Origin of the sequence: Butyricimonas synergistica DSM 23225, from assembly GCF_000379665.1 — a bacterium.
In the GTDB taxonomy this organism is placed as follows: Bacteria; Bacteroidota; Bacteroidia; order Bacteroidales; family Marinifilaceae; genus Butyricimonas; species Butyricimonas synergistica.
On record NZ_KB903359.1, the window covers coordinates 288357 to 346027 of the forward strand.

The window sequence follows — 57671 nt, forward strand, 5'->3', positions numbered from 1 at the left end:
ATGTCCCCTGTGCCAGCGTATGTACGTGCGTTTCGGCGAGGAGATCGCTATCATGAAAGCGGCATATTGCCGTCATTGCCGCAAGAATTACGGGATGCCGGATATTAGTTCGATCAAGTTACAGAGTAATTTGTTGTTGCCGACTTACTTGAAGAACTTGAGCAATATACAGATGAAGCTGGTATGGCAGAACGCCGCAATCGAGTTGTCGGAGGCGAAGCGTATCGTGTTTATCGGTTACTCCCTGCCTGCAGCTGATTTTGAAATCCGGCAATTGTTGGCACGCATGATCCGCCCCGATGCGGAGATACAAGTGGTGCTTTATCCCCACAGTGCTAGCGTGGAAGCGGAAGCCGAACGTTACAAGAACTTTTTTGGTAGCCGGGTGACGGAACGGGATATATTCCGGTTGACGGTGCCGGAGTACGTGAAGAGTTTAAAGTTTAAAATTTAGAGTTTTAAAATGGGAAAATATTGGCTAGTGCGGTTGGAATCTAAAATTTAAAATAAAAAGTGGTATTTATACCCTATCACGAGTGTTGGGAATACTTTACTTTTGTACATATGAAGAAATGTACAATTCAAGGAGTGAAGATATGACACGTTATCATTTAGAATCAGCGTGCTGTGGAACATCTTTCGAGGACGGGCAATGGGAATTGGAATGTCCCAACAAGGATGGTGCGGCTTTGATTTTTGCGAATTACGCGGAACGTCAATTTGAAGTGAGAAATGATTTACCTGGTATATACAAGTATGCCAATTGGTTGCCGATTTGCCGGATATTAGAGGGTTCGGGGGCGCCCGTGACTTTTAGGAGCGAGGGGTTGGCAGAATACCTTGGGCTGTCGAATCTATATATCACGTTCAACGGTTACTGGCCGGAACGGGGTGCGTTGATGAAAACAGGCTCGTTCAAGGAATGTGAGGCATACGCCGTGTGTGCCCGCACGAACCGGAACAGTGATAAGATTATGGTGGTCGCCTCTGCTGGGAATACGGCGAGGGCTTTCGGAAGGGTGTGCTCGGAGAACGGTATCCCATTATTGCTGTGCGTGCCGGAAGATAATCTGGATTCGATTTGGGCTGACGAGCCGTGGAATGATTGCGTGAAGTTGGTTTGTGCGGCATCGGGAGGTGATTATTTTGACGCAATACATATTTCCAATATTATTTGTGAGATGGAATACTTCTATCCCGAGGGAGGAGCCAAGAATGTGGCTCGCCGTGACGGGATGGGAACGACCGTGTTGTCTGCCGTGCAGGAGATCGGGCGTATTCCGGATTATTATTTCCAAGCCGTGGGGAGCGGAACGGGAGCGATTGCTGCTTGGGAAGCAAACAAGCGTTTTATCGCAGACGGGCGTTACGGGAAGAACTTGATGAAATTGATGGTTTCACAGAATATTCCTTTCACGTTGATTTATGATTCATGGAAGGCTAATTCACGGGCTTTGATTGATGTGGATGAGAATACGGCACGCGAGCAAGTGAAAGAGATGTGTGCCAAAGTATTGTCCAATCGGAAGCCTCCTTATTCGTTGAAAGGCGGACTTTATGACGCATTGGTGGCAACGGGTGGCGACGTGATGCTGGCTACGAACGAGGAAGCCATGAAAGCGAAAGAGTTATTCGAGAAACTCGAAGGTATAGATATAGAACCGGCTGCTGCCGTGGCTACCGCTACTTTGATGCAAGCCGTGAAGGAGCAACGGGTGGAGGAAGATGCCGTGATTATGCTGAACATCACGGGCGGAGGTATCGGGCGGTACAAACAAGAGTTTAAGCCCGTGCAACAGAAGCCTCATTTGGTATTCCCCGTGAATCCCGACCCGGAGATGGTGAAGAAGCAAGTACGGGAGTTAATTGGAAGGTAAAAAGGTCTGTAAAGTCCATAAAATCATGGGTGTCTTTCGGATTTTTTTATCGGCAGCTAGAGCTGCCGGGAGCAAAGTGCCCCGCAGTGGTTTATTGACCTTATAGACTTTACAACCTTACGGACTTTATAAACTAAAAAGGCTTGTCTTGAACAAGCCTTTTTCTTATCTTTGAGGTTTGAACGTGAAATTATGAATGTATTCAAGGAACACAAGGGTATAGAGTTATTCCGGCGGTATCGACTGGAAATTGTACGCCGGGCAGATTGTCTGTTAGATTTGGATTACCATTACATGGTGTTGCGCCGGGATTACGGGAATCGTTTCATTATCACGGAGTTTTTGCAGAAAGCCCTGTCTATTCTAGTCGTTTCGTTCAATCGTTTTATAAAAGACGCCTGCACGATCTCGGCTTCCGCCCTCACGTTTTATTCTGTGTTGGCGTTTATTCCCTTGATGGCGTTGGCATTCGCTATTGCCACGGGATTTGGGGCGGACAAATCTCTTGAAAACGAGTTTTTGCAGCGTTTGGGTGACAACCAAGAGTTTGCCCATCAGTTGCTGGGATATGTGAACGGGGCTATCAAGAACGCTAAAGGCGGGGTAGTGACGGGAGTCGGTATCGTGATTTTGCTTTGGGCGGTCATTCGGGTGCTGAATAGCACGGAAATGACGATGAACCGCATCTGGGGGGTGCGCAAGGGACGGAACCTGAGGCGGATGTTCACGGATTATTTCTCGATTATTTTTATCGCCCCGATCTTGATGATCTTGATAAGTAGCGTGAACGTTTTCATGACTTCCTCTTATTGGCAGGAGAACTTCCCGTTAATCAGTTCTTTTTTGACGATGTTTATCAAGTTGCTGCCTTACTTGCTGGTGTGGATGCTGTTTATTTTCCTGTATATGTTTATGCCGGCTACCCCGGTGAAGTTCAAGCACGCTTTCGTGGCGGCGATGATCGCGGGCACGGCTTATCAAGTGATACAATGGTTTTACATCCGTTTCCAAATTGGGGTAAGTTCTTACAACACGATTTACGGTAGTTTGGCGGCGTTGCCCTTGTTGCTGGTGTGGTTGCAGTTGAGTTGGAGTGTCGTGTTGTGGGGGACGGAGTTGTGCTATATATTTCGAAACCGCCATTTCATGTATAGGAATGAGTTGCTGGGGGACGAGGCATGGATGGAAACGCTGGAATGTGCCTTGAAGATTATGAAATACGTGGCACGGGTGTACATTAACGGGGAGGGAGGTCCCAGCCTCGGGATGATTAACAAGGAATTGAAGATCAACACCGGGAAGCTTCGTTTGGTGCTTCAGGAGCTGGTGGATTTGCATCTTTTGGTGGAGGCAAAGGAAGATGAGGATTATTTTTATTACCCGGCTTTTGATTTGCACGCCATGTCTGTCGGGGATATTATTATACGTTTTTCACGGGTTCACGAGAGCCGGAACGAGATGTGGAAAAAGCAATTCGCGGAAGCCATTCAAAAAGGTTTTGCCGGGGATACCTTGGTTTGATTCGTTTGGGACGTGTGCTCGTGTACGATGGACGTGTGCAATCGAAAAATATGAGTCTGTAACGTACAGAGCCGTAGGTATAATTGATTTTTTTGATTAAAAAGCCGGGGCGGAATGTAGCATTTTTTTGCATATTCCGTAAAACTTTTATATATTGTCGAACAAATTGAATGCAGTATGAGGAAAAGAATCGATTTAGAGTACATTTTCTCATCGTCGGTAAGTATATTGTTCTCTCGTCTAAGTACCGCGCCGGGTCTAGCGGAGTGGTTTTCCGATGATGTGAAACATGATGGGAATATTTTCACCTTCGGGTGGGATGGTGTTGATGAGCAAGCCGAGCTTGTGGCTATGAAGAAAAATTCGTTTGTACGTTTTAAGTGGTTGGATGCGGACGATGAAGATGAATTTTTAGAGTTTTCTCTGCACGTGGAACCTTTGACGGAAGAAGTGGCTTTAATTATCACTGACTTCGTGGATAGTGACGAGGAGGGTGACGAGATCGAGTTGTGGAATAAACAAATCGAGATGCTTCATCGGACGGTAGGAGGGTGATGCGCGAAGCACGTTGAGTCTGTAAAGTCCATAAGGTCTGTAAAGTCCGTAAAGTCACAATTGTCTTTCGGACACACTTGTCGGCAACTTTGTTGCCGTGGACAAAGCGCCCGCAGGGTCTATTGACCTTACAGACTTTATAGACTTTACGGACTTTATGGACAATTTTCGGTAGAATTTTTTTATCTTTGTAAATTCATTCGTGAAGAGTTAGATAGAAAAATAAGAAAACCAATATAAGGTGCTAAAGATGAAGAAGCTACACCTGTACATGCTGAAAAGCTTTGTCGGTCCTTTCGTGGCGACGTTTTTTATTAGTATGTTCGTCCTGATTATGCAATTCCTGTGGCGATATATAGATGATCTCGTGGGAAAGGGATTGGATGCGGACGTGATTATTCAGTTATTGTCATACGTGTCGTTGACTTTGGTACCGATGGGGTTGCCTTTGGCGGTGCTTTTGGCTTCAATCATGACTTTCGGGAGTTTGGGGGAAAATTACGAGTTGACAGCGTTGAAGGCGGCAGGTATTTCCCTTTACCGTATTATGCAGCCGCTCATCGTTTTAATTATCGTGTTCACGATCGGTGCTTTTTTCTTTTCTAATAACGTGCTTCCTTATGCGAACTTGAAAGCGAGTACTTTACTTTATGATATTAAAAAGCAAAAACCGGAATTGTCGTTGAAAGAGGGGATGTTTATTAATGACATAGAGGGGTATAGTATCAAAGTGGACAAGATAGACAAGAAGGATGGGATGATGTATAATATGTTGATATATAGCCATCCGAAAAACGGGCGTAGGGGTAATTTTGAAACGACTATCGCGGATTCCGGCATCATGAAAGCCAACGCATCCGGCAATTTTATGGAAGTGCAGTTGTATAACGGGTATACTTACACGGATGAGGGGGGAAAGTCGGGAAACAAGGAAACGTATCCTTTCCGGAGGGTGAAGTTTGATAAGCAGTTCTTTGTGATCCCGCTGGCGGGGAACGAACTGCAACGTTCCGATGATGATTTGTTCAAGGATAGTTACGGGATGCTGAATATTGTGCAGTTGGAGACGGCTGTCGATTCTTTACAGAAACGATTGAATATTCAGAAACAAGGTACTCTTGACAGGATGCGGAATGATAATTATATGGTGAAGAAGAATCGGAGTCCACAGAGGGATAGCGTGTTCCGGGAGGAAACGGGTGAACAGGTGAAGGATTTGGATAGTTTGTACCAGCATTTTGATATAGAGGAACAGAAAAAAGCCGTGGATGAAGCCGTGAAACTGGCAAAAGGGGCACAAGAGAATTTGCGGTATAACGTGCAAGTGTATAACCGGGACGAAGCTGGTATCCGCAGGTATAATATAGAGTGGCACCGGAAGTTCACGCTTTCATTTGCTTGTTTTATCTTTTTCTTTATCGGAGCGCCTCTTGGGGGGATTATCCGGAAAGGAGGATTGGGAGCACCCGTGGTGGTGTCGATATTCTTGTTTATCATGTATTACATTATATGGATGATGGGAGAACGGGCTGCCCGCGAGGGAGCATTGGAGCCGTGGCAGGGAATGTGGATTTCATCTGTGGTGCTTTTGCCGTTGGGGGCGATATTGACTTACACGGCAATGACGGATTCTGCCGTGATGAGCAGCGAGTCTTACATGAATTTTATCAAGAAAATTATCGGGTTCTTTAAAAAGAAAAAAAAGGATGCGTAAGTTGAGAATCGTGTATATGGGAACGCCGGATTTTGCGGTGTATCCTTTGCAAAAGTTATTGGAAGCCGGGCAAAATATCGTGGCGGTAGTGACGAACCCGGATAAACCCGCGGGACGGGGACAGAAGTTGCAGGAATCGGCGGTGAAGAAGTTTGCCGTGGAACGGGGATTGCCAGTGTTGCAACCGGAGCGTTTTCGTGACGAACAGTTTCTGGCGGAGTTGAAGGCGTTGGAGGCGGACTTGCAGTTGGTGGTGGCGTTCAAGATGTTGCCGGAGGTGGTGTGGAATATGCCACCGTTAGGTACGGTCAATTTGCACGCTTCTTTATTGCCCGATTACCGGGGTGCAGCGCCAATTAATTGGGCGGTGATGAATGGGGAGCAATACAGCGGGGTGACGACTTTTCTTTTGAAACACGAGATAGACACGGGAAATCTGATATTCCAACAACGGGTGGATATTAGCGACACGATGACAGCCGGAGAGTTGCACGATCAATTGATGTGTGCCGGGGCTGATTTGTTGGTGAAGACGGTGGAGGCGATGGCAGCGGGGGATTATCCCTTGCAGGAGCAGGTCGGTTTGCTGGCAGGACGTGAACCGAAGCACGCCCCGAAGATTTTCAAGGAGGACATGAAGGTCGACTGGCTCCGGGATTTGGATACGGTGTACAATCATATTCGGGGCTTGGCGCCTTTCCCGACGGCTTGGACGGAATTGAAACATAAGGGAACGGGAGAGTGTGTTTCCATGAAGCTGTTCGCTGTCGAGCGAATGCCGGGAGAAAGTGACGGGAAGGTGAGGCTGGTTTCCGACGGGAAGAAGGTATTGGATGTTCACGTGAAAGGCGGTGTGATCCGGATTAAAGAATTGCAATTGTCCGGAAAGAAACGGATGAGGGTAGAAGAGTTCCTGCGAGGATTCCATATCGAAGAATATTCCTTATAATATTTCGCATATGCATATCGGGCGAGATAAGATACGAAAACCGATGCTGAGAAGATGGATCGGGGGGAGTATGTTACTTGCCTTGCTTGTCGGTTGGTGGTTTTTCTTACCCGACCCCTTGTTTCGTGTACCTTATTCCACGGTAATTCTTGACCGGGATGATGAGATCATGGGAATGACGGTTGCCGAGGACGGGCAGTTTCGGGTGTCCGGTCGGGGACATTTGTCAGCGAAGTACGTGGCGGCTTTGCTTTGTTTCGAGGATAAGCGCTTTTGGGCGCACGAGGGTGTCGATCCTTGGGCTATAGCCAGAGCCTTGTTTCTGAACGTGCGAAGTGGTTCGGTGGTAAGCGGGGGAAGCACGCTGACTATGCAGGTGGTGCGGTTGTCACGGGAGAATCCGCCCCGGACGATCCCGGAGAAAATACTGGAAATGTTCCTGGCGTTGCGGTTGGAACAGAGTTTCAACAAGTGGGAGATTCTGAATATGTACGTGGATCACGCTCCTTTCGGGGGAAATATCGTGGGTATACAGGCGGCGGCACTCAAGTATTTTAACCGTCAGCCAGACGAGTTGAGTTGGGCGGAAGCGGCTCTCCTTGCGGTATTGCCGAACGCTCCGGCTTTGATGTACCCGGGAAAGAATATGCCGGAATTGAAGGCGAAAAGGGACAAGCTGTTGCGGGAACTTAGTGAAACAGGGTATTTTGGAGAAGATGATCTGGCGGTTGCCACGGCAGAACCATTGCCCGAACGGATATACAGCCCGGAATGTATCGCACCGCATCTATTGGCGAAAGCCTACAAGCAGCGGAGGGGACAAATTAATCCGACCTTTATTGATGCCCGGTTACAAGAGAGGGTGAACGAGATTGTGGCGAGGCATATCGACGTGCTGAAACATAATCATATCTATAATGCCGCAGTGCTGGTGGCGCATATCCCGACTGGGGAGGTGAGGGCTTACGTGGGGAATAGCCCTAAAGTACGGGAGAATGGAGGAAATCAAGTAGATATTATAACTTCCAACCGTAGTTCCGGTAGTATTTTGAAGCCGGCTTTGTACGCATTGATGCAGCAATCGGGGTATATCTTGCCGGGGAGTATCGTGTCGGATGTGCCTTCTCGTTTTGGCGGGTACACGCCTTCTAATTTTAACAAGGAGTTTCAAGGAGTGGTGCCTGCCGCTAAAGCTCTGTCCATGTCTTTGAATATCCCGTTTGTTCGTTTGCTGCGGGAATACGGGGTGGAGCATTTTTACGACGATTTGAAGAAGATGGGGATTACCACGCTGAACCGGAGGGCGGAAAATTACGGGTTGAGTCTTATCCTGGGAGGGGCGGAATGCAAGCTGTGGGACGTGTGTAATATGTACGGGGGAATGGCTTCAATATTGAGGCATTACTCGGAATGCGACGGGGCTAGTTTCGACCATGAGTTCCGGCGTTTGCGAGTGTGGGGCGATGAGCGGGCGGATAGTATGGAGATACGACAGAATGTGGTGACAGCTTCGGCGGTATGGTTAACTTTTAAAGCCTTGCGGGATGTGGAACGACCGGATCTGGAGTCCGGGTGGAAGAATTTTGCATCATCCATGAATTTGTCGTGGAAGACGGGAACGAGTTTCGGGTTCCGGGATGCTTGGGCTGTCGGGGTGAACCCAGAATATGTGGTAGGAGTGTGGGTTGGCAATGCGGACGGTGAAGGACGACCCGGTTTGATCGGGGTGAGGGCTGCCGCTCCTATCTTGTTTGAAGTGGCTTCTTTATTGCGAACGAACGAACATTTTTTTATGCCCCGTGAGGAATTGGTTGAAACGGCGGTATGCCGCAAGAGCGGTTATCGGGCTTCCGATATATGCCCGGAGAGGGATACCGTGTGGATTGCCCGTGCCGGGGAGAAGACGGCTGTCTGTCCTTATCATCGGTTGGTGAATCTGGATTTGGCGGGAAAGTTCCGTGTCGATTCGGAATGCGAGTCTGTCAACCGGATGAAAATAGAGCCTTGGTTCGTGTTGTCGCCCGTGCAGGAGTGGTATTATGCCCGTACACACGCGGATTACAAGAAATTGCCGCCCTATCGTGCGGATTGCCAGCGGGGACAGGATGACGTGATGGAGATGATCTACCCGCAACGGGGACTAAGGGTGTTTATTCCCAAAGATTTGGGAGGTGTCGTGAGGGGCGTGGTCTTCGAGATGGCTCATCGGGAGCCTTCGACGCTGGTGTACTGGCATATTGACGATCAATTTTGGGGAACGACCCGTTATCACCATCAACTGGAAGTCAATGTATCTCCGGGACGACACGTGTTGCACCTCGTGGATGCCAAAGGAAATACGCTGCGACAGGGGTTTGTGGTGGTGGATGGAAGCGAGGATTGGAAATAGATTATTTCTTTAATGTTTCTGCTGTATCGAATATCTTTTGTAGTCCTTCAGGAATTTGTTTGTAATAAATGTAATTCATATAATTTAGATCGTGGTTATGTCCTTTAAATATGAATACATGGAGATTTTCTTTATGAAGGCGTTCAAATTCATTTTTGATTTCATATACTTTTTCGACAGGAGTATTGGCATCCGAGTCTCCGTGAAAGATGTAAATAGGGATGTTTAGACGCGGTAATCTGGTTTTATTGGTTTCTAGTGCAAAGTGTTCTTTCAGCCAAGCGGAGGTTACTCTGAAATAATTATTCCATATGTATTCGTCATCATTATTTGTTATGGCGCTAAGGAGTTTTTCATAAGTTGTATGGTTCAATAAACCAAAGTCTTTCTGTGAGATAACTCCGTCTTTATCGAGATCAAGATCATCGAATCTTGCGTTCCGTAAAATTTGTTGTCTCCCGTATGTCGCAATTTTACTTGTATCCGTGTATTCTTCCCGGGTAAAAATATTATCGTTATTCTTGTCGAAGAAGCTTTTGAGATTTACGATAGAACTAGCTCCTGAAAATTGCCATTTTATAATATCGCTTAAATTATCATGCGCATAACCTTGCAGGAATAATCCGTTAATGTTTACTTTTTGACGGTCGGCAACAATACTGGCAATCATTGTACCTTCACTGATTCCATACAGGATGATGGGGGCTTTTTTTAATTGTTTGTTTTTCTTGAGTTTCTTGATAACGGTTTCGATATCAATAGCCTCGGTGACGGGCAGGTATTTTTTGTATTTCTCCCTGTCAATTTTATCGAAATAAGGAGCATCTTCTCCAAGATCGACCCCTCTCCGGTTATAGGTAAACAATGCAATACCTCTTTTATTGAATTGTTCTGCGAATAAGTCCACGTAATTGAAATCATAGTTCCCGAATTTCCTATGATTCATATAGGTGTTCGGACCTGTGCCGGGAATCAATATAATAAGTTCTTTTATTTCATCCTGCGTGGGTAGGAATAGTTTACCGGTTAGTGTATCTCCGTCCGATAATTTGATCTTTATTATTTGTGCCGAGCAAATGAAGGATGAAATACAAAATATGGGAATTAGTAAGAACGATTTTTTCATGGTGATATAATTGTAAAAAAATATCTAGGAGGCAGATTTATATCCACCCCCTCTAACTTCTCCAGAAGGGAGTTTAGAGTTTAAAGTGAATGACTCGGTGATTTCGTGATTTAATGCTTCCCGAAGCATTAAATCACGAAACTTTTATTGTCTGTTTACATCCCTGGAGCTCGCTTGTGCTGTCGGCATGATTTGGATGTCGTTCAAGCAGATGTGAGCGGGGCGGGTAACGGCAAAGACGATGGTGTCGGCGATGTCTTCTCCGGTAAGCGGGGTAATGCCCTTGTAAACATTGTCGGCGGCTTGTTGGTCACCTTTATAACGAACCACGGAGAATTCGGTTTCTACCATACCGGGGGCAATGTTGGTTACTTTGATGTTATGTTTCAACATATCGATCCGCATTGCCTTGGAAAGTGCATCAACGGCGTGTTTGGTGGCGCAGTACACGTTACCGCCGGGATAGACTTCCTTGCCTGCCACGGAAGCGATGTTCACGATGTGTCCTCTGTTGTTCTTTATCATCAAGGGGGCTACTTCGTGCGTGATGTAAAGTAAGCCTTTCACGTTTGTATCGATCATGCGTTCCCAATCATCCAGTACCCCATCCTGTATCGGGGAGGTTCCCACGGCAAGACCGGCATTATTCACGAGAACATCAATATTTTTCCATGCGTCCGGAATGTTGGAAATAGCGTTGTGTACTTCTTGTTGGTTACGAACATCGAATTGGAGAGCCAGTACATTTATGCCTTTTGTTTTCAATTCTTTTTCAAAAGCCGTTAAACGGTCACCCCGGCGTCCGGTGATGATGATGTCATATCCGATTTCAGCCAATTTGTGGGCTGTTGCTTTTCCGATACCGGAAGTAGCTCCTGTGATTAATGCTATCTTGCTCATATGTATATTTATTTAAAAATCTGTTGTGCGAAGGTAGGGGTTAATTGAATCATTTGAAAATTTGGAAATATAAAAATGAGTCCGGTCTTGGAATTTTTCTTACTTTTGGGTTTTAGTTTTTTAATTTCAAGTTGAAATTTAAAAGTTATAGTTTGGCAGGTTACAGGTTGCAAGTTTGTTTCTTGCTAATTTGAACTTGTAACGTGTAACATTGTAACTTGTAACATGGCGAAGCCATTTGAAATTATGTATCAAGAGATAGAATTGAGAATAACGCCGGAGGAGGCACATGATAAGGATATTGTCAATGATTTGTTGGCAAGGAGATTGCACGTGGAGAAAGAGCGCATTGTGCACACGGAGATTTTGCGTAAATCGATAGATGCCCGCCAGCGCAGGGTGGTGATTCAGTTGAAGGTGGGGGTCTACACCGACCGGGTTGAACAGAGGGAGAGGGAATTTGTGCCACAGTATAAGGATGTATCGCAAGCGGAACCCGTGGTTATCGTGGGAGCCGGTCCGGCAGGGTTGTTCGCTGCATTGCGGTTGATTGAACGGGGAAAGAAACCGGTCGTGTTGGAGAGGGGAAAGCGTGTGGAGGATCGGAAGCTGGATCTAAACCGTTTGTACAAAACCGGGATCGCCGATACGGATTCCAATTACGGTTTTGGTGAGGGGGGAGCCGGTACATTCTCGGACGGGAAGTTGTTCACGCGTTCCAAGAAACGGGGTAACGTGAATCGTATTTTGGAAATTTTGGTACATCACGGGGCTTCGGAGAATATATTGATAGATGCGCATCCACACATCGGTACGGACAAGTTGTCGCGGGTGATTGTAAATATTCGTAAGACCATAGAGCAGTATGGCGGGGAAGTCCGGTTTAACAGCCGGGTAACGGATATTATCATAGAGGAGAATAGGGTGAGAGGGGTGATTGTCGGGGATCAAGAGATCCGGGCGAATAACGTGGTTCTAGCCACGGGACATTCAGCCCGTGATGTGTACCGTATGCTGCACGCCCGTTCCGTGTTGATGCAACCGAAAGAGTTTGCCGTGGGGTTGCGTTTGGAACATCCGCAGGAGTTGATCGACCGCATACAGTATCATAACCCGCGAGGAAGGGGGGATTTCCTGCCTGCCGCAGAATACAGTTTCGTGACTAATATTGACGGTCGGGGGGTGTATTCTTTCTGTATGTGTCCGGGAGGGGTGGTCGTTCCGGCGTGCACGGGACCGGAACAACAGGTTGTGAATGGGATGTCGGCTTCGGGGCGGAACACGGCATGGGCTAATTCCGCTATGGTTACTTCCATCGGTGAGGCGGAGTTGGTCAGGATGAATTATAACGGTTTATTTGCCGGAATGGAGTTTCAAGAGGATTTGGAGCGCATGGCATGGGAAGAAGGAGGAAAGAATTTGTATGCTCCGGCACAGCGTTTAACTCATTTCTTACGGGGGCATTTGAGCGAGAATTTGCCCCGGACATCTTATAAACCGGGAGCGCGGGCTACTTTATTCGGTGAATGGTTACCGGAAGTGGTGTCTCGGCGCCTCTGCACGGGATTGGAACAATTCGGGAAGAAGGCGAGAGGTTTCATCACGGAAGAGGCGGTTTTGCTAGGTGTGGAGAGCAGGACTTCTTCACCATTGAGGATTCCCCGGGAGGCGGAAAGTATGGTTCATCCGGAAGTCGCTGGGTTGTACCCGTGTGGCGAAGGAGCCGGGTACGCGGGGGGGATTGTGTCCGCCGCAATGGACGGAGAAGGGTGTGCAGAGGTGATTTGTTAATGAAAAGGGACTATGTTGCGACTTCGTAGCTAGGGGCGGATAAATTTGCTTTGTTTTTTTCGTAAAAAATTTGCTTTAATCAAGAAAATACCTACATTTGTCGACATATAGAAAATTTTATTAGTTCTAATCCTAAAACTATCGATTATGAATAAGGCTCAATTAATTGATGCAATTGCTGAAAAGGCTGGTTTGACTAAAGCAGATTCTAAAAAGGCACTAGAGGCTTTTGTTGCTACTGTTGGTGAATCTTTAAAGGGTGGAGACAAAGTAGCGTTAGTAGGTTTCGGTTCTTTCTCTGTATCTGAGAGAAGCGCTAGAAGCGGAAGAAATCCACAAACTGGAAAGACAATCCAGATTGCGGCAAAGAAAGTGGTGAAATTTAGAGCTGGTGCTGAATTGGAAGGCCAACTATAATTACCATTTGAAGATAAAAGGAGGGTGTTTTTTACGACACCCTTTTTTTATTTGTAAAATTTATGATCTTCATAAGGAGGATAAAGTTCGTATTGTTCATTAAATTTCATATTTTTACCTTATAAAATTTATGAATCTTGAAATTCTATAAGCTGTTTATATGCATTCAATTAGAGAGCAAGTCGAGTATTTGAGCGAGTTCGTGACGGACTACAAGAACGATTTATTCGAGAGATTGGTAAACGAGCGGACAAGTTATGTTACCATGGTGTTGGAAGATTTGTATCAAGAACACAATTGTAGCGCAGTACTGCGTTCTTGCGATTGTTTCGGGATTCAGAACGTGCATATTATTGAAGGAGAGAATCATTTTCATGATAATTCGGAGATTTCCATGGGGGCATCCGAATGGTTGACGATACATCGGCACAAACATAAGGAAAATAACACGATAGAAACAATTGAAGCGTTGCGAACCCAAGGGTATCGGATCATCGCAACCACCCCTCACGAGCGGGATACCTATATTGACCGGTTGGATCTTCACGCGGGGAAAATGGCTTTCTTCATGGGGACGGAATTGACCGGGCTGTCGGATGAGGTGCTGGCGAGGGCGGATGAATTCGTGAAAGTACCCATGTACGGGTTCACGGAAAGCTACAACGTGAGCGTGTGTGCGGCTTTGCTGATGTATAGTGTCGTGCAGAGATTGCGGCAGACGGATATTGATTGGCATCTGTCGCGGGAGGAACGGGACAACGTGTTGTTTGCGTGGTATAAGAAGTCAATCAAGGCGTCGAAACAGATATTGGAACGGTTTAATCAGAATCAGTAGGTTATGTATTATTTGAAATGTAAGCATTGTAATCATCTCAACGAGGTAAAATCGGAATACATGATGGTTTGCGGTTTATGTAACCGGAAACTGGAAGATAATTTTAAGGATTGGAAAACACGCCATCCGGAGAAAACATTCGAGGATTTTCAGAAAGAGGTATGTTTGACAGAGGAACAGGTGAAGAAAGGTGACCTGTCGAAACCGGAAGGGAAGAAAAATAAAAAAGGAGTCATTGCCGCGGGCATCGGGGCTTTGTTGATGGTTTTGTTTATTGTCCTTCTGATCAGTGAATTCTCGAAAGCGTATAAGGCTCAGGTGGGGGACACGGATATGCCGGTGCTGGAACAACAATGGTACATGGGGACGTATGCCGGTGGTGTTTCTTTGGCAACCCCCAAGGCAATGAAATCTGTTGGGAATGCGATACGAGGCAGGTTGCCGGAGGAGGTGAAGGCTTTGATGAAGGAAATGGATGGTTTTGCTTATAACGGTTACGGGGCAGAGATCATGTTGATGTTTGCGGAGTACGTCCCGGAGGTGGGGCAGGCTGACTTGGACGGGGCTGCAGAAGGAGTGTTGAATAACGTGAAGGGGCAGCGGGGTGTATTCGATTTGAAAAATGACAAGGCATACGTGCAGATGGGCGATATGACAGGGATCGTCATGCAGGGGACATACGTGAAGGGGGGGACGGAATACGAGTTTCGGATCACGATGTATGTCGACGGCTTGAAACTTTATCAGCTCGTTTCAAGTAATAAGAAAGGTGACGATATTGCCCGGGGTGTTGTCCGGCGGATAAACGATTCGTTTAAAGTAGCCGGGCATGAAGAATTAAAAACAGAATAGAGATGAACGAGAAAGTGTATTTTTTGGAGCAATTCGACGATATAAAGATATTGCGTTATGATGTTCCCGCGTTTGACGGTCTGACGTTGCGGGAGAAAATGTTTGTTTATTACTTGAGCCGGGCGGCTTTGGCTGGTAGGGATATCCTTTGGGATCAAAATAACAAATATAATCTGCGTTTGCGGAAGGTGATGGAGAAAATCTTGCGGGATTATAAAGGCGACCGGGAAACCGAAGAATTTGAGGCTTTTTTGGTTTATGCCAAGAAGGTATTTTTTGCGAACGGGATACATCATCATTATTCGATGGAGAAATTTACTCCCGGTTTTACTCCCGAGTATTTTAAATCGCTTCTCCGGGCTGTCGGGGAAGAAACGGCTTATGGGGAGTTGGAACGGGTGCTTTTCGATCCGGAGTATATGGCAAAGCGGGTGGTGTTGGACGAGGGGAAAGATCTCGTGCAGGTTTCTGCGAATAATTATTACGAGGGAGTGACGCAAAAGGAAGTCGAGGCTTTCTACGGAGAGAAAAAGAAACAGGATGAATTGATTTCGTGGGGACTGAATTCCACGCTCGTGCGTGACGAACAGGGGAATTTGCGGGAGGATGTATGGCATATCGGGGGAAAGTATAGCGAGGAACTTGCCCGTATTGTCAAGAATCTGGAGAAGGCAGGCGAATATGCTTGCAATGAGCATCAGAAAACGATTATCGATTTGTTGATCCAATATTATCGGACGGGAGACCTTTCTCTTTTCGATCGCTATTCGATAGAATGGGTAAAGGAGAGTGCCGCTCCGATTGATTTTATAAACGGTTTTATTGAAGTGTATGGTGATCCGCTGGCGTATAAGGCAAGTTGGGAGTCCGTGGTACAGATCATGGATGAAGAGGCTTGCAAGCGCACGCACAAATTGGCGGACAATGCCTTATGGTTCGAGCAAAATGCCCCGATAGACGAACGCTTTAAAAAGAAAGAGGTTGTCGGGATCACTGCCCGCGTGGTACAGGCGGCAATGTTGGGCGGGGATTGTCATCCGGCTACGCCTATTGGTATCAATCTCCCGAATGCCGAGTGGATACGGGAACGTTACGGGAGTAAATCCGTCACGCTGGATAATATCACGTATGCCTACAATCAAACTTCTTTGACTTCCGGCGTGCTGGACGAGTTCGCGTTCTCGGAAGAAGAGAAGGAACTCGTGCGGGAATACGGTTATCTGGGCGGCAATGTACACACGGATTTGCACGAGTGCCTCGGTCACGGTTCCGGCAAGATGCTTCCCGGCGTGGGACAGGAGGCTCTGAAGAATTATTATTCCACGATAGAAGAAACAAGGGCAGACTTGTTCGCTCTTTATTATATCATGGACCCGAAACTCGTGGAACTGGGTGTTATTCCTTCTTTGGAGGTGGCAAAAAGTGAATACTGCAATTATATACGCAATGGGTTGATGGTGCAACTTACCCGGGTGAAATTAGGGAGTAATCTGGAAGAGTCGCATATGCGCAACCGTCAACTGATAGCCTCCTGGGTGTACGAACGGGGAAAGGCGGCGAACGTGATCGAGCGTGTAGTGCGGGAGGGAAAGACTTATTTCACGATACGGGATTACGCGGCATTGCGGCAGCTGTTCGGGAAACTGTTGGCTGAAATCCAGCGGGTGAAGTCGGAAGGGGATTTCGCGGGTGCCCGTGATTTGATTGAGGGTTATGGTGTCCGGATCGATCCCGTCTTGCACGAGGAAGTTTTGGAGCGTTACCGTAAATTGAATGTTGCCCCGTATGCCGGATTCGTGAATCCTGAATATAAATTGGTCGAGAAAGAGGGGAAGATTGCGGATGTGGTGGTCGAGTACCCGACGGATTTCTTGGCGCAGATGTTGAAATACGGGGAGATGTACTTGTAAAATGATATTTATGTTGCCAATAATACTTGCTAATATTACACTGCCATTGACTGATCCGGTATTGAAATTTCTGTTGATACTGGTTATTATTCTGGCAGCCCCGTTGTTGCTGAACAAGTTGAGAATTCCCCATTTGTTGGGATTGATTATCGCGGGTGCGGTGATCGGTCCTAACGGGTTCAATTTGGTGCTGCGGGATAGTAGCATCATCCTTTCCGGGACAGCCGGGTTATTGTATATCATGTTCTTGGCGGGTTTGGAAATTGATTTGGGGGATTTTAAAAAGAATAAATGGAAGAGTCTAACTTTCGGGATGTACACGTTTCTGATACCCATGGCATTGGGAACGGCTGTCGGACTATACGTGTTGGATTTCTCCATGTTGACATCCGTTTTATTGGCAAGTATGTTTGCTTCCCACACGCTGATCGCTTACCCGATCATCAGCAAACTGGGAATCACGAAGGATAAATCTGTCGGGATTACCGTAGGGGGAACCATGATTACGGATACGTTGTCACTGTTGGTATTGACGGTTATCGTGGAGATGGCTGTCGGGAAAATGGACGATTGGTTCTGGTATCGTTTGGCGGCAGCGGTTGTTATATTCTTTGCTTTCGTGATGATCGTGTTTCCTTTGGTTGGGCGTTGGTTTTTCAAGCGGTGTGACGACAATATCTCGCAATATATCTTTGTGCTGGTCATGGTGTTCCTGGGGGCATATTTGGCTGAGTTAGCCGGGCTGGAATCTATCATCGGGGCTTTCCTTGCCGGGATGGCGCTCAATCGCTTGATTCCGTCGACCTCTCCCTTGATGAATCGGGTGGAGTTCGTGGGGAACGCTATTTTTATACCCTTTTTCTTGTTGGGGGTAGGAATGTTGATAGACTACCGGGCTTTCTTCACGAATATAGAAACGATCAAGGTGGGTGCGGTGATGATCGTGGTTGCCACCGCGGCGAAGTATGCCGCGGCGTGGTTGACGCAGAAAACTTTTCGCCTGACGATCGATCAGCGGCGAGTCATTTTCGGGTTGAGTAACGCCCAGGCAGCGGCGACATTGGCGGCGGTGATGGTGGGATACAACGTGATTTTGGGAGAAACTCCCGATGGCGAGCCTATCCGCCTGTTGAACGAGAGCGTGTTGAACGGTACCATACTGATGATATTGGTTACTTGCACGATGGCTTCTTTCTCCGCGCAAAAGGGGGCACATAATATTGCCATGGCGGACTCGTCCGGCGATAAGGAAGATATCGACGAGCACAAGGAGCGTATATTGATCCCCGTGTCTTATGAAAGGAACGTGACGGAACTGGTGAACCTGAGTACGGCGATCAAGTCGAAGAGAAATAAAGACGGTCTGTTTGCCTTGAACGTGATCGACAATAAGGTGTCGGACGAAAAGGCTTCCAAACAGGCGAGGAAGGTGCTGAATATGGCGGTAACGACGGCTTCCGCGACAGATAACAAGCTGAACGATTTGTTGCGTTACGATCTGAACGTGGTGAATGCGATCATCAGCGTCATAAAGGAACAAAACATCACGGATCTTGTGTTGGGATTGCACCAGGGAAAGCGGGCTACTTCTTCGTTTCTGGGGAATATGACCGAGGGTATTCTGGGACAGAGCAACGTGACGACGTTGGTGTATCGCCCGATGCAACCCATTGCTACCGTGAAGCGTCATTTGGTGGTCGTTCCCGAGCAAGCGGAGAAAGAAGTCGGTTTCTCCATGTGGGTGAATAAAATCTGGAATGTTATTCAGAACACGGGCGGCAAGGTCGTGTTCTACGGGACGGAAACCACTTTAGGATACTTGAAGGATATTTATAAAAAGCGTCCGATAGAAGCAGAGTTCACAACCTTTGAGGATTGGGACGATTTCCTGATTATCTTCCGGGAAATAAAGGACGATGATATGTTGTGGGTGGTGATGAGCCGGAGAGAACGGATCTCGTACCACGCTAGTATGAATCGCATCCCGAATTATCTGAACAAGTATTTTCTGGTGAATGGCTTCGTGTTGATATTCCCGATGCAGGCGGGAGAAACGGATAATCGATATTTGGTTTGATCTGAAACAGTCTTGAAAGGAGAGTGTTTATACTGAAGAACCGGAGAGGAACCGGGGAAGAATCGAGGTAATCGTCTTTCACTGTCGTGTCGGGGGCGTTTGCGCTCCTATGTTTCTATATAAAAGATTATAGAATGTCTACGGCATAAACGGAGATACAACGGAGGATAGGTATGATTTGGGTGAATCTTCTTTGGGTTTACAGTGGGTTCTCTGTATGTTCAGTGTACTAAAAATTTGGACTGTCGGCTAATGTTTTTTGGGGGCGCAGAATGAAATCAGGAGATGTAATATAAAGAAGGGGGTATCCGACTTTTCGGATACCCCCTTCATCAATGTTTATGTTTAGGCGAATTAATTGTATTGCATCATGGCTGACGTGTGTTTGTAAATGATATCGACGACTTCGCCATATCCTTCAAATTCCTTGTAGATGGTTGGATTGCCTTCCGTCATGATGGAACTTCTGGAAGCATCAACAAAATGGACTTTGCCGCCTGCCGTACCGATAGCGATTCCAGTATAACCGAACATCGTGTAGCCTTCATTGAAACTCAATGCCGTGATGGAGGTTCCTGCATTAAAGAATACAGTTGTCTTATTCGTGTTCACTTGATAACAATATAGGATATCGTTATTCACGCCACCCGAGAAGAATAGGTAGTCGCCGGAACGGTGGCATAAGAATTTTGTTTTAGCGGTGATTTGGTCCCCTTTAGGGAATTCTTTTAATATGTCACTCGTGGGATTTATGTCTAATTTTCCTATGGATGAGGGAGGCATATTGCATGATTGTATCCAATGTTTACCGCTCGCATCCTTTAGAATGAAATAGAAGTAGGCATCCCCCCAGCTTGTCATCAGGTCGTCCTTGTAGGGACAGGCGTATACTAGATCATATTCTCCCAGGTTGTCTAACGGCACGTAATTGTCCGGCCATTCTCCCGTGCTTGAAGATACGATAGCCATTCCCGCCCGATTCCTTCCAGCCATGGAAACCAAAACAAAGCGTTTGTGTTCCGGGGTAGCGTCATATGCCAATATCGTGTTTGTCATTGCGGAACCAGCCGGCTGAGCAAACAAGGTGATCTTTCCGCCGCTAACGCCATTAGACACGTCAATACTCATGGGGACGTTACTGTACGCGTTGGATTGGAATGCATCTGAAACTGTAATCATCCGGTTGTACAGGTTACCGTCGCTATTTAATATCAGGTTTATTCTCTCGTTGTAGCACACGTCTATCGGCTCGAATACCGCGGGGATTTCTTCGTTTACAAATTCATGTCTTGTCAGGATGACTTTCTTTAGTGTTACCCCGTCCAGTTCTAACGGACCTTGCCCGCCGCGTTGGATAACCAAAACTTGGTCGTTGGCTGTGTAACCGGAAGAAAAGTGTTGTATTAATTTCACGGGTTCGCTCCCCATATCTTCTCCTTCGTGGAATTGTTTGTATAATTCCTTCTCGTTCCAGTATTCAAATCCGTCCGGTTCTTCCCCGCTTCCGGGTACTTTTATGAACCCAAGGCGGGAAGTGTTGTCGTCCTTGTAAAGAACCATGAAGCCGGTTTTGTAACGGGTTTCCACGCGAAGGATAAATGAATGAGCATGCGTGTAGGAGATGTTTGTTCTTTCGTCCGTCAAGTACAGGGTCACGTAGAAGTCTTTGATTTCCGGGAACACGTATTTCAACACTTTATCGTGCGAGATGGTGTCTTTGTCCACGACCCACGTGTAGGTGAAATACGGTTCGTCTTCCGGGTTTTGCCATGTGATTTTCGGTTCCAAGACAAATTCTGTTCCCTCGATACAAGAGGCTCCCGAACCTGAGGAACTCGGTAGTTCTATTGTGACCAAATCTTGCGGCAAATAATTGTAATTTCCGTCATCGTCCACGCACGCGCCTAATCCCCAAATGAACCAGGCTATAAATAATATCATTAATTTTTTCATACTATTTTTTCTTTTTATTCAACAATTAATAACCTAGCACGGGAACATCCAAAGACATATCGTCCAACCCCAGTTCTTCATCCGGGTAAGGGGTGCCGGCATAACGCAGGCGTAATAATTCCCGTTTAAACTTTAGCGCGAGAGCCCGGCGTTCGTCATATGTTTTGCCAGCCCAATCGCCGACTCCCGTGACATCGATTAATTTTTGAAATTTCGGTATGGAATATCTTCCCAAGAAGACATCTTCCACGTCCTTATCCCACCATGCCGGACGGGATATTTCCGTGCTGAACCAGATGATCTGCCGGGAATATATGCTCTGTCCGCTAAGTATCTCTGTTCCGTTCTCAATGTCGACAACTAACCGTACTTTTTCGTTCAATCCTTCCCGTTTTAGCGTGATGTAAAGCGTGTCCAGGGTTTGTCCGGCTTTAAACAATGCTTTCTCCGGCAGGGCAAATTGAGAGGGTGCTGCCGTCGTGTATTGTGTGTTTGCTTTTAAGGCAACTTCTTTTGCCTCGGTCAAAGGCATCCCGATGAGTTTCACGGGTAATCCTATTTTTATTTCTTGTGCCGAACCGTAAAAGAAGAACGAAATCTCCGTGGAGTCCGTGTATTCGTTCACGAATTGCACGTGATACGGTGAGTCATACAAAGGTATATTTTCTCTGCTGCAAGCACTTCCTAATCCTACTAATAAGCTGAATAATAATATCTTTTTCATATTTATCCTCCTTGGTGTTTTAGAATACGTCTTCTTTTTCCGGGATGGGAAGTGTAAACTTGTTTCCCACGTTTACGGTTTCCCCGCCATTCTCGATGGCTATGTTCAATCGCTTGTAGAGGAAGAATAGTTGTCCTTCCGTCAAGTACTCTTTTTTCATTTCCAGAATCAATTCCCTTTGGTAGCGATTCATGTCGACCACCCGGTTGTCTGCCTGGTAAGCATCCCGTACTTTTTGCAGGTATGATTGGGCGTTGGTCATGTCGGTAGCGTTGTAACGGCATTCGCTGATAATGTAGTACATTTCGGATAACCGTAATACCGGTATCAAATTGAAGTTTGGCGTAACATCGGGAACTTCTGTCGTGAAAGCTTGCCATTTCAAAAGATTGTATAGTCCCGTTTCGTAATTATACTCTCCCAGGTTCTTTCTCAAATCGTCCCCATCCTCGGTGAAGAAGTCCGTCCAGGCTTTCAAGGCAAAACGTGTATTATTCTCGGTCTTGAATTCCTCGTATAGATCCGGTAATTTATCGTCATACAGGGCAAACATGATTTCCGATTTATACTTGGTATTCAATCCCTTGCCGGATGTCAGTTCACTTGCTGTGGCAAAACGTAAGGCGTCTTCGCCACCCTCCGATGCCACAAAATGTTCCAACACGAAACGTGCTTCTCTCTCGGCATTGGTTTCATCTCCGGCGTACATGTATACCCGGGCGAGCATCCCGTGAATTGCCATATAATTCAACCGGATTCCACGGGAATTAAAGAATCGTCCCAGTTTTGTACTTTGCGGGGAATATCGCCAGGTGGTGGAATACAGACCGTTTTCTGCCGCGTAGGTCGAATCAAAATGAGCAACCATATTCTTTGCTTTTAACAGGTCGTCTATCACGAGTTGCAGGAAATCAGACGTTTTCTGCTTGGGTTCGTACTTTGACGGGTAACTCGTGAAATAGGGCAAATATGTTCCGTCGGCATTCACCTTGGGGGATGGGGCGAACAGGCGCAACAAGTCGAAATGAATAAACGCCCGTAAGGCATGGGCTTCCCCCTCGATCAGGTCTTTTTCTATCTCGCCCAACGGGAAGAATGAGCCATCCTTTTTCTGTATTTCGTCGATCAATTTGTTACAATTTGCTATGGCATTGTACATCTGAATCCACACTTGGTCTATCATGTTCTTGGTGTCCGCCAGGTCGTAGTTGTACGTGGCTACTTCCGGATAGGCTTTGTTCAGTCTGCTCGCGTCGTAATCTTGTGCCAGTACGCTCACGAGTCCCCAGGAGAGTTCCCGCCCGTAAAGTTTCTGTTCCGATAGTTCCCGGTATATTCCGTTCAAGGCATTGCGGAAGCCGGAATAATCATCAAATAACTTCTCGTCCGTTACCTGGTTTTCGGGGGAAACGTCTAACCAGTTACCGCAACCGCTCAAGGTAAACAAGGACAGGATGGCTAAAATGATATGGTATCTTATTTTATTCATAATATCATGGATTTAGAAAGTTGCATTTAAAGAGAAATTAAATGTGCGGCTGAAAGGGTAGGATAGACCTCTTTCTTGTTTCACGTTCGAGATATGCGTCAGGTCGCCCATTTGCAGTTGCAGGCGGAGCATACTCAAACCAATGCGTTTGATTAATTCCCGCTCGAAGTCGTAGCTTAAACTTAGGGATGTGAAATCCAGTGAATTATAGTCTTGCACAAACCTGGATGTCGGGCGGGTCGTTTCGCTTCTGTCCTTGATGTCTTTCAACGGGGTACGTTGTCCGGCGGATTCCCAGCGTTGGGTCAGCACGCGTTTGTCTGCATTCTGGTAACGTAAATCCACGCATTCCACTTTTTCCACGAGGGTAGAGTTATATGCCTGTGCGCCAAATTCATACATGAAAGAAGCGAACAACGAGAAATTTTTGTACCGTAAGTTCACCCCAAAGCTGCCTTGTGCGTCCGGTTCCGTGTCCCCGAGAATTTGTTGTTGAGAGGAAACCCAATCATACGAGATTCGTCCGTCCCGGTTCACGTATATTTCTTGCCCGTCACTCGGGTTAATACCTAGTGATTTCATACCCCATATGGAGGTGAGCGAACCGCCTTCCTCGTATTTCATGAGCGGTTTGGCGTAAGTCAGGTCTTTCTTGTTATCTTCAAACTTCCCGAATTCTTCGTCGACACGGGTGTTGTAGGCTTTCAACGATTCGGAGATTTTCATGATCCGGTTCTTGTTGTGTGCCAAGTTACCGTACAGGATGACATCCCAATTCTGCGTCCTGTACACGTTGGCACGCACGATGATTTCATACCCCCGGTTCCGTACCTCTCCCAAGTTATCCTTGTAGGACTCGAAACCCGTGGATACCGGGATCGTCACGTCCGTGATTAAGTCTTTGGTCAGCTTGTTGTACCAGTCTGCTTCCACCGTGATATTATCATTGCATAATCCCAGTACGAAGCGGATGTTCAATTCATTGGTCTTCTCCCAGGTCAATTTGTCGTTACCCATGTAGAACAAGGTCAGCCCGTTTCCCGTGCCGTAATATTTGTCGGAAATTTTGTACGTGTGTTTGGCTGCATAGGCGGGGAAGTTTACTTTACCCGTTTGCCCGTAAGTACTGGTTAATCGCAATTGGCTGATTTTCTCTACTCCCTGCAAGAACCCGTATTTGTGAAAATTGATTCCTGCGCCGACAGCGTAGAATGAAGCCGTTTTATTGTCTGTCCCGAATTCGGAAGAACCGTCCATACGGAAGGAGGCATCCATCAGGTAAATATCCTGGAATGAATAGTTTAATGCTGCGTACACGCTGGACAGGCGGGTATGGTTATCCGAGAAGGTGGGGGCATCCGATTTCTCGGCGTACATGGGCGAACTCAATTCTCCGGACGGGAATCCCCGGAACGTGGTACTTTCATAACTATATTTGTTCTCGTTCAATTCGATACCGGCGGAGAAGTTGATGTTGTGGTTTCCCAATGTTTTCACGTAATTGGCGAATGCCTTGAAATTCCAGCTTATTGTTTCGGATTTACTCTTGTCCAACGTCCCCCTTTGTACGCTTAGATCTTCGTCTGTCCTTTTAAAGGTTGCGGATTCCGGATCCACGAACGTGGAAGCCCATTCATTTGTTTTTGTGATTGAGAATTGGGCTTTCATTTGAAGTCCGTCTTGTATATACCAGTTTACACCCAAGTTATCTGTCAACGAGCTGTAATTGTTATTGCTGAAATTCTTCATCAGTTTAGCCTCGTAATAGGGATTCAATCGGGTTTCATTGATGTGCCACTTTAAGTCGTTCACGTAATTCCCGTCGATATCTTTGTAAGACACGTAAGGCAGTCGGCGGGTGTATTCGCTGAAATCCCCGTAAGGAGAATTTGTTCCCTTGGTGACGTCGTAACTTACCTCGTTGCGCAATTGTAAGTTCTTCACCCGGTAATCCAGCATGAAAGAAGAACCGACCCGTGTTCTTCCGGATTCTTTCATTACCCCGTTCTGCTCGTCGTAACGCATCGTGATCCCGAAACGGAAGTCATTGGCGCCTCCCTCAATAAACAAGCTGTGCTTGTGATTAAAGGGGTTTCTCAGGGGAAGGGAAATCCAGTCGGTGTTCACGCCTGCCATGATATTATTCATTTTCTCGACATATTCCCTTTGTAGGCTTTGGAATTCCACGGGAGAATCGGATTCGTAGAATCCGGCTAACCGTTCCGCTTCCAACTTTTCACTCGCATTCATCAGGTTGTAGTCCGAAATATCCGGCACGGTCAACTCGCCCATGAAATCGTAGGATACCCGGAGTTTGCCGGGTTGCGGGGCTACGGTTTCGATCACGATCACCCCGTTGGCGGCACGTGAACCGTACAATGCCGTTGCGGCGGCGTCTTTCAGAATCGTGATGTTCGCAATCCGGTTCGGGTCGAAGTCATACACTTTATCTATTTTTACCTCGTACCCGTCCATGATAAACAACGGGGCGTTCGGGTTATTCTGTAACGCTGTTTTGGACACTGAATTTTTATCCAGTTCCATGACTCCCATGCCGGAACGTCCGCGGATGTAAAACTCGGGTACCGTGTTCGGGTCTGATCCCATCTCGTTGTTTTTCATGATACGCAGGGAAGGGTCGAAGACTTGCAGTGCCGAAATGACATTCCGGGAAGCCACTTTCAATAAATCTTTTTTCTCCACCCGGATAGCCGTTCCCGTGAAACTGGATTTCTTCACGTTCGCGTAACCGGTCACCACAACATCTTCCAGGCTTTCTTTTTTCTCCTGGAGAATCACCTTGATTTCTTTCTGACCGGTGATTTCCACTTCTCGTGTTTCAAAACCAAGGAAGCTGATAACGAGCGTGATGTCCTGGGTGGTCGGGAGGGTTAGTTTGAACTTGCCGTCTTTGTCTGTGGCGGTTCCTACTTGTGTCCCTTTTATCATGATTGTCGTTCCGGGGAGGGGGGCATTGTTTTCGTCAAGCACTACTCCACTGATCTCCTTATTCTGCGGGGGCGTGTTTTTTTCCTCCTTCAATTTTATCACTACCGTGTCGTCGACAATCTGGTACGTGAAGCCTGTATTTTCCAGACAGAGTGCCAAAACTTGTGTGAAAGGTTTATTCTCGGCTTTCACGGTGACACGCGGGGCTTTATTAACAATTTCCAAATTATATAGGAACTCGTAACCCGATTTCGTCTTGAGTTCTTTGAGGACATTTGCTAGTGTTTCATTTTTGAAATCGACACTGATTATTTTGTCCTGTTTTTGACCGTACCCAGCGAAGGATAGGGAGGTAAGGCATAGGGTAAATGTGAGTAACAGATACCTTTTTAATAGATTATTCGTATTTTGTTTCATAAGTTTGTTTGTGGTTTATGTTACTTGTTTCAAGTGTTAATTACCATAAAAGGTCACGATCAATAAACGAACGTTTATTAATCGTAAAAAAGGTAAGAAGTAATCTCTTTTATTGGTATTGTAATAAAATGCTAATCACTTGAAAATGAGAAATACGTTTGTTGTTTGTAGGGCATTTTGAAAGGATGCGCTTAGACAAGGAATAAACGTTGGATTAATGACATAAAATTTCTTTTTTAGATGGTTAGACTTAAGTGTATAATTCTCCCCTTTATCGCAGCCATTCGATGCGATATTAAGTATTTTGACTGTTCATTTTTCTATCGTGCCATTCCAGATTGATATCAGGATACAGAAATGACATGACATCCGTTATTCCTTTATTTTTACGATTATATTATTCTTTTCCAATTCAAACCTCACGTGTGTTGTTAATTCTATGATATTGCATATTTCTTTGATACTGCTATATTTAGGAACGCTACCCTCGAAATGATATTGTTTTGCCTCTTCGTCCCTGAATGTCACTTGCACGTCATACCATCTGGACAACTTTTTCATGATGTTTTCCAGGCTTTCGCTGTCGAAATAGAAACGTTCGTTCATCCATGTGGTATAATAATGCGGGTCTACCTTTTTTATCAACATCTTCCCGTCTTTCAAGAGGGCTTGTTCTCCCGGGTTCAGTATTCGGCGGGTATTCTCGTGCAGAATCTCGATCTTCCCCCTTGCCAACGTCGTGTGGGAATAATTGTCATCGTTGTAGTCCATCACGTTGAAGGCTGTCCCCAACACTCTGATCGAGTAGTCTTTTGTTTCGACGATAAACGGCTTCTCTTTATTCTCGCTTACGACAAAGTATGCCTCACCTTCTAGTTGTACCTTCCGGAGGGTATCCGAGAAGAACACGGGATATTTCAACGAGGACGACGAGTTTAACCATACCTGCGTCCCGTCGGAGAGCGTGATGTTGTATTCTCCCTTTGGAGGGATCACCAGTGTATTGTAGATCTCGATCTTGTCATCCGCCGAGCGCGGGGTATAGACGATCCCCTCGTTCTTTTGCGATAAAATGCGGGTTCCGTTTACTTCCGTCAGCGAGAGCGTATCCCCGGAAAGTACCAGCGAACTGCCGTCCGAAGTGTATAAAATCGCTTTTTTATCTCCCGGTAATACCTTTGCCAGTGTTTGTTCCGTTGGCGAAAGCGAAGAAGTATCTAGTAACAGGTAAAGTCCGCCCGCCACGATAGGCAACATGAATATAGCGGCATAGCTTATCCTCTGGATTCTACGTTTCCGACGAATGACAATTTCAAGCTTGTCCTTCATCTTCGTCCAGTATTTCGGGTGCTGTAATTTCTTCATCTCTACCCAATCCCGGATGATCTTTTCGTCTATATTTTTTGGTTCATTTGGCATGGTTTTGTCATATCGTTTATATAATAACAAAAATAATGCAGAATCTACCTAGTCGTTTTTACAACTATTTTTCACTTTCTCGCGAATTTAACATTTCGAAGAAGGAAAAGTAGTACTAAAAGATGTTTTCGTAGATGTTGGAAAGCGGTTGTCATATGCGCTTTCACGGTGTGGTACGATATCCCAAATTGCGAGGCGACATCTTCATAACGTTGCCCCTGCAAATATACCTGCTTGAAAATCTCTTTGCATTTGGCAGGTAACGACTCGATAGCGGCATCCAGCCGTTCCAATTGTTGCATATGGGCGATTTCCTCCTGGATATCTTTTTCTGGGATAGCCTCTTGGGTGGAGGATAGGGGAATGGTTCTCTTTTTCGAGAGATTGATATAATTCAAGGATGCATTTTTCACGCAGGTAAACAAGAAGGAAGAAGTGGCGTATTTTAAACGTTTCGTTTCGAACAGGTGCAAAAACACGTCTTGAACAATATCTTCTGCCGGTTCCCGCGAGCCGACTAGCTTACCGGAATAGAGAACCAAGTGGCTGAAATAGCGGGTGAAAAGTTCTTCCAGTAGTATGATTTGTTCCTTCTCCATTTGTTTTCGTGTGATTATGTACCGGACAAAATTATAATTTCTTCTTTAATGAACAATAAATTTCGTTTAATATGATAGGGAAAAGTGTACGGATTATTTGGATTCCCCGTGAATTAATCCCCATTTATAGGGGTGCATCCCGTTGCTTTTACCCGATTTTGAGGATGTTGTGTCTTTAAATATTTTCTTATTTTTGATGTCGTGAAATATCATAAATAATTCTATAAACTAATGAATAAACTTGGTAGTGAGTTGAATATTTCCAATATTTGTGGTAAAAATAATACTATGAATTCACATCTATTCTCTGCCGATATGAAATTGGCAGATGTTATTCATGCCGATTATTCCCTTTTGCTGCTTTTGCACCGTTTCGGGTTGAACCTGGGGTTCGGGGATAAGACCGTGCGGGAGGTTTGTGAGGCGAATCATGTGTCCTGTCCCTTGTTCCTGATGATTTGTAACGTGTATAGCAATGAGGCGTATTTACCCATGGACAAGGAAATCGAGCGTATCGGTACGGATGTCGACCAGTTGATCGCTTACTTGAAGAATTCCCATGATTATTACCTCAATAGCCGTATGTTCGTGATCGAGGAGCAGCTGAAAGAGATTTCGGGGAATTGCGAGGAGCATCACAAGAAAATCCTTCACCTTTTCTTCAACGAGTACAAGAACGAGGTTATCAAGCATTTTGCTTACGAGGAAGACACTGTTTTTCCGTATATTTCCGGCATCATGCATGGTGATCGTTCTGGCAACTATGAGATTGAGGAATTCAAGGAAAATCACAGCAATATTGATGATAAACTAAACGACCTGAAGAATATTATCATGAAGTACCTGCAAGGAGATGCGTTGTCTGAAATGCGAATCCGGGTGCTGTTCGGAATATTCTCGCTGGAAGAAGATTTAAGCAAACATTCTTTGATAGAGGATAAGATTTTAATCCCGTTAGTCAAGAAATTAGAACAACAATATGGCAAGCAATAATAAATCGTACCGAATTGTTATTATTGAGCCGTCAATGATTATATCGACCGGTTTGCGGAAATTGATAGAGGGCAGGCATGATTTCGAGGTCGTTGCCTCGCTTGCCGATTGCTATCATTGCGTGGAGAAGATTAATCATCTCGCCCCGGATATTATTATAATTAATCCCTCGACCGTGGAGCCGAAAAGGCGGCAACACCTGGAAGAATTATTCGAGGGGATGAAGAGTGCGGCTTTGGTAGCTTTGGTCTACCAGTATATAGAACCGGAAGCATTGAAACAATACCACACGGTGATCGATATCTCGGATGATGCTGACAAGATAGCGCAGAAATTGTTGCAATCCATTGATGCCCTCAACGCTCCCGCCGACGGTGCCGATAAAAACGAACTTTCCGAACGGGAAAAGGAAATATTGGTATCCCTGGCAAAAGGCAAGATCAATAAAGAGATCGCCGACCAGCATCATATATCGGTACACACGGTCATTACCCACCGCAAAAACATCATCCGTAAAACCGGAATTAAGTCGGTATCGGGACTCACCGTGTACGCTATTTTGAACAATCTCATCGATATTAATGAGGTGGAGTGACTTTTTATCCAAAATATCCCTAATATTAGGGATTGCGGGATAAGGCTAAAATCGAGATCTTTGTAATGTTAATAATATGATTTTTCTTTTCAACGTAAGCCATTGAAAAAATTTTGCCAAAAAGCTCTCGTCATTTTGACGGGAGCTTTTTAAATTTTATATATTTGTACATTACCAATAACTACTGACATGAAGATGAAATCCTTTTTCTTGTTTTTACTGTGCTTTTTTCTCGTGGCGGCTTGTTCCGATAAAGAAATAGAGCCTAGTTTTGCGATAGAGAATAGCAGTGGTGTCGTAATAAATCCGGAAGTCGGTTCAACGACGATCTTTTCCTTTACCAGCGCACGTGAATGGAAGGCTTCCTGTTCTGCCGATTGGCTTTCGGTATCCCCTCTTTCGGGGGAGAGTGGGAAAGCCACGCTCACGATTACCACCAAGAGTGAAAACTCGACTACTGTCGATCGTTCTGCTACTCTTGTATTGTCCTCCGGCACGGTGCGGAAAGAAATCACGTTGATGCAGGAAGCAGGTGAAATAGGTTTTATCGAGCCGGATTTGACGGAATATAGAATGCCTGTCGAGGGAGGAGTACTACAAATCGGGTTCTCCACGAACATGGGAAATGATGAGTTTCAGATTGAGAGTAGCCCGAACGTGGATTGGTTAAACCAAAATGAAGGTGGGCGGGCAGTTGCCAAATACGGGGTACGGCTGAATGTTTTGGCTAACCCGGGCGATGACTCCAGGTCCGTCGATTTCATGTTTACTAGGAAGGTCGACGCTAAGGTTATGGCAACCGTTAAACTTACCCAGGCGGGAAAATTGACGCCTGTCGATCACACGTCGGACCAGAGTGTCCGGGTTTTGCAGACAGCAAGCGAAGGGAACGGCATCCCGATCATCATCATGGGGGATGGATTTACACAGCAAGAGATCGATGATGGGGGGTATGCCAAAACCATGAATAAAGCGTGCGAGAATATATTCACGGAGGAACCGATAAAGTCACTTCGCGATTATTTCGACGTGTATGCCGTGACTGCAGTTTCAAAGAGTAAAGATTTCACGAGTGGTGATAAAACCGTTTTTCGTTGCAAGTTGGAAGGCGGGCAAAGTACCGCGATTGAAGGGGATGACAAAATAGTTCAGGCATATATGCAATGTGTAAAGAATATTAATTATGATGATGCGTTAGTTATCGTAATACTGAACACACAGGTTCATGCTGGAACTACTTATTGGTATATGAATTCGCAAACGAACAAGGGCATAGACTTTGCCATCGCTTATTGTCCGATTATTAAGGGAATGGATAGTGAAGACTTCCGGCAAGTGCTCACGCACGAGGCTGTCGGACACGGCTTAGCCAAGCTGGGCGATGAGTATTCTTATTTGGAATTCCCGGTCATTACAGCTGATGTCATAAAAGAAGTACAAAGTCTTCAACGTGATGGATGGGTGCAAAATGTTAGTTTGACGAATAATAGGACAGAAGTACCTTGGTCTGCTTTCTTGTCAGACAACCGTTATGTGTCTGAGGAGATAGACGTGATAGAGGGGGCTTACACCTTTAAAACAGGTATTTACCGCCCGACTTATGAAAGTATGATGAATAGTAACAAGACTGCGTTCAATGCCCCGAGCCGCAAAGAGATATACGACAAGGTAATGGAGAAGGGTAAGAATGTTGTATCACCTGCTTACGAGGACTTTGTGGCGTTCGATATATTGCATAAGCCGGAAGTTCGTGCATACCTTCGTGCCCGTGCGGTTGAAGAGAAGCCGTTTGCCCGCCCGCGGTTGGTCAGGAAGGCTTTGAACTTCTAGTCTTCCTGTATTAATCTTGCACCCTTGTATGCGATGGCATACAGAATAAAGGTGAGGAGGATCAGGGCGGCGATGAACCATTGCCAGCCGAAATGGTCGAGGACAACACCCGTGGCGGAACCCCACACACTGGAACCCATGTAATAGAACAGAAGGTATATGGATATGGTGACCGAGCGTTTTTGCAGGTTATAGTCACTCACGATGCGGTTGCAGATAACGTGCACGACGAAAAAATTGAACGTGAAAATAGCTAAGCCGAGGGTGATAATCCAAAAATTATTCACGTATAGTAGCAACAACGCCACGACGGATAATAGCACGATGGTTTTCTGTATCTTGAAATGGTTGAAGCGGGCAGTCAGTTTAGCCGTGGCAACCGAGCCGAATACCCCGAAAATATACATGAAGTAGATGTAATGAATCAGGTAATCCGGGAAGTTGAACGGTTCTTTCACGAGGTAGAACCCGAGGTAATTGTACAGGCTCACGAATATCCCCAGCATAAGCGACCCGATCAGGTAAAACGGGAGCAACTTGGCGGACGTGAGCAGGTGCAAGTTCGAGATGATAAGCGATTTGAAATTCTCCTTCTTCGGTTTGAAATTCATGGAACGGGGGCTGAATATCAGGAATAGGATAGCGAAGACTGCACACAATATCCCGATTGAGGCGGATGCTATCCGCCACGAGAATTCGGAGCTGAGGTACGAGGATATCACGCGTCCGCCCATTCCCCCGAGGGCGTTACCGGCGATGTATAATCCCGTGATCTTACCCTTGTTCTTGGGCAACACTTCTTCCGAGATGTATGCCAGCGACACGGACGTCGCCCCCGACAGCAGGAATCCTTTCAGGGCACTCAATGCCACGAGCAGGAAAAAGGAATTGGAATAAGAGCAGATCACCGATGCCACGGAGGATGACAGCAGCGCAGCGCTGATTAATTTCTTCCTCGGTATGCTGTCTGCCACGAACATGGCGGTAAACAACCCGATCACCATGCCTAGCGTCGAGAACGAGATTGCCAGACTGCTGTAACTTGCAGACAGGTTGAATTGCGTCGCAAGGTCGGGGAGCAGCGGTTGAAAATAATACAATTGTGCGAAGCAAGAAAATCCCGACAAGAAGACGCATATCGAGATCGTTTTGTCTTTCGAGCTTTTCGCTGAATAGCTTATTTCTTGACAATTATTCATTTCAAGTCCTTAATTCCGGTGCAAAAGTAAGCAATCCGCGGGCACGTTGTCCCCCTTTATTTGTTTTTTTCCGAGGAAACTTTCTCTTGTTGTTTTTCGTTAGAAGGAATACTAGGAACCAAATGTTAAACAGATAAATAGGAAAGATTATGAGAGGAAAGATTTTGATGGCAGCCTTGTGGGTTGCCTCGTTATTTGTTTTTGCCGCTTGTCACGACGATGACGACAACGATAAGGATTACAAACCGCACGATAGTGTCACGGCTGCTTTCACGGCGAAGTTCCCGAATGCCACGGCGGTGACTTGGGAAACGAAGGGGGTATACGAGAAAGCTGAGTTCAGGGAATCGGGCTGGGAGTGTGAGGCTTGGTTCAGTAAGGACGGGCAGTGGGTGATGACGGAGAAAGACATGGTGTCGTATGCCAATCTCCCGGCGAAAGTGAAGGACGGGTTTGCCGGAAGTGTATACAGCTCTTGGAAAGTCGAGGACGTGGATTACATCGACCGGATGAATACTCCCCCCCTGTATCGTTTGGAGATCGAGAATGCGAACAGCGAGATGTACATTTATTTTAACGAGGACGGCGAACTGGTAAAACAGTCGGAGGAGAACGCTGAAACTTTACCCGTCTCCGTGAATTCGTTTATCTCTCAAAACTACCCGAAGGCGGTGGTTGTCAACGACGAACGCTGGCAGGATGGCATCCTGGAAGTGGATATTATCGACGAGAACCTGGTAAAAGAAGTGTTGTTCGACCGGAACAACAACTGGATGAAGACCTCTTGGTCTGTCCTCGAAGCCAACGTGCCGCAAGTCGTGTTGGACGTGCTGAAAGGCGAGGCGTACAACAGTTTCTCTATCGGCAGCATCCACTTTATACAGTATGCTTCCGGCGAGAACGTTTACCGCTTCGTCCTCACGAAACCGCACACGATGAATATTTCCGTGGAAATCTACCCGGATGGAACGATTGCGCTGGACTAATCTTATTCATTTTAGATTTTAGATTGCTACCCCCTCTAATTCCCCTGTGTAAGGGAGAGTTCGAGGGGGTAGTTCAATCATTCAATTTAAAATCTAAAATTTAAAATTAGTAAGTTTTCAATTGTTTTGTATATATTTGCCCCGAACGAGTCTTTCTACACGATGGTTCGTGGTGATGTGTACAAATTATTAATGTCTTGAGGATGGAAGGTAAATTTACAGACGAGGCTTTTTTCCAGAAGTTACAGGAGGGTGACGAGGGGAAATTGAAGGAATTATTTAATGATTTCTTTGCTTTGTTTGTGGCGTTTGCCCGCAATTATCTCGGACAGGACGACACGTGCGAGGACATCGTGCAGGATACGTTTGTAGCCTTTTGGGAGCAGCGGGCTTCCTTCAAGAACATTTATTACGTGAAGGCTTTCTTTTACAAGACGATACGCCATAAATGTCTGAATTATATCCGCCACCAGAAGATAACATCAAGACACGCAAGCGAGGAGCAGAAGAATGACCTTGCCGATAAATCTTATTTTATCGACGCTATCATTCAGGAGGAGGCTTCCCGCATGATTTATGAAGAGATTTTGAAATTGTCGAACATGGGGCGCCAGGTGATGTTGCTGGCGCTGGACGGCTGCTCGAATGACGAGATTGCCGAGAAGTTGGGTATTTCCGTCAACACGGTGAGGACTCACAAAGCTCGGACGTACCAGTATCTTCGGGAGCGGTTGGGCGAGTTGAGAATCTTGCTGTTGGTTTTATTCTCAACTTATTAATTTTAGATCCAATCGATTCGGTGATTGAGTGATTGACGATTCAGTGATTCTAAGGATTTTAGATTTCTTGATTTAAGCTTGAAAAGATTACCGAAGCTGGAGAGTATTCCGACTCTCCCTCTATAAACAGAGGAGGAGCTGGAATACTTTTTCGTCTTCGGTAATCTTCTCATTTTCAATTCTCAATTCTCAATTTTCAATTATTTTTCCAACGGGTGTCGTCCTACTTTCTGACTCGGGTGTTGTATGTATCGAAAAGAAGAAATAAATATCAGAGAGATGAAAAAGATAATCGAAGCAATCAAAACGGGCGAGAGCGTGGGACGGAAAGTGTTGGGGAGATCCGAAGAGGAAGACGAACGAAATGTATCCGCTTGGGAGGCGTCCGCAGGGAAAAAGGATGAGTTGTTCCAAAAGATTTCAGATACTGGTTTTATACAGGAAAAGGCGTTGTACTATAAGAATTTCGATATAGCGAAGGCGTGGCGGGAAGCCAAGGTGAGAGAGCATACCGGACGGGGACGCCGCATGGCTGTTCGGCGGTGGATGGCGTGGGGGGCTGCTGCGGTGATTGTTCTGTTCGTGAGCGTGGCGATGTTTTGGATGATGCGCGGGGAGCAGGCAGTGGAGCGGGTGGACGTGCATAAGACGATCGCACGGATCGTGCCAGGACGGGGAGTACCCGTGTTGTTTCTCGAGGATAACACGTCTATCGAGTTGAGTGCGGAAGTGCAGATGATCGAGGGGAAGCAGGGTATCGAGATCGGGAAAAAGACCATCTCTTACACCAGCGTGAGGGCGAAGGTGGGGAGGGTGTACAACAGGCTGGTCGTGCCGAAAGGGGCGGAGTACCACCTCGTGCTGGCGGACGGCAGCGAGATTTGGTTGAATTCGGAGTCTACGTTGCGGTATTTCGTGAATGATACGGATGCCGAACGGGTGGTGTACCTCCAGGGGGAGGCGTATTTTAAAATTGCGAAGAATGAGAAGAAACCTTTTAAAGTGATTTCCGGAGATCACGTGGTGAAGGTTTTAGGAACAGAGTTTAATATAAATGCTTATGCCGGGGAATCGTTGATCTACACGACCTTATTGGAAGGAAGTGTAGACGTGGGGGTGTTGGACAGTCCCGGTGGTCATCAGGTTTTATCGGAACGAGGTAGGCAGAGTGCTTACAACCCGACGAATAAAGGGATCTCGATACGTCGGGTGGATCCCCGTGTCTACACGGCATGGAAGGACGGGTATTTTGTCTTTAATTATTCCACTTTGCGCGAAGTGATACATCAATTATCTCGCTGGTACGACTTTGATTACGAGGCAGACGATTCGATTCTGGATCATTACCATTTCTCTGGTGAGTTCAAGCGTTTTGACAACCTGGACAGCGTGTTGGAGATTATCCGTTCCACGGGTATTCCTTTTGCGCTGGATTACCGGGACGGGAAGATTATCATCAGGAGGAATAATGTCTAAACATTATTATCTAAATCATTTAAACAGTAACTTATGATTAAACTTTTGCGTGTGAAGGAAAGGAAGAGCCTATTGCTCGGGATGTTGCTTCTGGGAAGCACCGCTGTTACTATGGCGCAAACGGATTCACGGCAGGATGTCCGGGATTCGCAGGAGAAGGGGAAGGTATGGAACATGGGGGAGAGTCTTAGCGGCGAGCAATTGAGGCGGTTTCACCCGACAGACCTGTTGAAGGCGCTTCAGGTGATGGAGCCTTCGCTGAGGCTGGCGGGGGATGCAGAATTATATGGTTCGGATTTGAATTATGTTCCCAAATCTATTGATATTCGAGGGAAAAAGTCGATTCTCGGCACGGATATGGAGGAGAGCGCAATGCCGCTGATCGTGGTGGACGGTTACGAGGTGTCGATCGACCGGCTGGCTGATTTCGACATCCACCGGGTGAAGAGCGTGAGCGTGCTGAAAGACGCCGCAGCGATGGCGATCTACGGTATTCGGGGTGGCAACGGGGTGATCGTGGTGACGACGAACGACATTCATTCCGGCACGTTGCGGGTGACGTACCGCTTTGACGGCGGGGTGGACATGGCTGACCTGAGCAGCTACGATCTGATGAACGCCCGGCAGAAGCTGGCGCTGGAGAAGGAGATGGGCTTGTACGAGGGGAACGAGGAGTTGTACCAGAGCCGCCTGAAGAACGGGAACACGAACTGGCTGGAGGTGCCGCTTCAGAAGCCGTTCCGCCACAAGCACCAGATCGAGGTAGAGGGGGGCGACAGCACGATGCTCTACCGGGTGTACCTGCTGGCTACTCCCGGCAACAAGGGGATCATGAAGGGATCGAAGCGGGATCATTACGCCGTGGGAACCCGTTTGAACTATACCCATAAAGGTTTGTCTATCTCGGACGAGTTGCGGGTGGACGTGATTTACAGCAAGGATTCGCCTTACGGTATTTTCATGAATTATATGGCAATTAACCCGTATTACAGGAAGTACGCGGCGGACGGCGTGGCGGAATCCGTGCTGGGCGAGGGGACTTTTAACCCCCAACCTTCGCCGTTCTACGAAACTACCTTGTCGAGTTTCTCGAAGAACCGGGCAACCCGGGTGATCAATAACGTGCAGGCGGCATGGGAGATCACGGGGGAGCTGACGTTGTCGGGGCATTTCGCTTTCACGAAGGATTTTAACAAGCAGGATCAGTTTGTTTCCCCGAAGTCGTACCGGTTCATGGGCTTGCCGATAGAGGATTCGGAGCTGGCGGGAGAGTACGGCATACGTCGGAACAACACGACGGTGTACGAGGAGAAACTGATGCTGAATTACCGGAACGAGTTCGGCAGGCATCACCTGAACGCGTTGCTGGGGATTCATTCCTACGCGTCCAAGGTGTACAGCGATAATTATACCGGGGTGGGGCTGGCGAGCGACCACATGAATTACATCTCTTTCGCCCAGAAGTACGCTTTCGACCGGAAGCCGGGCGGGCGGGAGTTCCGCGACCGATTGTTCGGGGGCTACGCTGCCGCTAGTTATGATTACGACGGGCGGTACGAGGCGGATGCCGTGTTGCGGGTAGAGAAATCGTCGCGGCTGGCACCGAAGAAGCAGGTAGCCACGTCGTGGGGGATCAACGGGCGTTGGAATGTTCACCGGGAAGCGATGTTGTCGGGATGCAAGCGGGTAGACCGTCTGGTGTTGCAGGCAGGAGTCGGGGTGACTCCCGGTTTCCAGTTTGACTACAACCAGGTGAACCCGGTGTACGCTTACGATATTGACAACCCGTATTTGAACGGGGCGAAGAATAATTCTCTGGGCTTGGTGACGTTGTCGCAGGTCAATCATTACAATCCCCGCCTGAAGTGGAGAAGCGACCGGAATTTCTACGTCGGCGCGGAGTTGTCGATGTGGGAAAGGCTGGAAGCGCGGGTTCGTTATTACAACACGTTGAGCCGGGATCTCGTGGTGCTGAAGGGAAACGACATCGCGACCGGGTTTGCCGAGAAATGGGTGAACGACGGGGAGATCCGGAATGCCGGGGTGGAGTTTTCCTTGAATGCCGGGATATGGAAGGACGCGGAAGGGCTTTCGCTGAACCTGCTGGTGAACGGCATCGCGAACAAGAACGAGCTGGTGAAGGTGTCTGATTATTACCGTCTGAAATACAATGCGGAGTACGCGGAAACGGGACGGCAGCTGACGGAAGGCAAGGCGGTGAACGCTATCTATGCCGTGAAGTCCGCCGGGATCGACCCCGCTACCGGAAAAGAGATTTACGCGGGGAACCGCGGGGAGTGGAGTGCCGGTGATATTACTTATCAGGGTGACCCGACACCGAAGTTAGCCGGGAGTTTCGGGCTGACCGGGACTTACGGGAACTGGGATTTCAATTGTATGTTCCGCTATTCGTTCGGGGGCAAGGTGTACAACCAGGAAGCGGCAGAGTTCACGGATATGGCAGACCTGAACGCGAACGGTCCCGTGCAGATGCGGGACAAGTGGCGGAAGGCGGGACAGGACGCGAAGTGGCAAGGGTTCGACAACCGTTTGACGTTGCCTACCTCCCGTTTCGTGGAAACGCGGAATATTCTGTCGCTTTCTTCCCTGCACGTGGGCTACCGTTTTGACGCGGCTTTAGCCGAGAAAATGTACATGACGGGTTTACGGGTGGCATTGAGTTGCAATGACTTGTTCTACTCTTCGTCCGCGAAGATGGAGCGGGGGCTGATTTATCCTTTTGCCCGTAGTTTCACTTTATCTCTTCAAGCCACATTTTAAACGAGAATGATTATGAAGAAATACTATATAATAGCATTGGCGCTTCTTTTATTTAGCTCTTGCAGCGATTGGTTCGATGTTGCACCGAAGGAGGAATATATCGACGAAGAGGCTTTGTTCAGTAGCGAGTCCGCTTTCCGTAACGCCATGAACGGGATATACACGGAGTTGCGGGGGAGGGATTTGTACGGCGGCAACCTGACGTTGGGCGGCGTGGAGTTCATGGGACAGACGTTCGTGCCGGACGAGGCGTTGAAGCCGGTTGCGGATTTCAATTACCAGTCTGCTCTTGTGCAAGGTATGGCGGAGAGCGTGTGGGAAAAGATGTATCATGCCATTTACTCGTGCAATAACTTGACTCGGTTGCTGCAAAAGAAGACCGACGTGGTTTTCGTGGAGGGTTCGCGGGAGATGATGCTGGCGGAGTTGAAGGCTTTGCGGGCGACGTTGCATTACGAGCTGGTACGGCTTTTCCACCCGCAGGTGACTGCGAATGCCGATTTCAAGGGCGTGGTGTGGATGGAAAGTACGACGGCGGAACCCGTGTTATTGTCGAACCGGGAGCTAGTGACGAAGATTGTGTTGGAACTGACGGGGGCGATCGGCGAGTTGAAGAAGTATGATCCGGTCACGACACGGGTGAGTTATAACTCGGATGCGCTGTTCGGGACGAATTCGGCTGACCGAGTGTGGAAGATGAATTATTATGCGGCTTTGGGGGTAAAAGCTCGGGCTTCCTTGTCGCTGGGTACTGCTGCCGGGTACACGGATGCGCGGGCTTGTGCCGATGCGGTGATTGACGACGGGTATTTCGCATTCGCCACGACGGCGGGAACCGATCTGGGGTTCTCAGCGGAACACTTGTGGGGATTGGCTCCGGCGGACACGGATTTCAGTGAGCTTTCCGATGAATTGTTTGTAGACCGGGGCATCGTGTTGTCCGGCGTGGCGGATGCCGTTTCGTGGAAAGCGGGTGCGGCGGACGACTTGCGGTTCAAGTGGCTCACGACGGATTTGACGTCGATGTCGCCGAAGTACGCCGCCACCAGCCTGGTGAAAGATACCGAAACGCCCGCCCGTATCGCAATGGTGAAATTGGGCGAGATATACCTGATTGCGGCGGAAGCGGCATTGGAACAGAATGATTTAGCCGGGACGTATGGCTACCTGAGTACTTTCGTGACCAAGCGTTTTTCCCGGACGACGCTGACGGAGCTGTCGACTGCGGAGGAGTTCCGGGCGGAGATCTGTACCCAGTATGTGCGTGAGTTCTTGGGCGAGGGACAATTGTTTTACGCTTATAAGAGATGGAATCTTTCTTCCATACCGTCTTATACCGGTGGAAGCGTGGATATGACGAATAAATACACATGGATTATTCCCACGAACTGAATCGGAATATGGAATTAATAAAAGGAACAGAATTATGAAGGAGAAATTATATAACCTATTCAAAGGCGGAAATTCCAGCATGAATGTTCGGAACTTCTTCTTGAAGAGCTTCCTGTTTGTGTTGCTGCAAGGCTTCCTCGTGACGGGGGCTTACGCGCAGAAGGAAACGGTGAGCCTGGACGTGAAGGACGTGAAATTGGAAACCGTGTTCCAGTCAATCCAGGAACAGACGGGATACAAGATATTTTATAATAACGAGTTGGTGAACGCTACCCAGCCGGTGACGATCCGGGTGGTGAACGTGCCGTTGGATTCGGCGTTGCGCGTGTTGCTGACTCCGCTGAACCTGACCTACAAGACGGTGGACAAGACGATCGTGGTTTCCAAGGAAGCCCCGGCGAAACCGGGCGTGAAGACCGTGGAACTGTTCGAGGTGACCGGGGTGGTGTGCGACCAGCAGGGGGAGATTTTGCCGGGAGTGACGGTGGTGTACAAGGAAACACCCACGCAAGGGACTTCTGCCGATGCGGAGGGACGTTACCGCATACGGGTGCCGTCGTTGAAAGGGGAATTGGTATTCTCGTTTATCGGGATGGAAACCCAGACGGTGGCGATCAAAGACCGCCGGGTGATCGACGTGAAGATGGTATACAAGGTGGAGCAGATCGAGGACGTGATCGTCACCGGGTACGGGACGAAGGCGAAGAATAGCTTCACGGGAACCGCTATTCAGGTGAAAGGCGAGGATTTGCGTAACGTGAACCCGACGAATCTGTTCGATGCGTTGAAGGTGTTCGATCCCTCGTTCTCGATCGTGGACGACGAAGGTTTGTTCGGTTCCGACCCGAACCGGGTGCCGGACAAGATAGAGATCCGGGGACAGAGCAGTATGCCCGATATCTCACAAGGGAATTTGCAGACCTATACTTCATTGCCTATTTTTATCATGGACGGTTTCCAGATTTCGGTACAACAGGTGTTTGACCTCGACATGAACCGGATTCAGTCCGTGACGATCCTGAAAGACGCTGCCGCTGCTTCTATCTACGGCTCGCGGGCGGCGAACGGGGTGATTGTGATCGAAACAAAAGTGCCCGAGGGTGGCAAGTTGCGTTTCTCGTACTCGTTCAACGGGAGTATCCAAGTGCCGGATTTGTCTTCCTACAACCTGATGGATGCCTCGGAGTTGCTGGAATATTACGAGCGCTCTAAATTGTTCACGAATGGCGACAAGGGGGACAACACTGCTACCAATATTTACGAGAATCTGCTGGGAGGTAACCCGGGACGCCAGAACCTGTATATGTTGTTGAAACAGGAGGTGGCAAATGGGGTGGATTCCTACTGGCTATCACAGCCATTGCAGACAGCTATCCAACATACCCACACGGTGATGTTGGAAGGCGGTACCCGCTTCGGGGAGAAGGAACGGCGCAATATCCGCTACCAGGTGAACCTGACCGCCGCACCGAGCCAAGGCGTGATGAAGGGTTCCGAGCGTAACCGCTATGGGGCGGGGTTGAAGTTGTTGTACAATGACACCCGTTTGCAGGTGACGAGTGATCTGCAATTCGCGCTGGTGGATAACACGGACTCGCCTTACGGAAGTTTCTCGACGTATGCCAACCTGTTGCCTTTCTACCGGATGAAGGACAAGAACGGGAAGTACCTGCCGACGTTGTCTTATAGCAATATCCCGATCTACGAGGGGTTTCCCCGACCGGATTTCACGGGTAATACTTTCTCTGAGCAGCTGAACCCGATCTACGAGGCGAAGTACTTGAGCAGTTTCAGTAAGGGTGAAACGACGAATCTCACGTTCAACTTGGGTTTCAATTGGGAAGCGTGGGAAGGATTGCGCGTGAAGGGCTCGCTGTCGGTGAATAATACGCAGGATAAGTCCGAGGTGTACCGTTCGCCGCTGTCGGCAGACTTTTTCGACTACACGTCAGTGACCGACGGGGAGTCAACCAGCGAAGGATATACCTTGAAGAATATCTATAAGCGGGGGACTTATAACATGAATAACAGTTCGCAGTTCGATTATTACGGTCTGTTGACGGTGGCTTACACGAAAGCGTTCGGAAGGCATCTGGTGCAGGGGATTGTCGGGGGCGAGTTGAAAGAAACCAATTCGGACAGTGACGGTTATACTTCCGTGGGATTCTTGGATGATGCGCTTGGGTATCCGTCATATGCCATCCAGTTCGACCCTTATAAGGGACCTTCGGGCAACCGTTCCCTGACGCGTTCTGCGGGTGTGTTCGGTAATTTCAATTACTCGTGGGACAACCGCTATCTGGTGGATGTGACGGGGCGTCTGGACGGTTCTTCCAACTTTGCCAGCAAGCAGCGTTCGGCACCTTTCTGGTCGGTGGGCGTGAGATGGAATATCTATAACGAGAGTTTCATGCGGTCGCACGGGATTTTCGAGAACCTGGCAATCCGGGCGAACATCGGGACGGTAGGTAATTCCAACTTCCAGTTGAGTCAGATCATGACGCTGTATAACTACATGAAGATGTACGACGGGGTGATGGGTGCGGAGATCATGTCTATCGCCAATCGGAAACTGAAGTGGCAGACAACGACAAACCGGAATATCGGGTTGGAGTTCAGTATGCTGAAAGGGTTGATGAATTTTGACTTTAACTTCTATTCCAACACGACGAACAATAATTTGACGGATATTGCTATCCTGCCTTCCACGGGTTTCACGACGTATAAAGCCAACATGGGTAAGGTGAGAAACCAGGGATTGGAGTTCGCTTTGAGCGTGACACCCGTGCGGACGAAAGACTGGCGCTTGAACGTGTTCGTGAACGGGGCGCGCAACAAGAATAAGTTGTTGAGTATTTCCGATGCGTTGAAGGATTACAATGAAACGGTGAAGGAGAACCAGACTTCGGGTACCGGGAAGACGAAGTTGGAGCGGGTATTCATGTTCGAGGAAGGCAAGTCGCTGAATTCTATTTATGCCGTGCGTTCTGCCGGGATTGACCCGGGCACGGGGCAAGAGGTGTTCCTGACTGTGGACGGGGAACGGACTTTCGTTTGGAATTCGGCAGACCAAGTGGTGGTGGGCAACACGGAACCGGATTTGAAGGGATTCTTCGGGATGAATGTGGATTACAAACGGTGGAGCCTGGGGATGAATCTTCAGTACTCGTTCGGTGCGGACAAGTACAACAAGACGTTGTACGAGAAGATCGAGGGAGGTGATTTCTCTAAGAACATGGATCGCCGGGCACTGAAAGGGCGTTGGACGCAACCGGGAGATATAGCCCGTTACAAGGGGTACAGTAATCTGTCGCAGTTGAAACCGACTTCCCGGTTCGTGCAGAAAGATAATTTCTTGTCGATGACTTCTTTGAGGCTGACTTACACGTTGAATGACCGGGATATAGATTTTCTGGGGTTGTCGTTGCTGAAAGTCAGCTTGTCAACGAACGACCTGTTCTACGTGTCGACGATTAAGCAGGAGAGAGGGTTGAATTATCCTTTTGCCCGTACGTTCTATCTTTCTATTCAAGCTAACTTCTAAAAGGTGAAGATTATGAAAAAGATATATATAGTTGTATTTGTATTGGTTAGCCACTTGTTGTGCTATTCCTGTGGGGATTGGCTGGACGTGTTGCCGCAGTCGCAGATCACGTCGGAGAAAGTGTTCGACAACGAGGATGGCTATTACTCCGCCCTGTCGGGGGTGTACCTGAAGATGGCGGACAAGAACGCTTACGGGAATTCGATGACCGTGTGCCAGTTGGAGATCATGGGGCAAACGATAAGCATGGCGCAGGCTTCGCTGATCGAACCTTACTATGATCAAGGGGATTTTAACGGGTTCGCTACTTATTACTATCCTTTGCAGACCCGCTTCGGGAATATTGAGACCACGATCACGGCGATATGGAAGGCGGCGTACAATGCCATAGCCAATGACAATCTGTTGCTGGAGAACCTGGAAACGCAGGATGCGGGGCTGTTCGAGCCGGGTGCGAAAGAAGTGTTGCTTGGCGAGGCTCTTGCCTTGAGGGCGTACCTGCATTTCGATATGTTGCGTATTTTCCAACCGCCTTACGCAACGGAGGAGGGGAAGACACAGAAGCGGATTCCTTACAAGGAGGCTTACGGGATGGATTTTACCCCGTCTGCCAGCTCGGACACGATACTGAACCGTATTCTGGTTGACCTGAAACGGGCGGAAACGATGATGAAGGATAACGACCCGATTTCTTCCGGGAAGACATACCGGGCAACTTACCTGAGTGGCGACCGGAAGTTGAAGATGAATTACTACGCCGTGAGGGCTTTGCAGGCGAGGGTGTATTTGTGGCGGGGAGATTACCAAGAGGCTTATGATGCGGCAATGGAAGTCATTGGTGCGGCGGACGACATGGGCGTGCGCTTCCTGACGATGGACGACTTAAGTACAAAGGATTCGCAGAATGACTACGTGAACCGGAGTTGTCCGATGGAGTATATCTTCGGGTTACAGGTAGACGAGATCGGTGATTATATCGATTATTATTTCCGGACGAGTTTCTCTTATTTCGAGCGTTTCCGGTTGCAGTCGACTCGTTATCCAAAATTTTATTCGTCGACGGGAGATATCCGGATGCTGGCTTGGAAGAAAGGTTCGGGTTCCAATATGTACCTGGCAAAATACGGGCGTGCCACATTAGAAAAAGATCTCGCATTGTATCCCCGCCCGGTGGTGTCTATGTTGAAGCTGGGCGAGATGTACCTGATTGCTTCCGAAGCGGCTGCTCATGCGGTGTCGACGGGCGAGGCTCTCCGGTTGTTGACCGTGTTGCAATCTTCCCGTTTGGGCGGCGTGTTCACGGGAACGGATAAGGATGCGATCCTTGACGAGATACTGAAAGAGTACCGCCGGGAGATGATCGGCGACGGACAGGTGTTCTATGCCTACAAGCGGCGGAACGCACCGGAGATTGAGAAAGGTTACTTGGCTTCGGGTGTAATCACGATGGATGTTGAGAAGTACACTCCGGATATTCCGTCTGCGGAATATGACGGCGGACGTGTTTATTGATTGGGTAATAAATAAATCGTAATACAATGAATAGGATAAAGAGATTTATATGGACGATTGTTTGCTTCGGGGCTCTGTGTGCTTGCCAGCGAGACGAGATTATGCTGGTGGACGGGGAGGTTGCCAGCCTGAATTTCCCGAAGACGAAATACCTTTCCGAGTACAAGAACGATAGTTTGCAGTTCCTCGCTCTGTTCAACAGCGGCGTGGAGGAAGCCGTGATGTATATCCCGGTTCGCTTGTCGGGCAAGATTGCGGAGGCAGATCGGAAATACGAGTTGCGGATCGTGGCGGACGAGTCTTTCGGGGTGACGGAAGGGACTCACTTCACGCTGGAAACGGAACAGGTGTTCCGGGCGGGGCGATACATCGATTCCGCTGTACTGAAGATTGACGCTAAGGAAGTGATGAAAGATAAGGTAGACGGGCGGCTGTATATTGAATTGGTGCCGAATGAGAACTTCGAGAAAGGGCTCGATTTCTATCAATACATGATCGTGCGGATTTCCGGTGCGGGATTGACATCGCAACCCACGTTCTGGAACAAGAACAGTTTGGGTAATTATGGCGGGACTTATTCGGCTGTCAAGGCGGAGAAGTTTATCGAGTTGAATAATATCCCGGCTGCCGATTGGGTGGCTCCGAACAAATCCGTCCTATTCGCTTATGCGAAGAAGACTTACGAGTGGTTTGAAGCCAACCCGACGTACGATGGTGGTGAGCGGGTTGTGTTTAAGGGTGTTGTTGAATTTTAAAAGGAACGACCTATGAAAAAGATAAATAGACTTATATGTGTACTTCTGATTACCGTGGTCGGGTTCGTGGGATGTTACGAGGACAAGGGAAGTTACGATAACAAGGATTGGACGGATTTCGTTTCCATCATGGGGATCGAGATTCCGGGTAGTTCCTACGGGCGGGTAACGCTCTCGGAAGGCGAAGTGCTGCGTATCAACCCGACAGTGGAATACAAGACGGGCGTGAATCCGGAGGATTTTGAGTTTCATTGGGTGATGGGGGGCGACACGATCGCTTCTACCCTGAATCTGGCATGGACGATTACCCCGACGAATATCGAGTTGTTGAGCGGGGAGGCGTATTTCTGGTTGGCTATCGGTAACAAGGTTACCGGGGAGAACTGGAAATGTTACGCCACTTCCAATGACGGCTATTACATGGTGAAGGTGAAGATCACGCCGACGGCGATGCCGTTGATCGGGGTGATGGTGTATGAGAAGGCGGACGGGACGCTGGAATGGGGTTCCATTCAAGGTTCCAACCCGGCTCAACCACAGAATTTCACCACGATATTGACGGATATGTACAATCGTTACAACCCCACCCGGACGATACAAGGACCATTCGTGGGAGCCACGCTGGATGTGAGCCAGTTGTCGATCTACACGAATGTAGCCCCAGATTACGGGGTGATGATCCAGACAACGAATACCGGGGGATTCCCCTTTGGGAATTACATGGGGACGATTCAGGATCAAACCTTTACAAGTGTACCGATTGCGGCTATTAACGCGAAACACGGGTATTATAACAGTATGCAGGAGATTTTGATCGGGAACGAGTTATTCCTGTTGCCGATGACGAGTTCTTACCCGTACCAGCTACTCGACCCCAATTCCACGGGGAGCGAGTCGGGTGTGGCGCAAGTGATCGGGGCGTAGCCTTACACGCGTAACGCTCACGTGACTTTGCAACGGATGACGAACGGTGACGTGTATTACTATACTTACAGCGAGTCCCGCGGGTACATGAGGCAAGCGGTGACGGACGGTGGCAGCGGGACGCTGAACGTGGACGAGATTGTCGGGCTGTTCCGTGAACCGACGGCGATCAATGCTTCCGAGCAGAACTTACGTTTCTTTGTTGTCGGGCGGAAAGGGATGACCTACACGATGTACACCTACGCGTATGTACAGTACACGGCGACCCCGTACGTGATCGAGTTCCGGTCGGCGAAGGACGTGACGGCTTGGGCGGGAGGTATGACGCAAGATGCCATCTGGTTTACTTCCGTGGTTCCGGTGGGATGGAACTATGCTTACATCGCCAAAGGGAAAGATTTGTGGCGGTATAGCTACGAGGGCATGGAAACCCCGACCGTGGTCAAGAGTTTCGCGGACGACATCGTGGCAGTAGTGCCCGTGCCGAAGGCTTCTTTGATCAGTGGCGATGAGGAGTTGTACACGGCTGTATTTACTTACAACGCAGGTACTAAGACCGGTTCCATGTATATCGTGAATATCCGGACGGAGGAAGTGACGGAGTATTCTTCCTGCGTGGGCGCAGTTCCCGGTAAGGTGTTGAAGTATATACCGTATTTTAGTAATTAGAATAAATCTATCGATTCAGTGATTTAGTGATTGACGATTTAGTGATTGCACTACCCCCGAAGGGGTAGTGCCACTAAACTTTGCAAATCATTTTCAATTTTGCATTTTCAATTGTCTTGACGTATGTATGTAATCAATGTATATTTAATAAAAATGTTGTATGGAAGAGAATGTAATCGAGTGTAAGAATCTGACTCATTACTATGGTACCCGTCTGATCTACGAGAATTTGAATTTCTCGGTGAAGAAGGGACATATAATGGGATTATTGGGAAAAAACGGTTGTGGGAAGACGACTACAATCAATATTTTAAACGGCTTTTTGCAGCCTCGTTCGGGGGAATGCCTGATCTATGGCGAGAGTACCCAGAATTTGAGTCCGGATACGAAACGGCGGTTGGGGTATCTGATAGAGGGGCATATCCAGTATTCGTTTATGAATATATACCAGATCGAGAAGTTTTACTCGGGCTTTTACGAGAACTGGAACCGGGAAGCCTACTTCGAGTTGATGAAGCGGATGAAGATATTACCGACGCAGAAAGTGTCGAGTATGTCATGCGGGCAGCGGGCGCAGGTAGCGTTAGGGTTGATCCTGGCGCAAGATCCCGACCTGTTGATTCTGGATGACTTTTCGTTGGGGCTAGACCCCGGTTATCGCCGCCTGTTTGTCGACCATATGCGGGAGTATGCCAAGGCGGGGAATAAGACGGTATTTCTGACTTCGCATATTATTCAGGATATGGAACGGTTGATCGACGACGTGTTAATCATGGATTACAATCGGGTGTTGTTGCGGGGTTCGGCTTCCGAGTTTATGGAAAAATTCAAGCAATTCACATTTGATCTGGACAAGGATGATCTAGATTTCAAGACGGAAGCGTTGATTGTGGAGGCTGATCGTATTAAGAATCACTATGAAATTTATACCTACGCTTCGAGGGAAGAAGTGGAAGCTATGTTGCAGGCTAAAGGGTTGGCATACCGTAATTTTACGCCCGTGAAGATGACGTTGGAAGACGCATTTATTGGTTTAACCGGAAAATACTAGAAATATGATATTACATCTTTTTTACAAAGAATGGTTGAAGACACGATGGTTCTTGTTTTTTGTCGTGTTACTTGGTTTGGCGATTGTCACGTATATCTTCCTGGACGTGGATAATAACGTGCGGATGAAGGGTTCGTTCAATTACCTGATGAACGTGTTCTATGGGATTCCCCAGGCGAATTATTATCATTCGCTGATTAAATACGTGCCGTTGCTGATGGGCGTGTGTGTTGGGCTGTCGCAGTACGTGCCGGAAGTGATTGACAAGCGGATCAAGCTAACCCTGCATTTGCCGATGCATAACACTGTGACGCTGTACATGATGCTTTGCTTCGGCTTTTTGATGCTGCTGGCTTCTTATGCGGTGGTGTTCGGGACTTTCTTTTATTTGAATAACCTGTATTTCCCCTTCGAGGAGAGTTGGGCGGTGTTGACTTCTCTCATGCCTTGGCTGCTGGGTGGAGTTGCCGTTTATTTCATGATTGCAATGATCTCTATGGAACCGAACCTGTTCTACCAGTTTCTGTACGGTATCGTGGCATTCTTTCTGGTAAAGCAGTTTTATATAGGAATGGAACATGCGGATACGCGCCATATCATTCCGGCATTGGCTATCATGGCGTTTGTGCCTTGTACGGCGCTTTTATACACATCATATCGGTTTATTAAAGGTGAGAGATAATTATGACAGCAAAGGTAGTACGAATTATAATGGTATTGTTGACCGTGTATATCGGGTCGATCGTGATACCAGACTTTTACAGGACTTCTTTCAAACGGAACGTGAAGTACGTGACCTTGAACTATAGCGAGGTGACAAAGCAATTCGTGATCTGGGGATTGAAAGAGGGTAAGTTGCTCGATACGTTGGGCAATGAATATACCCGCCAGGAGTACGAGCGGATGGTGCCTTTTTCCAGCATGGCGCAATTGATGAAGCGGGGAGAGTTCCCCGACACGGTAGACGGGGTGGCGGTGACGCCCCAGCTAGTGGCTGCGAATAGTTACCGCCATATCGTAAACCTGACGGAACGGGGACGCTATTATGCCATGACTCCGTTGGTACACGGGGGAACTGACCGGGTGGGGTACATCTACACGAATGACATGATGCGGGTGAACCGGAACGGGATTGAGTTCTACAACTGCGAGACGAATAGCGTCGATACGGAGAAGAGTGCCCTGTTTGACAAGGAATTGTGCGGGTTGGGGTATTGCCCTCCGGCGAAGAAGTTGTATGGGCAGTCCAGCACGGGACGGAGCCGGGACGACGGGTTGTTCTTTATCGACAGCAAAGACCAATTGTTCCAAGTGAAATACCGGGCATACAAGCCGGTGTGCCGGAAGATCGACTTGCCCGACGGGATCAAATTGCGCCGGGTAGAGTGTGAGCCGGATCACCCGGAGGTGGTGGCTTACCTTTTCGGCGACAACAATGGGGTGTACGTGTTGACGGTCGACGAGCGTATCTTGAAACTGGATTTGGATGTTTTTGACTACGATTCGTTCAAGACTTTCGACGTGATGGGAAATCTTTTCTATCACATGATTTCCATACAAAAGGACGGTTTCGAGAAGTTGTACATTTTCGATCGCGATTACAAGCTGGTGGATAAATACGGCATTCATTCCGATGTGTACGAGAAGTCGGGAGCTGGGGTGGCGGAAGGATTCCTTTTCCCGTTCGTGACCACCACTTTCTCTTACGTGAACGGTTATTATATCAGCACGGAGGGACAGCCGTTCGTGAAGTTTATCTGGCTGAACCTCGTGTTGGCGGGCGTGCTCCTGTGGATGAAACGCCGGAAGGGGCTGGACGTGAAGAACGTGTTTAACGTGATCGACGTGCTGCTCGTGGCTGCATTCGGGATTTTCGGCTTTGTAAGTGTGTTGATCTATCCGATTCGGAAATAATTAAAACAAAAACTCATGGAAGAAAATATAATAGAATGTAAGAATCTGACTCACTATTACGGGAAACGGTTGATCTACGAGAACCTGAATTTCTCCGTTAAGAAAGGTCATATCATGGGATTGCTGGGGAAGAATGGGTGCGGGAAGACAACCACGATTAATATCTTGAACGGTTTCCTGCAACCTCGCTCGGGGGAATGCCTGATCTACGGGGAGTCTACCCAAAATCTTAGCCCAGACACGAAACGGCGGTTGGGATATTTGATTGAGGGGCATATCCAGTATTCGTTTATGAATATCTACCAGATCGAGAAGTTTTACTCGGGCTTCTATAAGAATTGGAACCGGGAGGCATATTTCGAGTTGATGAGCCGGATGAAGATATTGCCCTCGCAGAAAGTGTCGAGTATGTCGTGCGGGCAGCGGGCGCAGGTGGCGTTGGGGTTGATCTTGGCGCAAGACCCCGATTTGTTGATTCTCGATGACTTTTCTTTGGGACTAGACCCCGGTTACCGCCGCCTGTTCGTCGACCATATGCGGGAATATGCCAAGGCGGGGAACAAGACGGTGTTTCTGACCTCCCATATCATTCAGGATATGGAACGGCTGATAGATGATGTGCTGATTATGGATTACAACCGGGTGTTGCTGCGGGGTTCGGCTTCCGAGTTCATGGAGAAGTTCCACCAGTTCACGTTTGATCTCGAACGGGATGACATCAACCTGAAGGACGAGGCGTTGACCGTGGAGGCTGACCGGATAAAGAATCATTACGAGCTTTATACTTACGCCTCGGCGGAGGAAGTGCAGGCGACACTGGCGGCGAAAGGACTCGCGTTTTCCGAATTCAAACAAGTAAAGATGACGCTGGAAGACGCGTTTATAGGTTTAACGGGTAAATATTAAGATTATGACATTACATCTTTTTTATAAAGAATGGTTGAAAACGAAATGGTTCGTGCTGGCGTCCCTTGTGTTGGGGATCGGTACAATCCTGTATGCTTTCATCGGTTTGAATAGTAATATTATCAATGCGGAAGGCGGTTCGCAATATGTGTTTGAATGGTTTACCCGGGGAGGCAGACCGCACTACGGTATATTCCAGAATATCCCGTTTATCATTGCCTTGTTGATCGGGGTATCCCAGTATTTGCCGGAGGTGTTGCAGAAACGGATTAAGTTGACTCTTCACTTGCCGCTGAACGAGATCGTGATGCTCTACACGATGGTGTTGTACGGTTTTCTGGTCATCCTCGGACTGGTGGTCATTTTTATGGTGGTCTTCTTCCTGATCGACCTTTACTTCTTCCCGGGAGAGATGCACTTGATGGCGATCAAGGCTTTTATACCGTGGATACTGGGCGGTTTTGCCACTTACTTTTTCGTGGCGATGATCGCCATGGAACCCGGTTGGAAATTCCGTTTCCTGTATGCTATCGTCGTGTATTATTTATTGGATATATTCTTGTTGGGCGGCGATATGTCTGATCTGTACCTCTTGCTGGTTGTGATTCTGGTTATTGCGAGCCTTGGAATGATCTATACTGCAAACCGTTTTAAAATAGGAGAGAATTGAGTATGATACCTAAGATTATAAGATTGGCTCTGGTCATGTTAGCCGTGTTGGTCATGGCTCTTGAGTTACCGAAGATATACAAGAAGACTTTTGAACAACGGGAGAGGCGTGAGCAACTGGTGTTTAGCGAGATACTAAACGATTTCGTGACCCTGAAATACGAGTACGACACGGTGCAGCTGCGCCAGGTTCAGGTCGGGTACGACCGGGTAGGCAACGTGTACCGCGCCGAGGCGCTGATGGATATTTTCCCGATGCGGAATTGCCGTCAGTTGATGTACGAGAACCGTTTCCCCGACACGCTCCGGGGGCAGCACGTCACCCTGCAAATGATACAGGAGGCGGCACGTTTCCCCCTGTTCCTCGGGACGGGACCCGGCAGGAAAACGTTGTTGTGGATGTTCGAGTCGCATACCGACCTCGTGAAGATGGAACTTCCGCGGGATATGTTCCGGCTGACGGAGAACGGGATCGAGTTTATCGAAACAACCACCAATCGGGTGAAAGGCGTGAACCGGGAAAAGAGCGACCGTTTCACGAGTGCCATGACAAAGGAGGGGGTGCTTTTCCCGGTAAAGAATATTTACGGGATGCCCTCTACCTCGAAGTCCAAGGACGACGGGTATTTCCTGATAGACAGCAAGGACAAGTTCTATCATTTGAAAATGGTGGATGGGGAACCGGTATGTCATAATATTCCCCTGCCTGCGGGCATGAAAGTGGACGGGATGAACTGTCTCGTGGACACCATGAACTACGGGTACGTGTACGACCAGGATTTGAATATCTACCTGCTGCGGATAAAGGATTATAGCTTCTTCCAGCTCCCGATATACGATTACAAGGAATACGGCAGTCTGCTCACCATGAGCGAGGATCTCTTTTTCTACACGTATCAATTGTACGGGATAGACCGGGCGAAGATATACGTCATGGACAAGGAACACAACCTGTTGGCTTCGGAGACGCTGGTGTACCCGCTGTACGAGAATTCCAAGGAAGGGCAGCGGGAGAATTACCTTTTCCCCTTTAAAGCCCGCTTTACCCGTAGTGCGCCGAAAGAGTTGAAGGTCGAGGCTTACGACGTGCATCGGTTCATTTACCTGAATATCGCTTTGGTCGTCTGCCTCCTGCTGGTTAAGTTGTACTACCGGCGGAGTTTCTGGAACGTGTTCAATTACTTGGATCTGGCGGTGGTACTCGTGTGTGGTATTTACGGCTTCTTGGCTGTTTTGATATTCCCGAATAGAAAATAGAACAGGATGATGAAAAGAGTATTATGGATCATGTGGTTACTGGCTTTGTCAGTAACCCTTTCCGCGCAGAAACCTTTTGACTTGAAGACGGGGGATATCCTCTTCCAGACCAACAAAGCCCAAACCTCGTTCGTAAAGGCTATCGAGAATGTGACGGCAAGCCTCGATGATCTGAACTTCTCGCACGTGGGGGTGGTTGTCGTTGAGGATGGGGAGGTCTTCGTCCTGGAGGCAACGATGCCGGTGGTGTGCAAAACTCCGTTGGAGAAGTATTTCAAGCAATCCAAGCAAGTGGATGGCAACCCGTTGGTGGTGGTCGGGAGGTTGAAACGTCGTTTTTGGAAGTCGATACCCCAGGCGATCGACACGATGAAGTCCCTCTTGGGAAAGCCGTATGATTATGTTTTTTTGCCGGATAACGATAAATATTATTGTAGCGAGATTATTTACCTGGCGTTTCTCCGGCGGAACGGGAAGCCGATCTTTAAGGAATCACCGATGTCTTTCAAGGATAAAACGACTGGGGAAACCAGTCCGTTGTGGATAAAACATTTCGAGCGCCACAAGACACCGATTCCTGAGGGTGTACCCGGAACAAGCCCGGGTGAGATGTCCCGCTCCAAGGCGCTTAAGATCGTACATCGCTTCTTTTGATTCCGGGTAGCCGGAGGAAAAGTTTGTTGGGAATATTTTGATGATATTGGTACCGTGATCGAGATGAAATTTTTGTATTTTCAATGGTTAATATATTGATTGTTAGTGTAAAAAATTATTTTAGTGTTGCGGTACACAATATCATTAAACTATGTATGTTTGTGTAGTTTTAATACACGAAAACAAACAATGATTAAGGAGAGATTCTGAGCGAATCTTACAGTTATGAAAACAAGTATAAGCGATTTACCCCGATCGGAGAGTCAGGGAAATGAGTTCTTAATGTTACGGGAGAAAGTGCGTGGAGTGAGGATTGAAGGGGACGGGTTCGTGGTGCGCGAATGGCGTTTTTCGGATTGTGATTCATTAGCCGAGAATGCCAACAACGAAAAGATCTGGAATAACGTGATGGATCACTTTCCACATCCGTACACGAAACAAGATGCTTTTGATTATATCAGTATGGTGCACGTCTTACCAACCCCGCCGACACGTTTCGCCATAGAGGTGGACGGAAAAGCGGTGGGAAGCATTGGGTTCGGCTCCGAGGGCGATATTGAACGTGTAACCGCCGAGATCGGTTATTGGCTGGGCGAGCCTTATTGGGGACGGGGTATCATGCACAAGGTAGTGGCAGCCGTTACCCGATACGCTTTCGAGACATTCGGTTACCAGAAACTGTACGCTCTCGTCTTTGACTACAACCCCGGTTCTATGCGGGTTCTGGAAAAAGCAGGCTACCAACTAGAAGCCGTTTTGCACAAAGCCGCTGTTAAAAACGGCAAAGTGATCGATTTTTACTATTACAGCATGATGAAAGAGGAGTCGAGATGCTAGTTTTTTGAGACGGGGAATGCCTTTTTGACTTGTCAATTGGGAAAAAGTAAATTAAATATGATGTGTTATTGTAATATATTTATTTAATTTGTGGAATTAACATGGCATGAATGAAAAGGGCGGAAGAAATATTAGCAGCGTTGAAAAACAGAGAAGAAAATGCGTTTAAGATTTTTTTCTTGGAGTATCATGACGTGTTGGTTTTGTATGCCACGAATATTCTTAAGGATGTGGATGCGGCGGAGGATGTCGTGCAGAATTGTTTCATGAATGTTTGGGAAAACACTCTTTACGAGAATCTTGTCGATGGTTTGGATAAGTACATGTTTCGTTTAGTCAAGAATGTTGCGTTGAACGATTTGCGGAACAGTAAACGTCGGGAAGCCCGCCATGGAGAAGTTATGGCAGAAATGCCCGTGTCGGAGATAATGTATGAAGATGAGCAGGAGGAGATTGAACTCCTTTATTCCGTGATAAACGAGCTTCCCCCGGAACGCCGCCGTGTTTTTATGATGATATGTGCAGAGGGGAAAAAGTACCAGGAAGTTGCCGATCAATTGCAAATCAGTATCAATACCGTCCGTACCCAATTGACTCGTTCCTTGAAATTTTTACGGGAGAAACTGGAAAAGCAAATGTTTACGGTATTGCTGTTTTTATATAAAAGATTGAAATCGAAATAATTATAGTGCGTTTTGCACGAATTCGCGATGACGGTATTGTTGTCGTGAATTTTTTTTGCAAAAAAATGAAGATTCCTGTCACATGATTCGGGGGGTGGCGGTGTTATAGGGTAAAACAAGGATTATGGAAGATGAAATTTTGAGAATTATAGCGGCAGAGTTAGTGGGAGAGCCGGTGGCGGAGGAGGAGCGTGTGCGTGTGAACAGGTGGCGAGGAGTGAGTCGTGAGAATGAGAAGATGTACAGGATGGTGACGGGAGAGTTGGGCGAAGTCGTGAGGCTGGTGAGGCTGAAGGGAGGGTTGGATAGTGAGAAGGCTTACGAGAGGTTGGAGGGAGAGATGCAGAAGACGATGATAAAGTTGAAGAAAAAGGAGAAAGTGCGGCGGATGAGTTGGTGGAGATATGGAGCGAGCGTGGCAGGGGTGTTGTTGATGCTGGGTGTAGGAGTAATGGTATGGATGAAGCCGGAAGAGGGGAAATTGCGGGTGACCGGGGAACGGGTGGAACCGGGAAGCGGGCAAGTGGTGTTGACGCTGGGTGGTGGAGAGGTTGTGCTGTTGAAACGGGACACGAGTGAGTTGATTCTGGCGGACACGGCATTGCGGATCACGAATGAGCGGAATACGCTGGTGTACTCGGGAATCGAAAGCAAGGAGGCGTCGGGAGAAATGATATACAACACGTTGACAGTTCCCGCGAACGGGGAATATCAGCTTGTTTTGTCGGATGGGACAAAAGTGTTTTTAAATTCCGGCTCCGAAATTCGTTACCCGGAGGCGTTCGGTGAAGGCAGGAGAGAGGTCTTCCTGAAAGGGGAAGCGTGGTTCGAGGTGGCAAAAGATAGCGAACGGGAGTTTTGGGTACGCACGGGTATGATGGATGTGAAAGTGTTGGGAACTTCTTTTAACGTGAATGCTTACGAGAAATTGGGAAAGGTGGCGATGACTCTTGTTGAGGGAAGTGTGGAGGTGGCGTGTGTTGGGAAGAGTTTCCGGATCGTGCCGGGAGAACAGTTCGTGTATGACAAAAATAGTCGTGAGGCAGACGTGAGGATGGTGGACACTGAACAGTACACTTCATGGAAAGACGGGTATTACAAATTCCGGCAGACGACACTGGAGGAAATCATGACGACACTTTCGATATGGTACGAGGTGAACGTGTTCTACCAGAACGAGAGTGCGAAACAGGTTGAGTTCACGGGAAAGGTGAAACGGTACGAGGATATTCGTGTGTTGCTGGATAAATTCGAGCAAACGGAAAATGTGACATTTGATATAAAAGGGAATAATGTTTTTATTAAAGTAAGATAAAAAAGCTGTTCGCATGGACATTGAACAGCTTTTAGTTTAAGCATGTGGGTCGGAGTGTGGTAATTTTGACCGACATGCCAAGTAAAATTCTAAAGTATAAAGGTATGAAAAAAAAATCGAACCGGACAAGATCTGGAGGAAGGATTTTTGTCCGAAAATGGATGATGAAGATGAAAATTGTGTTTATTTTTCTGATTTGCAGTTTGATGCAGGTGCATGCGACCGTGCATGCGCAGCAATCGAAAGTTTCGGTGGAGTTGAAAAACGTACCACTGGAGAAGGTTTTTCAGGAGTTGGAACGGCAGACGGGGTATAGTTTCCTCTATAATCACCGGGATGTCGTGAAACGGGGGGACGTGAGTGTGCGGGTGGAAAACCAAGAATTAAAGACCGTGCTTGAAGATTTGTTGCCTCGTTTGGGATTGGCGTATTCTTTTGACGACAACTTGGTGATTATTAAGGTGGCAACAAAGCAAGAGCCGGAGAA

General features: G+C 47.6%; 46 protein-coding genes (2 of these 46 cut by a window edge). 37 read left to right on the top strand and 9 right to left on the bottom strand.

Features of this window, described 5'->3' with window-relative positions:
• From A3CY_RS0101270 to pbpC, 7 genes are all read left to right on the top strand, one after another.
• Positions 1-454, top strand: partial view of an SIR2 family protein gene (locus A3CY_RS0101270; protein WP_018336068.1) — the final stretch only. 647 nt of this gene lie to the left of the window's left edge; 454 of the gene's 1101 nt are visible here — the last part of the coding sequence; the start codon falls outside the window, past its left edge; it ends in the stop codon at positions 452-454.
• Positions 455-596: 142 nt separating this feature from the next.
• A complete protein-coding gene (locus A3CY_RS0101275; protein ID WP_018336069.1) occupies positions 597-1877 on the top strand; it encodes a cysteate synthase in 1281 nt (426 codons plus the stop codon).
• Between the two features lie 192 nt (positions 1878-2069).
• The gene (locus tag A3CY_RS0101280; protein WP_018336070.1) at positions 2070-3398 is read left to right on the top strand and encodes a YihY/virulence factor BrkB family protein; all 1329 of its coding nucleotides are present in this window, start codon (positions 2070-2072) and stop codon (positions 3396-3398) included.
• 177 nt (positions 3399-3575) lie between these two features.
• Complete coding sequence (locus A3CY_RS0101285) at positions 3576-3953, top strand: START-like domain-containing protein (protein ID WP_018336071.1); 378 nt, start codon at positions 3576-3578, stop codon at positions 3951-3953.
• Between the two features lie 250 nt (positions 3954-4203).
• A complete protein-coding gene (locus A3CY_RS0101290; protein WP_018336072.1) occupies positions 4204-5667 on the top strand; it encodes an LptF/LptG family permease in 1464 nt (487 codons plus the stop codon).
• Positions 5660-6616 carry a methionyl-tRNA formyltransferase gene (fmt, locus tag A3CY_RS0101295; protein ID WP_018336073.1) on the top strand — a complete coding sequence of 319 codons (957 nt, stop codon included), beginning with the start codon at positions 5660-5662 and terminating at the stop codon, positions 6614-6616. The genes A3CY_RS0101290 and fmt overlap by 8 nt, the downstream gene beginning before the upstream one ends.
• Positions 6617-6659: 43 nt before the next feature.
• Positions 6660-9005, top strand: coding sequence for a penicillin-binding protein 1C (gene pbpC / locus A3CY_RS0101300; RefSeq protein ID WP_018336074.1), 2346 nt, complete (start codon positions 6660-6662; stop codon positions 9003-9005).
• 1 nt (position 9006) lies between these two features.
• On the opposite strand, the gene A3CY_RS0101305 is transcribed toward pbpC, so the two are convergent.
• On the bottom strand, positions 9007-9912 hold the full coding sequence (locus A3CY_RS0101305) for an alpha/beta fold hydrolase (protein ID WP_155828153.1): 906 nt from the start codon (positions 9910-9912) through the stop codon (positions 9007-9009).
• 363 nt (positions 9913-10275) lie between these two features.
• Entirely contained in the window at positions 10276-11031 is a 756-nt protein-coding gene (locus A3CY_RS0101310; protein WP_018336076.1) for an SDR family NAD(P)-dependent oxidoreductase, read from the bottom strand.
• 246 nt (positions 11032-11277) lie between these two features.
• Between A3CY_RS0101310 and A3CY_RS0101315 the strand changes: the two genes are divergently transcribed.
• From A3CY_RS0101315 to A3CY_RS0101340, 6 genes are all read left to right on the top strand, one after another.
• A complete protein-coding gene (locus tag A3CY_RS0101315; RefSeq protein WP_018336078.1) occupies positions 11278-12822 on the top strand; it encodes an NAD(P)/FAD-dependent oxidoreductase in 1545 nt (514 codons plus the stop codon).
• 147 nt (positions 12823-12969) lie between these two features.
• Positions 12970-13239: an HU family DNA-binding protein gene (locus tag A3CY_RS0101320; RefSeq protein WP_018336079.1), complete on the top strand. Its 270-nt coding sequence runs from the start codon at positions 12970-12972 to the stop codon at positions 13237-13239.
• Positions 13240-13399: 160 nt separating this feature from the next.
• Positions 13400-14074 carry a TrmH family RNA methyltransferase gene (locus A3CY_RS0101325; protein WP_018336080.1) on the top strand — a complete coding sequence of 225 codons (675 nt, stop codon included), beginning with the start codon at positions 13400-13402 and terminating at the stop codon, positions 14072-14074.
• A gap of 3 nt (positions 14075-14077) precedes the next feature.
• A complete protein-coding gene (locus A3CY_RS0101330; protein ID WP_205619907.1) occupies positions 14078-14926 on the top strand; it encodes a hypothetical protein in 849 nt (282 codons plus the stop codon).
• Between the two features lie 2 nt (positions 14927-14928).
• Positions 14929-16836, top strand: a complete 1908-nt coding sequence (locus tag A3CY_RS0101335; protein WP_018336082.1) for a dipeptidyl-peptidase 3 family protein — start codon at positions 14929-14931, stop codon at positions 16834-16836.
• Position 16837: 1 nt separating this feature from the next.
• Positions 16838-18913, top strand: a complete 2076-nt coding sequence (locus A3CY_RS0101340; RefSeq protein WP_018336083.1) for a cation:proton antiporter domain-containing protein — start codon at positions 16838-16840, stop codon at positions 18911-18913.
• Between the two features lie 354 nt (positions 18914-19267).
• On the opposite strand, the gene A3CY_RS0101345 is transcribed toward A3CY_RS0101340, so the two are convergent.
• The 6 genes from A3CY_RS0101345 to A3CY_RS0101370 form a co-directional block, all read right to left on the bottom strand.
• Positions 19268-20866, bottom strand: coding sequence for a PKD-like family lipoprotein (locus tag A3CY_RS0101345; protein ID WP_018336084.1), 1599 nt, complete (start codon positions 20864-20866; stop codon positions 19268-19270).
• Positions 20867-20891: 25 nt separating this feature from the next.
• Positions 20892-21590: a DUF4843 domain-containing protein gene (locus A3CY_RS0101350; RefSeq protein WP_018336085.1), complete on the bottom strand. Its 699-nt coding sequence runs from the start codon at positions 21588-21590 to the stop codon at positions 20892-20894.
• A 19-nt stretch (positions 21591-21609) separates the two neighbouring features.
• Positions 21610-23079 carry a RagB/SusD family nutrient uptake outer membrane protein gene (locus tag A3CY_RS0101355; protein ID WP_026207185.1) on the bottom strand — a complete coding sequence of 490 codons (1470 nt, stop codon included), beginning with the start codon at positions 23077-23079 and terminating at the stop codon, positions 21610-21612.
• 12 nt (positions 23080-23091) lie between these two features.
• On the bottom strand, positions 23092-26445 hold the full coding sequence (locus A3CY_RS0101360; protein ID WP_018336087.1) for a SusC/RagA family TonB-linked outer membrane protein: 3354 nt from the start codon (positions 26443-26445) through the stop codon (positions 23092-23094).
• A gap of 372 nt (positions 26446-26817) precedes the next feature.
• Positions 26818-27864 (bottom strand): FecR family protein, encoded by a 1047-nt coding sequence (locus A3CY_RS0101365; RefSeq protein WP_018336088.1) that lies wholly within the window; start codon positions 27862-27864, stop codon positions 26818-26820.
• 71 nt (positions 27865-27935) lie between these two features.
• On the bottom strand, positions 27936-28463 hold the full coding sequence (locus tag A3CY_RS0101370) for an RNA polymerase sigma factor (protein ID WP_018336089.1): 528 nt from the start codon (positions 28461-28463) through the stop codon (positions 27936-27938).
• 288 nt (positions 28464-28751) lie between these two features.
• On the opposite strand from A3CY_RS0101370, the gene A3CY_RS0101375 reads away from it, so the two are divergent.
• The 3 genes from A3CY_RS0101375 (at position 28752) to A3CY_RS0101385 (ending at position 31881) form a co-directional block, all read left to right on the top strand.
• Positions 28752-29456: a hemerythrin domain-containing protein gene (locus A3CY_RS0101375; protein ID WP_040371375.1), complete on the top strand. Its 705-nt coding sequence runs from the start codon at positions 28752-28754 to the stop codon at positions 29454-29456.
• Positions 29443-30051 (top strand): response regulator transcription factor, encoded by a 609-nt coding sequence (locus A3CY_RS0101380; protein WP_018336091.1) that lies wholly within the window; start codon positions 29443-29445, stop codon positions 30049-30051. The genes A3CY_RS0101375 and A3CY_RS0101380 overlap by 14 nt, the downstream gene beginning before the upstream one ends.
• A gap of 189 nt (positions 30052-30240) precedes the next feature.
• Positions 30241-31881 (top strand): M64 family metallopeptidase, encoded by a 1641-nt coding sequence (locus A3CY_RS0101385; RefSeq protein ID WP_026207187.1) that lies wholly within the window; start codon positions 30241-30243, stop codon positions 31879-31881.
• Here the strand turns inward: A3CY_RS0101385 and A3CY_RS0101390 are convergent.
• Positions 31878-33080 carry an MFS transporter gene (locus A3CY_RS0101390; protein WP_018336093.1) on the bottom strand — a complete coding sequence of 401 codons (1203 nt, stop codon included), beginning with the start codon at positions 33078-33080 and terminating at the stop codon, positions 31878-31880. The two genes, A3CY_RS0101385 and A3CY_RS0101390, sit on opposite strands and share 4 nt — an antisense overlap.
• A 149-nt stretch (positions 33081-33229) precedes the next feature.
• Between A3CY_RS0101390 and A3CY_RS0101395 the strand changes: the two genes are divergently transcribed.
• The 21 genes from A3CY_RS0101395 to A3CY_RS0101495 form a co-directional block, all read left to right on the top strand.
• The gene (locus A3CY_RS0101395; protein WP_018336094.1) at positions 33230-34066 is read left to right on the top strand and encodes a PepSY-like domain-containing protein; all 837 of its coding nucleotides are present in this window, start codon (positions 33230-33232) and stop codon (positions 34064-34066) included.
• Between the two features lie 203 nt (positions 34067-34269).
• Positions 34270-34845 carry an RNA polymerase sigma factor gene (locus tag A3CY_RS0101400; protein WP_018336095.1) on the top strand — a complete coding sequence of 192 codons (576 nt, stop codon included), beginning with the start codon at positions 34270-34272 and terminating at the stop codon, positions 34843-34845.
• 279 nt (positions 34846-35124) lie between these two features.
• Entirely contained in the window at positions 35125-36321 is a 1197-nt protein-coding gene (locus A3CY_RS0101405) for a FecR family protein (RefSeq protein ID WP_018336096.1), read from the top strand.
• Between the two features lie 33 nt (positions 36322-36354).
• Positions 36355-39102 carry a TonB-dependent receptor plug domain-containing protein gene (locus A3CY_RS0101410; protein WP_018336097.1) on the top strand — a complete coding sequence of 916 codons (2748 nt, stop codon included), beginning with the start codon at positions 36355-36357 and terminating at the stop codon, positions 39100-39102.
• A gap of 12 nt (positions 39103-39114) precedes the next feature.
• Positions 39115-40494, top strand: coding sequence for a RagB/SusD family nutrient uptake outer membrane protein (locus A3CY_RS0101415; RefSeq protein ID WP_026207189.1), 1380 nt, complete (start codon positions 39115-39117; stop codon positions 40492-40494).
• Between the two features lie 34 nt (positions 40495-40528).
• Entirely contained in the window at positions 40529-44038 is a 3510-nt protein-coding gene (locus A3CY_RS0101420) for a SusC/RagA family TonB-linked outer membrane protein (RefSeq protein WP_018336099.1), read from the top strand.
• A gap of 12 nt (positions 44039-44050) precedes the next feature.
• A complete protein-coding gene (locus A3CY_RS0101425; protein WP_018336100.1) occupies positions 44051-45550 on the top strand; it encodes a RagB/SusD family nutrient uptake outer membrane protein in 1500 nt (499 codons plus the stop codon).
• A 26-nt stretch (positions 45551-45576) separates the two neighbouring features.
• On the top strand, positions 45577-46305 hold the full coding sequence (locus A3CY_RS0101430) for a DUF4843 domain-containing protein (RefSeq protein ID WP_018336101.1): 729 nt from the start codon (positions 45577-45579) through the stop codon (positions 46303-46305).
• A gap of 12 nt (positions 46306-46317) precedes the next feature.
• Positions 46318-47229 (top strand): hypothetical protein, encoded by a 912-nt coding sequence (locus A3CY_RS0101435; protein ID WP_018336102.1) that lies wholly within the window; start codon positions 46318-46320, stop codon positions 47227-47229.
• A 36-nt stretch (positions 47230-47265) separates the two neighbouring features.
• Positions 47266-47898 carry a hypothetical protein gene (locus tag A3CY_RS0101440; RefSeq protein ID WP_018336103.1) on the top strand — a complete coding sequence of 211 codons (633 nt, stop codon included), beginning with the start codon at positions 47266-47268 and terminating at the stop codon, positions 47896-47898.
• A gap of 160 nt (positions 47899-48058) precedes the next feature.
• Complete coding sequence (locus A3CY_RS0101445) at positions 48059-48949, top strand: ABC transporter ATP-binding protein (protein WP_018336104.1); 891 nt, start codon at positions 48059-48061, stop codon at positions 48947-48949.
• 4 nt (positions 48950-48953) lie between these two features.
• The gene (locus A3CY_RS0101450; RefSeq protein WP_018336105.1) at positions 48954-49631 is read left to right on the top strand and encodes a hypothetical protein; all 678 of its coding nucleotides are present in this window, start codon (positions 48954-48956) and stop codon (positions 49629-49631) included.
• Positions 49632-49633: 2 nt separating this feature from the next.
• Positions 49634-50863 carry a DUF4857 domain-containing protein gene (locus A3CY_RS0101455; RefSeq protein ID WP_081619419.1) on the top strand — a complete coding sequence of 410 codons (1230 nt, stop codon included), beginning with the start codon at positions 49634-49636 and terminating at the stop codon, positions 50861-50863.
• A gap of 15 nt (positions 50864-50878) precedes the next feature.
• A complete protein-coding gene (locus tag A3CY_RS0101460) occupies positions 50879-51769 on the top strand; it encodes an ABC transporter ATP-binding protein (protein WP_018336107.1) in 891 nt (296 codons plus the stop codon).
• Between the two features lie 4 nt (positions 51770-51773).
• Positions 51774-52439 (top strand): hypothetical protein, encoded by a 666-nt coding sequence (locus A3CY_RS0101465; RefSeq protein WP_018336108.1) that lies wholly within the window; start codon positions 51774-51776, stop codon positions 52437-52439.
• A 2-nt stretch (positions 52440-52441) separates the two neighbouring features.
• Positions 52442-53695 carry a DUF4857 domain-containing protein gene (locus tag A3CY_RS21785; RefSeq protein WP_051082662.1) on the top strand — a complete coding sequence of 418 codons (1254 nt, stop codon included), beginning with the start codon at positions 52442-52444 and terminating at the stop codon, positions 53693-53695.
• A 6-nt stretch (positions 53696-53701) separates the two neighbouring features.
• Positions 53702-54349: a YiiX/YebB-like N1pC/P60 family cysteine hydrolase gene (locus A3CY_RS0101475; RefSeq protein ID WP_040371231.1), complete on the top strand. Its 648-nt coding sequence runs from the start codon at positions 53702-53704 to the stop codon at positions 54347-54349.
• Positions 54350-54574: 225 nt separating this feature from the next.
• On the top strand, positions 54575-55186 hold the full coding sequence (locus A3CY_RS0101480) for a GNAT family N-acetyltransferase (RefSeq protein ID WP_240388109.1): 612 nt from the start codon (positions 54575-54577) through the stop codon (positions 55184-55186).
• Between the two features lie 110 nt (positions 55187-55296).
• Complete coding sequence (locus tag A3CY_RS0101485; protein ID WP_018336112.1) at positions 55297-55869, top strand: RNA polymerase sigma-70 factor; 573 nt, start codon at positions 55297-55299, stop codon at positions 55867-55869.
• 124 nt (positions 55870-55993) lie between these two features.
• Positions 55994-57184 (top strand): FecR family protein, encoded by a 1191-nt coding sequence (locus tag A3CY_RS0101490; protein ID WP_018336113.1) that lies wholly within the window; start codon positions 55994-55996, stop codon positions 57182-57184.
• A 104-nt stretch (positions 57185-57288) separates the two neighbouring features.
• On the top strand, positions 57289-57671 hold the 5' portion of the coding sequence (locus A3CY_RS0101495; protein WP_018336114.1) for a SusC/RagA family TonB-linked outer membrane protein. Its footprint extends 3133 nt past the window's final position; only the first 383 of its 3516 coding nucleotides appear in the window; it begins with the start codon at positions 57289-57291; its stop codon lies beyond the right edge, outside the window.

What these genes read in the sequence shown, in the direction of transcription:
- A3CY_RS0101275 (WP_018336069.1), top strand. Translation starts at nt 597, where the DNA reads ATGACACGTTATCATTTAGAATCAGCGTGCTGTGGAACATCTTTCGAG.
- A3CY_RS0101280 (WP_018336070.1), top strand. Translation starts at nt 2,070, where the DNA reads ATGAATGTATTCAAGGAACACAAGGGTATAGAGTTATTCCGGCGGTAT.
- A3CY_RS0101285 (WP_018336071.1), top strand. Translation starts at nt 3,576, where the DNA reads ATGAGGAAAAGAATCGATTTAGAGTACATTTTCTCATCGTCGGTAAGT.
- A3CY_RS0101290 (WP_018336072.1), top strand. Translation starts at nt 4,204, where the DNA reads ATGAAGAAGCTACACCTGTACATGCTGAAAAGCTTTGTCGGTCCTTTC.
- fmt (WP_018336073.1), top strand. Translation starts at nt 5,660, where the DNA reads ATGCGTAAGTTGAGAATCGTGTATATGGGAACGCCGGATTTTGCGGTG.
- pbpC (WP_018336074.1), top strand. Translation starts at nt 6,660, where the DNA reads ATGCTGAGAAGATGGATCGGGGGGAGTATGTTACTTGCCTTGCTTGTC.
- A3CY_RS0101310 (WP_018336076.1), bottom strand. Translation starts at nt 11,031, where the DNA reads ATGAGCAAGATAGCATTAATCACAGGAGCTACTTCCGGTATCGGAAAA.
- A3CY_RS0101315 (WP_018336078.1), top strand. Translation starts at nt 11,278, where the DNA reads ATGTATCAAGAGATAGAATTGAGAATAACGCCGGAGGAGGCACATGAT.
- A3CY_RS0101320 (WP_018336079.1), top strand. Translation starts at nt 12,970, where the DNA reads ATGAATAAGGCTCAATTAATTGATGCAATTGCTGAAAAGGCTGGTTTG.
- A3CY_RS0101325 (WP_018336080.1), top strand. Translation starts at nt 13,400, where the DNA reads ATGCATTCAATTAGAGAGCAAGTCGAGTATTTGAGCGAGTTCGTGACG.
- A3CY_RS0101330 (WP_205619907.1), top strand. Translation starts at nt 14,078, where the DNA reads ATGTATTATTTGAAATGTAAGCATTGTAATCATCTCAACGAGGTAAAA.
- A3CY_RS0101335 (WP_018336082.1), top strand. Translation starts at nt 14,929, where the DNA reads ATGAACGAGAAAGTGTATTTTTTGGAGCAATTCGACGATATAAAGATA.
- A3CY_RS0101340 (WP_018336083.1), top strand. Translation starts at nt 16,838, where the DNA reads ATGATATTTATGTTGCCAATAATACTTGCTAATATTACACTGCCATTG.
- A3CY_RS0101345 (WP_018336084.1), bottom strand. Translation starts at nt 20,866, where the DNA reads ATGAAAAAATTAATGATATTATTTATAGCCTGGTTCATTTGGGGATTA.
- A3CY_RS0101350 (WP_018336085.1), bottom strand. Translation starts at nt 21,590, where the DNA reads ATGAAAAAGATATTATTATTCAGCTTATTAGTAGGATTAGGAAGTGCT.
- A3CY_RS0101355 (WP_026207185.1), bottom strand. Translation starts at nt 23,079, where the DNA reads ATGAATAAAATAAGATACCATATCATTTTAGCCATCCTGTCCTTGTTT.
- A3CY_RS0101360 (WP_018336087.1), bottom strand. Translation starts at nt 26,445, where the DNA reads ATGAAACAAAATACGAATAATCTATTAAAAAGGTATCTGTTACTCACA.
- A3CY_RS0101365 (WP_018336088.1), bottom strand. Translation starts at nt 27,864, where the DNA reads ATGCCAAATGAACCAAAAAATATAGACGAAAAGATCATCCGGGATTGG.
- A3CY_RS0101370 (WP_018336089.1), bottom strand. Translation starts at nt 28,463, where the DNA reads ATGGAGAAGGAACAAATCATACTACTGGAAGAACTTTTCACCCGCTAT.
- A3CY_RS0101375 (WP_040371375.1), top strand. Translation starts at nt 28,752, where the DNA reads ATGAATTCACATCTATTCTCTGCCGATATGAAATTGGCAGATGTTATT.
- A3CY_RS0101380 (WP_018336091.1), top strand. Translation starts at nt 29,443, where the DNA reads ATGGCAAGCAATAATAAATCGTACCGAATTGTTATTATTGAGCCGTCA.
- A3CY_RS0101385 (WP_026207187.1), top strand. Translation starts at nt 30,241, where the DNA reads ATGAAGATGAAATCCTTTTTCTTGTTTTTACTGTGCTTTTTTCTCGTG.
- A3CY_RS0101390 (WP_018336093.1), bottom strand. Translation starts at nt 33,080, where the DNA reads ATGAATAATTGTCAAGAAATAAGCTATTCAGCGAAAAGCTCGAAAGAC.
- A3CY_RS0101395 (WP_018336094.1), top strand. Translation starts at nt 33,230, where the DNA reads ATGAGAGGAAAGATTTTGATGGCAGCCTTGTGGGTTGCCTCGTTATTT.
- A3CY_RS0101400 (WP_018336095.1), top strand. Translation starts at nt 34,270, where the DNA reads ATGGAAGGTAAATTTACAGACGAGGCTTTTTTCCAGAAGTTACAGGAG.
- A3CY_RS0101405 (WP_018336096.1), top strand. Translation starts at nt 35,125, where the DNA reads ATGAAAAAGATAATCGAAGCAATCAAAACGGGCGAGAGCGTGGGACGG.
- A3CY_RS0101410 (WP_018336097.1), top strand. Translation starts at nt 36,355, where the DNA reads ATGATTAAACTTTTGCGTGTGAAGGAAAGGAAGAGCCTATTGCTCGGG.
- A3CY_RS0101415 (WP_026207189.1), top strand. Translation starts at nt 39,115, where the DNA reads ATGAAGAAATACTATATAATAGCATTGGCGCTTCTTTTATTTAGCTCT.
- A3CY_RS0101420 (WP_018336099.1), top strand. Translation starts at nt 40,529, where the DNA reads ATGAAGGAGAAATTATATAACCTATTCAAAGGCGGAAATTCCAGCATG.
- A3CY_RS0101425 (WP_018336100.1), top strand. Translation starts at nt 44,051, where the DNA reads ATGAAAAAGATATATATAGTTGTATTTGTATTGGTTAGCCACTTGTTG.
- A3CY_RS0101430 (WP_018336101.1), top strand. Translation starts at nt 45,577, where the DNA reads ATGAATAGGATAAAGAGATTTATATGGACGATTGTTTGCTTCGGGGCT.
- A3CY_RS0101435 (WP_018336102.1), top strand. Translation starts at nt 46,318, where the DNA reads ATGAAAAAGATAAATAGACTTATATGTGTACTTCTGATTACCGTGGTC.
- A3CY_RS0101440 (WP_018336103.1), top strand. Translation starts at nt 47,266, where the DNA reads ATGACGAACGGTGACGTGTATTACTATACTTACAGCGAGTCCCGCGGG.
- A3CY_RS0101445 (WP_018336104.1), top strand. Translation starts at nt 48,059, where the DNA reads ATGGAAGAGAATGTAATCGAGTGTAAGAATCTGACTCATTACTATGGT.
- A3CY_RS0101450 (WP_018336105.1), top strand. Translation starts at nt 48,954, where the DNA reads ATGATATTACATCTTTTTTACAAAGAATGGTTGAAGACACGATGGTTC.
- A3CY_RS0101455 (WP_081619419.1), top strand. Translation starts at nt 49,634, where the DNA reads ATGACAGCAAAGGTAGTACGAATTATAATGGTATTGTTGACCGTGTAT.
- A3CY_RS0101460 (WP_018336107.1), top strand. Translation starts at nt 50,879, where the DNA reads ATGGAAGAAAATATAATAGAATGTAAGAATCTGACTCACTATTACGGG.
- A3CY_RS0101465 (WP_018336108.1), top strand. Translation starts at nt 51,774, where the DNA reads ATGACATTACATCTTTTTTATAAAGAATGGTTGAAAACGAAATGGTTC.
- A3CY_RS21785 (WP_051082662.1), top strand. Translation starts at nt 52,442, where the DNA reads ATGATACCTAAGATTATAAGATTGGCTCTGGTCATGTTAGCCGTGTTG.
- A3CY_RS0101475 (WP_040371231.1), top strand. Translation starts at nt 53,702, where the DNA reads ATGATGAAAAGAGTATTATGGATCATGTGGTTACTGGCTTTGTCAGTA.
- A3CY_RS0101480 (WP_240388109.1), top strand. Translation starts at nt 54,575, where the DNA reads ATGAAAACAAGTATAAGCGATTTACCCCGATCGGAGAGTCAGGGAAAT.
- A3CY_RS0101485 (WP_018336112.1), top strand. Translation starts at nt 55,297, where the DNA reads ATGAAAAGGGCGGAAGAAATATTAGCAGCGTTGAAAAACAGAGAAGAA.
- A3CY_RS0101490 (WP_018336113.1), top strand. Translation starts at nt 55,994, where the DNA reads ATGGAAGATGAAATTTTGAGAATTATAGCGGCAGAGTTAGTGGGAGAG.